Origin of the sequence: Pseudomonas sp. NY15463, assembly GCF_048068415.1 — a bacterium.
Classification (GTDB): domain Bacteria; phylum Pseudomonadota; class Gammaproteobacteria; order Pseudomonadales; family Pseudomonadaceae; genus Aquipseudomonas; species Aquipseudomonas mosselii_C.
This window is the reverse complement of sequence record NZ_JBLUQD010000006.1, coordinates 1-56,443: the sequence shown is the minus strand read 5'-3', so window position 1 is coordinate 56,443 and position 56,443 is coordinate 1. Positions and strand designations below refer to the sequence as shown.

Here is a 56,443-nt window from a genome sequence, read left to right as displayed (position 1 = left end):
CGCTGGAGGATGTTGTAGGCCCGCTCGTAAGCATTCTTCCAGGCCTGCGGCAGCTCCAGGGCAAGAATCGGCTCGTCGATCTGCACCCACTCCACGCCCTGGCTGGCCAGGCGATTGAGGATCTGGTCGTAGAGCGGCAACAGGCGCTCGAGCAGGTCGAGCTTGTCGAACCCATCGACCTTGGCCTTGCCCAGCCACAGGTAGGTCAGCGGGCCGATCAGCACCGGCTTGACCGCGTGGCCCAGGGCCTGGGCTTCGTCGACCTCTTCGAACAACTGCTCCCAGCTCAAGCTGAACGACTGGTCGGCGCTGAACTCAGGCACCCGGTAGCGGTGAGGGGTGTCGAACCACGGCGCCGTTTCCTCGCTCAAGCTGTCGGCCAGGGCGAACAGCGTGTGGAGGGTTGGCTTGGCGCCGTCGAGGCCGCGCAGGTGCTCAGGGATCACGCCGAGGGTCAGCGAGTGGCTCAGCAGCGGGTCGCTCCAGGCGAAGTCGCCGACCGCCAGCAGCTCGATACCGGCAGCCTGCTGCGTCTGCCAGTGCGCGGCGCGCAAGGCACGGCCAACGGCACGCAGCCCGGCTTCGTCCAACTCGCCGTTGCAGAACGCCTGCTGGGCTTGCTTGAGCTGATGCTCATGGCCGATAAGCGACGCGCCCAGGTTGTGTGCCAGTGCCATGGGGTGATTCCTCGATCCTGAAAATGAATGAGGGCATTTTGTGGGGTAGCCTTGCGTGAGACAAACTCATTAAATTTGAGATGAACTCAAGGTTTGTTCATGATGGTGCCCAGCCAATGCCTGGCGTGATGCCCCATGTCTTATCCAGCACAATCCCCCGCGCAATCAGACATGCGCAACACCCCTGACGCGCGCCACACTGCCACCCTGCCCCAACCCGGTAGCCCGACCATGAGTCTGCTGAAACAGGCCCTCGACGAGGGGACCTTTGCCTGCATCCTGGAGTTCGTCCCCAAGCCCTCCGCCGCGCGCTTCGCCACGCTCGAAACGCTCATGGATCGCACCCGGCTGGGCGACTGGCCGCTGACCGTGGCCATTGGCGACCGGGTCGGCAGTGCCCTGGACCTGTCGCCGCTGGACGCCTACACCAGCCTGTCCACGCCGCGGCCGGCCCTGCTGCACTTTTCTGGCAAGGACCGCGAGCGCCGCGACCTGCTGGCCCAGTTGCAACGCATGGACGCCGCCGGGCTGGACCAGTTGCTGCTGCTCACCGGCGACCGCCTGCCCGGCCACACCCCCGGTGAGCGCCCGGTGCGCTACCTCGAATCGGTGGCCGCGTTGCAGATCGTGCGCCAGGCCCGCCCGCACTGGTTGCTGGCCGCCGCGCTGAACCCGTTCAAGTACCAGGAAGCCGAAGGCGGCGCGCAGTACCTCAAGGCCGAAAAGAAACTCAGCGCCGGCGCCGACCTGCTGATCCTGCAACTGGGTTTCGACATGCACAAGCATCAGGAAGCGCTGGACTGGATGCGCCGCCAGGCCCAGCCGAAACCGCTGATCGCCTGCATCATGGCGCTGACCGAAGGCCGCGCGGCGATGCTCGACCACGTCGCCGGGGTCACCGTCACGCCCTCGATGCACGCACTGCTCAAGGCCGAAAGCAGCGTGTCGAAGGCCTACGCCAAACAACGCGCCAACCAGCGCCTGGCGCTGCAAGTGATCGGCCTGCGCCTGATGGGTTACGCCGGGGTGCACCTGTCGGGCATCCATGAGATCGAGCAGTTCGAGGCGCTGGAGCAGGCCATCAGCGAGCTGCAACCAAACTTGCGCCAACTCGACCAGTGGGCAGCAGCGTGGCAAGCCGCCTGGCAGGCGCCCAACCTCGCCCCCGTGACCTTCCACCCACCGGGCCATGCGTGGCGACTGGGGCAGCGGCAGATCGACGCCTCGCGCCGGGAAAAAGCCCGCTACCACCTGCTCTCGGCCCTGCACCATCAACTGTTCAGCCGCACCACGACGCTGAGCAAAGCGTTCGGCTGGGCAGTGACCCGCCCCCTGTGGCGCGGCCCCGCCGCAGCCAGTTGGCTGCACACGCTCGAGCGCCGGATCAAACGCCCGCTGGTTGGCTGCGACACCTGCGGCAGTTGCCGCCTGGAAGACACGCTCTACATCTGCCCGGAAACCTGCCCCAAGGGCCTGGCCAACGGCCCGTGCGGCGGCACGCGGCTGGACCGCTGCGAGTTCGGCGACCGCGAATGCGTGCACAGTGCCAAGTACCGGCTGGCAGTCGGTGTAGGCCGCACCGACGTGCTGGCCGAACGCTTGATCCCGTGCGTGCAGGTGGAGAACCGCCAGCGCAGTTCGTGGCCGGTATGGTTTACACCACCGACCGTCCACGAGCACCCGGCGCACAAGGCGTGCAGCGCGCCGCCTGAAGTGTCCGGCTGAGCCGCACAGCGAGGGGCCGCCGCCATACGGCCCTCGCGGCATCGCGCTCAGTTGCCCTGCATCCCCTCCAGCTTGCCTACCTGTTCACTGGCCAAACGGCTGATGATGCGGATCGCCTGATGGATGCCAGCGGTGTTGCGAAAGCTCAGTTGCGGGTTGTGTTCGCACTCCAGGAACTCGTCGTGCTGGACCAGGGCTTCGCCTAGTAGCTCAAGGGTGCGGACTTGGTTTTGGATGAGGGACAGGCGTTCGAGGTCAGTCATGGTTGGCCTCCTGGCTTGCGTGGACGGCAAGGGATGGCAGGAGGGGAGCGGATGCGGGGATCCTGTACAGATTTACGATAAGCATGCATGAGGTCCTTTTCGATTGAAGCACCACACCCATCGTCGCCAAACGAATAGGGTGGCAGCTGTGCGCAGGTTGGCGAACCGAGGAAAAGGAACCCGGCAGACCCGAAGGTCTCCCACACACAGCCGCCATTACACGAAACTGCGGGCACAAAAAAAGCGCCTGCAATCGTGGTCGGGGCGCCGATGCGCCTTTTACGTTCGGGTCGCCAAACCCGGTCGCGGAATTGGCCGCGACGAGGGGAAATCTATCCAGTCATGGCAGTGAGCGCAACCTTGGGATGTGGGGGAAGATTCGACGGGGGGTGTAGGAAAACGGAATTAGCGATGCTTTTTGCGTATCAGGGGGCGCAGTACGGTATGCACGATGGCCGGCCCAGTCAGGCTCGACGCGACCAGCCAGACGGGCGAGATCATCGCCTGTTGCCGAGGGACCGGCAGAGCCAAGGCATCAAGCTCGCTGGCTGGCTCATTGCTTGCGCACAACTCGCGAATGCACCGATGCAAACAACAGACACTGTTGGGAGCCACACTGAACGTGCAAGATCACAGTGCTAACGCGTGAAGAGCGGACCATCTTCCGAGCATCTTTAAACACAGGAGTGGCGATGAAAGAACACAATTACGCTGTCACCATCAATTGGACAGGCAACACAGGTGAGGGTACTGCCGGCTATACGGCTTACCAGAGAGACTTCACCGTCGAGGCGCCAGGGAAAGCGCCTATCCTTGGTTCAGCCGACCCGGCTTTTCGCGGTAAACCCGAATGCTGGAACCCTGAAGACATGTTGCTGGCCTCGATCTCCGCCTGCCACAAGCTCTGGTATCTCCACCTGTGCGCCGTCAATAACGTGTGCGTGCTGGAATACATCGATTATCCGGTGGGCCGAATGGTCGAAGGCGATGGCGAGCGCAAAGGCCATTTCAAGGAAGCAGAGCTAAGGCCTCAAATCATCATCAGTAGCCAATCGGATAGGGATCTTGCAATGCGCTTGCATGACGATGCTCACCATGAGTGTTTCATTGCCAACTCGGTTAACTTTCCTGTTACATGTCGGGCTGTTGTCAGCTATCGGAGTTAATACTTCCAAGGCTCTGGGGTTGGTATTGGCCTGGGCATCTAAATGGCTGCATATTGCCCTCGATTTGTGCAGACACTAAGGCCCAACGTATGGGACACGACCTTGATCTGTAAGAAAACCTGCGGTGGCGTGTGACTCTCCAGTCTTAGCCTGCGGTCGTGGGGGACTGAGCTTTGTGACGTTTGCCGTGGGGCTGCATAATGCGCTGCCATTCCAGCCAGGGGATTGACAGCTAGGTTTATGGTGTGGCGGGGTTTTGATTTTGGTGCGGAGACAGACAGACGGTTGTTGGCCGGGAGGGCCCGGTTTTCGCGGGGTTGGAATTTGGTGGATTTTTTGATGTACCTCATAGGGTATCTATAAACAAATCAGCTAGTTATGGCTTTCCGTGGAATCGAATCGGGAATTTTTGGGTTCCAGGAGCTATAACGACCTGTTTAATGCTAAATGAGTAGTGGCAGAATACGCCCCTTAGCTGCGGAATGGGATTCCATGCTGAGAGCAGTTGCCCTGCTCAATATATAACGGCCGACGCTATGTCTGATGGAGCGGGCTCACCTGCGAAGCCGCTGCCATGCACCCCTTCGCATCCTTCGCCGGTAAAACTGCTCCCACTGGAACGGCACACAGCTTCACAACGCCGTATCTGTCCGCTACAGAGCCTTCGCAGCAGGCAGTTTCGGTTGCATGGCTTCCAGTCGCGAGCGGCTGCTTTCGACTCAGCCAATCGACGAGAACTACATGCCGGTTGAGTAGCGCCCGCTCAATACGACGCAGGTCGTCATCGATTGACCTACATCGTAGAGCCATCGCGCTCCGTCCAAATAGCTATGGACCCGCATCCCGTTCTCTCTACATGGGTTAGTAAGCCCTTTCTTACCCCTTGAAAGACAGGCAGAGAAATGCGATATGACATTGTGCCATTACCGCAATGAGAGGAAAGGGAGATGCCTAGGGATTACGCGAAATACATCGAAGATGTAACGGAGGACATCAAAACCTGTATAGGAGATATGGCATGCCAGCCCATATTGTTCGTGGGGTCAGGCTTCACGAAGCGCTACCTAAAGGGCCCTAACTGGGAAGAACTGTTGAAGGAGCTAGCGGCGCGCTGTCCAGAAATTACACGACAGTTCGCCTACTACAAGCAACGCTACCCCGACTTCGTGGACATTGGCACTGAATTCTCGGAGAGGTACAACGATTGGGCGTGGGGTGCTGGCCAAGACCAGTTTCCACAGGAACTATTTGAAGAAACGACCTCGCCACAGGTCTATATCAAATACACCGTAGCCAAGATCCTCAAAGAGCTTCTGGCAGCGGAAAAGCCCGGCCTACAAGATGAAATCGAACTTCTGCAGAAAATTCGGCCGCACTCCGTGATTACTACCAATTACGATGAGCTGCTGGAGGGAATCTTCCCAGATTACGAAGCTATCGTGGGGCAACGGATCCTTTACGCCAATCATTCAAGTATCGGAGAGATATTTAAAATCCATGGCTGTGTCTCGCACCCCGAAAGTATCGTACTAACGCGAACTGACTATGAGGAATTTGTAAAACGCAAGAAATATCTGTCCGCAAAGCTTCTCGCGTTTTTCGCTGAACACCCACTAGTGTTCATTGGCTACAGGGCTGAAGACCCCAACATTAAAGCAATTCTTGCGGACATCGACGAAATTCTGTCGGAGGAAGGCAAGCTCATACCGAACATTTACATTCTTGAGTGGGAAAACCGTGATCTCGCGGAGGAATACCCTCGTCGCGAAAGACTTATTCCGGTTTCAGATCACCGAAGTGTGATCATCAAAAGCATCGTCGCCAATGATTTTAGTTGGGTTTACTCTGCCTTTGGCGCGAATGAAGCACTTAAGAATGTTAACCCCAGATTACTAAGGGCCTTGCTCGCTCGTACCTACCAACTCGTGCGGACCGACATTCCCAGAAATCCTATTCAGGTGGACTATAAAGTGTTGGCCAACGTTACAGAGGCTGACGGGGAATTGGCAAAATTATACGGCATAGCCGACGGCGCTGATGGCCTGGCCTTCAACCTTAATTTTCCCTATACACTTACCACTCTGGGTCAGGCGATGGGATATCAGGCATGGCATGCTTGCGATCGTTTAATCAGGACGATTTCTGAAACTGCTGGAGTCGACCTCAAGAAGTTCGACAACAAATATCACTGCGCGATAATGAACGGAGCAGAAGTTCAATCCCACCGTTACTCTGAAGCATGCAAAGATCTATTGGAGAAAGTCCGAACGGGAGAAGATTACGTTCAGGAGGTGCAGAAAGAGGCGGAGGCCAAAGGTCATCGTAATTAAACACTTTCAACAAGGCGATAGGGGAAAGCACCCTGAGGCAAAGACTGGAACGCTTGTCGAAAGCACATCTCCAATTACAAGGACTCGAAGGGCCATCGCATGCCTGATTCACAACATTTAAAAAACTTCAAAGCTGTATGGGGTGACTCATGCCAGTCGATGTGGGCCGAAATTATGTCCATTACGATGGCAGGGTGAAAAATGGGGACTGAGCTATTTCCTGATAAATAAATCAGTCCCCTTTTGCCCTTTGCTGGTCGGCTTGACGCCGCCGCGCTCCTGCTGAAGCTTATTAACCCATCGGCGCAGGGCCGACTCGACCAAGCCGAGTGAACAGGCCGCTTCGGGATGGCTGTAGCCTTGATCAAGCACCAGGCAGGCTGCTTCGCGCTTGAATTCAGGTGCAAAGGTACGGCGTTGCTTGGTCATCAGACACCTCACTGTGGCGAGCATTATCGCCTAAATGGGTGCCCGGAGTTAGTAGACCACTACACCTATGCCGTAGCCAACCGTATGAGGAGAAAGGGCCTCAGGCAATCTTCACAGAAGTTTGCGCAAGGCCAGGTCGCTATCCGCGCTTGTGACGCAGACGGGTAGCTCTCGCTTTCGCCACAATCGAGGCGTAGCCAGTAGCCAGCGTTACCCCATTGGGTTGTTCGGCGATCAACAGCAGGTGTTGACCAATCAACTCGGGGTCAAAGCTTTTGATCGCTTCTGTAGACAGCGCATCGATATCGACTGTAATGCCTTTGCTGGGAATGAAGTCTTCCTCATACAACACATCAACAGCAACCGTCTGCTGCGTACCCATGTAGCCGTCTTGCACTGCGAAGGTTGGCACCGCAACGTGAGTGTCAGTGTCGGTGTCATACACAACCTCTGATTCTGGCACTGACAGCTCTGCTTCGAGCTCAAGATCTTGCGATTGGTAATCGAAAAGATCAGCGATGTTCTTTTCACGCTCGACGGCTTTATCAACATCCTGGCTACTCACGCCCAGCTCGGCACGCATTCGAATCAGAAAACTTTGTCCCCAGGACGAAGCGAACCATTGCCAAGCGGCCCCCTTTTGCCGGCCCTTGAATCTCTGACCGACGGGTAAAACAGGGCCAAACCCCTGAAGGACATACTGACCATCAGCAACGGTCAATGTATCAATAGCTGCTCTAGGCGCCTGCCAGTATAAGGTGTCCGGATATGGAAAAGTGCCCTCTGTATCACCTTGACTGATGTTAAAAAGACGATTAGCTTCCATCCGGATATACGGCTCATCTTGAATCTCACCAATAAACTTTGCATCAGGCTTAGCTGCACCAATCAATGCACCCGCCATACTCGCAATAGTGTCAGTATCACTCCACAGCAGATTGGCAACTACTTCCATGATCTCTTGAGATCCGGCTCGCTGGCCCAAAAACGCAGCCACATTAGCGAAAAGTGCGGACTTGAGCCCAGAACCCCGCTCCTCTTTACTGAGGCCGTTATCACCCTCTACGATCTTTGCATACAAAACTGTGGCCGACTCATTGGTTTGCGCGAAGCAATCCATAGCCTTGCGAACAGAAAGACTCCACTCATTGGCCACCTCATCAGCGGCGCGTTCCAGTGTAGTCTTGCTGTTTTTTTCCCAGGTAGGCACCCAGAAAGTGAGCAGATCAGTGTCACTCTTGATGAGCTTCGGGATGCTCCGAATGTCATCACTGTAGCGAAGCCAATCACTGTCCGAAGCCATGCGACCGTATTGCAGGACATGGGCAAGAGAAAGCGCATGCACCACTGCACCAGCGATCCCACGCATATGGCCATGGGTGCAGATTGAATTACGGATGACGTCGACAAGGTAGGATGCTTTATCGTCTAACTTGCAGGCGGCCCATACATGAGGCTGGATCCGCATTGCAGCACCGTTACCACCGCCACTTTCATACCCTTTGAAGAAGTTGCTGAACCACGCAGTGCTTCTATTCGCCAAAGAACTGGCAGCTGCTTTGCTGCCTCGGCCTGCGCCGAGCGCGTAGATTTGCCAGACCGGCATTTCTATCTTTGCGAATGCCTCAACATCGAAATACCCTTGGCCGGAAATTGCCCGGCTGGTTGAAAGTCGAAGCTGAGTATCGTCAGAGTAAGACCCTGCGGGCAAGGTGACGTCTGCACCGAATTTTCCGCCAACCAGACGCTTCCACTGGCCAGTGCGTGTGGATCGGGTTTGGCCCACACGCCTTTTGACCAAATCCTCCGAAGCGAGCTCTGTCGGAAAACCCAATGCATCGCCGTAAGCCGACCAAAGAGCTGAGGATACCGTGCGTTTCAGCCTGGATTCGGACATATGTATTTTCACCTAATTTTCTCGAAGAGCTCGGGCCTGACAAAGACCTCGACCGCTCGGTGGGCGGTGGCAGCCATTTGTCCTGCGAGCTCATCCGAATGTTCTTCACAACGCACGTAGATGCGTTGCAAATAACGAGTTGAAACCTCTCCCGGATAAAGAATTTCCGCCTGGTTGCAAGTCGTCTCGTTTTCAGGGAAGCCTTCAGTTCGTTCCGCATAGTGATTCGAATACTGATGCGTCGTTTGCTGAAATGCTCGCTGCAGACCCTCCAGGCCAGGAGACCTCAGATTACCGGTATAAATGTTGTTCGTGGTGGTGAACTGCACATTGTCATGAAGCATGATTTCCGGTGCGAAATCGAAAATGCACCAAAAAAAATCTCTTTCTCGATGCCAGCTCCCCGAGCAGGTATTGAAAAAGTTCATGTTGATGCGGCTGATCGACAGGTTGGCATAGTCAAGCCACGCCAAATCCTTGTCCCGATACCGGGCATTGGGCTGGAAAATATGCTTGAGCTGTTCATCCGCGTTCAGCCGCTGTCTCGACTTCAACGCATTGCACGCGAAGATCCCCAACGAACCCCTGTTAGTCGTGAAATGCACAACCGATTCGATACCACGCTGCTCGATAAATTGCTCGATGCTCATACGTCCCTGCCCTCATACAGCTCATCGTCCACGAAGCGCATGATATCTGGGGCGTCGGACGGTTTAAAGCCAATCATGACGCTGTCGCGTGCTCGCCCGATGCCCATGGCGATCAAGCGACGCAAGCGAGCAGATGGCTCATAGCCGCCGTCTTCATCATCATCTTCTTCATCATCCGGGGCGCTTACATCCACCACCGAGCCGTCCAGCCCGATCATGATGACATGGTCGAACTCCAGTCCCTTGCTGGAGTGGATCGTGCACAGAGCGATGTTCTCTTCTCCCTGCGGCCACTCGGAGTTGCCGGCAATGCTAACAACGGGGTAACCAGCGCGGCGCAACGCCGGCATGAGGTCTCTGAACCAGCCTTTGGGATGCAGGAAGGCAACAGAGTTTTGTTCAAGGTCGATTTCGCTTAAGAACTCGATTGCCGCCTTGACCTGATCCAGGTACTCACCCATCAGGACGATCGGCTTTGGCCCATGACCGCGGGCGGTATCGAAGTTTGGCATGGTGCCGTTGTCGTCCATTGCGACTCCATCGAGCAACGCGCTAGCAAAGCGAGCGATCTCGTGGGTGTTTCGATAGTTTGTCTCCAGGCGATGGCTCTTTTCCGAGCGCAGGGTCACACCCACTTCACCCCAGTTGAAGTTACGTGTGTAGATACGCTGCGCGCTGTCCAACACGAACGTCACTGATGCTTCAGGGGAGCACTGACGCAGTAGCGCCCGGATTTCGTTTGCAGAGAAGTCCTGGGTCTCGTCAACGACTACCACATCGCATTGTTCGTAGTCGTGAGACGCAATCGTGCAGGCAAGGTCGTTCCAGTCGACCAGTCCACGAGTGCGCTTATGATCGATATAGGGACGTATGACCTCATCCAACAAGATCTGGCGCGCAGGACGCTCCATACGAGGCGTGCTACCACGCCCTTCTCGTCGAGTAGTGAGGTAGTCGTCCAACTGATCCGTCTCAAACCGCCCCAGGACGTACAGCGCCTCTTCCAGGCCAAATTCGACATCCAACCGGGTCTTGGCCAGGTTCTGACGCAGCAACCGCTCGGTTTGCTCGAAATCCAGGATGCTGTCAGCCTCTGTCAAGCGCCGTGCCCACTTGTTGAACGTGGAAATCTCCAGCGAGATTCCCGTGTCTGGCAGTTGTTGCTCCGCCAACTCACTGATGTAGCCCCGTAGCGTGCGGTTGTATGTGAGCACAAGGACTCTGACAGGCTTAGGATTGACTTGGCGGCGCGCACGACTCAGATAGAAGCCGACGCAAGCACGTAGCTTGAGAAGTGCAGTAGTCGTCTTACCGCTTCCTGCTGCGCCTCGGATGACCTCAACGCCAGGGCTGACGCGCGAGAAAAGGGCCAACTGCTCGGCAGTTGGAATGACATCGATCAAGGCTTTCATGGGGGCATCCGTCCACTGGAAAAAGCTGATGCTAGCACCAAATGATGGCAATTAAATGGCCATCGGCCACTTGCGGAGGATCGCTACCGGAATTAATCGTTTTAGCGTCCTGAACTGTGCGTGCGCCTGTGAACTCACCTCCGTTGTACGAGGTTCAGCAGGCTCGCGTCCATTGGCGTGTTTCGCACCTCGGCCTCACGCAGGCATAGTCTTGGAGCAGCTCCAAAAGGCGTCAGTACCGACGGGAGTCATCATCGCTCGGTCATCGCTTTACGCCTTGCTCGGACTTGGCAACTTCACGCACTGATCACCGCGAAGCCCTGCCATGGTCCTGTTAACGCTGGATAGTCGATTTTGCGCGGTTCGTGAAGTGGTGTCGCTCCGAACCGGAGCCCGGCATCAATGATGCGCGGCAGATTGATCGAGAGATCTTGGTAGATTACGCAGCGTACCTGCCTGCCACCGATCACAGTGCGCCTTGACCGTGCCGTAACGGCCACCACCAAACATGTCTTTCATGTGCCTGCGGCCCTGCATAGCTCAATTGCCTGCCGTAGCCGGAATTGCGGCCATCGCGTCTACCCACCAATGCCATATCGGTCACCTCATCTTCTGCTCTCCAGTCCTCCCCCACGTCATCCCGCCAAGAATGCTGAGTGTTATCAGGGATCAAGGCCCCTGCGACCTGTGGGGATGTCCTCTAACACGGGACTGGCGGCTCCTTACGTCCGGGAGCAAGGCATCTCATGATCTAGCCCCCTGAGCACCGTTACCGGTGGGCGGGTGGAGGCTGCATTGGCTGACGAGACCAGTGCCGCGAGATCCTGAGCCAGGTGCAAGCAGCACAGCGATGACCGGGGCATGCCTGACTGTCAGTCAGGTGCAGTCCATTCCCTGGGCTGCGGCACCATCATCTACAGCGCTGTTGCTGTGACATCGGCGTTTGTCACGCCGATTGTCACGAGGGGGATTGCCGCAAAGCCCTGTGCGATCAGGGCTGCAGCAGTGTCAGGAGCGCCCGTCTCTTTTCTGGAAAAAGAGACGGGCGCAAGTTGGCGCAAGAATCGGCCAAGCGATTAGGTTGCTGCAGGTCAGCGCAGTACGGTGTAGCTGGCGCACGAGGGCCATGAGGTTAAAGAGCACCCATCACCGGGAAGGTGACCGGGCGAGCTACCGGATGCGAATCGCCCTTGGGGAGAACCACCGCGAGAGCGGCGTGACCTTGAAGGTTCGAATCACCTGGGGTGCTGTCATCGACAGCGCTTGCACGGCCAGTTCTACGCCTGTGGATAAACCCGGTCAAGGGCAGAAAATCAGCGCCCTTGGGGGCGTGAAAAGCGGTTATCTACCGGTGGAATTCCGTGGTAAATCCCGGACAACGTCGTGGCTTTTAGCTCTTCAAAGTGAGGTCCATCCAAACAGGGCGGCTTTGCAGCCCTGTTTGGATGGACCCGCGTGAAAGAGCAGCCAGCGCAGATCTTGCAGACTCACCCGCGATTAAATGCGCCATGGCCATTTGGCAAGGCGGTGACGTTGTCGCCTACCGGATGGGCAAACTCATGCGGGGTGACGTGGCCCGTTCTGTTGGCATCGATGTAGTTACTCCACCACGCCATGATCAATCGACGCTGCTCCAGAAATTGGGCCTTGTGGATGTAAGCAGCGCGCACGCGGTTACGCTCCTGATGGCTCATCTGCCGCTCAATCGCCGCATCCGTCCATAGCCCTGATTCGAGCAAGGCACTACAAGCCATGGTCCTGAAACCATGCCCGCACACGTCCTTGGTGGTGTCGTAGCCCATATTGCGCAGCACCTGGTTAACCGTATTCTCCGACAAGGGTTTCCAGTACCTGTGATCACCGGGCAACACGAGTTCAGAGAAGCGATTCAAGCTGCGCAGCCGTTCAAGGATTTCGATCACTTGAGGCGACAGCGGCACTATCTGAATGTCTCCACTCATCTTGGTCCCGCGTGTGGAATAGCGGACGCCTTCAATCGGCTTACGGGTATCGGGGATCTCCCACATCGTACGTTGCAGGTCGAATTCATCCCACCGTGCAAAGCGCAGTTCGCTGGAGCGCACGAACACATGCAGCGTCAGTAGCACTGCGAGCCGGGTCAGCTCGCGACCGGTGTAGTTGTCGATTCGGCTCAACAATTCAGGAAGGCGGTTCAGCGAGAGTGCTGGACGGTGCACAGTACGGGGCGCTTGAATCGAGCCGGCCAGATCGAGCGCCGGATTTTGAGTGATCTGCCGCGCCCGCTTCGCACCCCGCATGATCGTGGAGAGATAGTTCTGCACACGCAGCGCGACATCCATGGTGCCGCGATCCTTGATCCGCTGGGTGACCTCAAGGAGATCGATCATGGGTGTCGAGTTCAGCGATAGGCCGCTGACCAATCAGTGGAAACACATGGGTGCGCAGCCTGCTCAGCACCGTCTTGGCATGCCCCTCAGTCCAACGCCGAGACATTTCGACGTGCCACTCCAGGGCAACGGTTTCAAAGAGAAGGCTCGCCCGCTGGGCTGCGATCTTGGCCTTCTGCTTTTCTTCCATCGGATCAAGGTTGTCGAGCAACAGTGCTTTGGCCTCATCGCGCTTGGTCCTCACAACGGCCAACGAAACGATGGGGTACTTGCCGATAATCAGCGTGCCTTCCTTGCCGTTGGGTTTGAAATACCGCAGCCGCCAAGTCTTCGAGCCACTGGGCGTGACGTACAGGTACATGCCCCCGCCGTCGAACAGTTTGTAGGCCCGATCACGCGGCTTGGCCGTGCGGCATTTGAGGTCGCTGAGCGGAGTGGCTAGGCGTGGCATAGGGGTACGTTCTCCATTCAGGAAAGACGCTGTACCCCAAAAATACCCCCGGTTATTGGGGATTTTGCTGGTTCCCGACGGAGGGTCGTGGAAACGAAAAACCGGCCAGAAGGCCGGTTTAGAGGGCTTCCAAAGCATTCAGCGGAATGCAGTGGAGCTGGATGTGGTGCCGGAGACAGGAGTCGAATCCGGACGACACAAGCCAAATAAACAAAGGCTATCTACCGTTCCAATTTCCATTAAGGTACTCAATTAGGCACTCATACCCACGAGACCGCTGCTTACCAGGCAAATCCAACACGGATCTTGTGATGGCGAAATAATGCCTATGAGCCACCCGCTTACCCTGGCGCTTTGCCATCCTCTACCTATAATCGATGCGCACCCGAGCGACTAACCACACCGCAGCTACCTACAGGTTGTGATTCGAAGTTCCACTGCCTCAGGCATCAGTGGAGCCTCGGGTTCACATCGATGCCTGAGGCCTCTTGATGACATTTCCTTCCGGCGGAATGGACGTCACTTTTTGCCGTTGAGGACTGACAGCGGTTGGTAAGGAAACGAAGACATACACAGATCAGGGATCTCACGATGCGCCTTAAGACCGTCAAGCTCAGTCATTTTCGCGGCTATAGCACACCCACCGTCATTCCTATCGATTCATCTATGACCGGTATTGTGGGTCGAAACGACTTTGGTAAGTCGACCATCCTAGAAGCACTGGCCATCTTCTTCGACAGCGCGGACATCAAACCCGACAAGAGTGATATGAACTGCTTCAGTCTAGCCGAGGGTCACACTCAGTTCGAGATTGCCTGTGAGTTTGACGACCTTCCTGAGGCTTTGGTGCTGGATGAAAATGTACACACCTCGCTATCGCAGGAATACCTGTTGAACGCGGCTGGCGTCCTTGAGGTGGTCAAAACGTTCAAAGCGAGCACCGGTAAACTGGACAGTACAGCCATCCGCTGTGAGCATCCGGCTGATAAAGCGCTCGCTAGCCTACTCAGTCTGAAAATGGTCGACCTGAAAAAGCTCGGCGCACAGTTTGAGATCGCTGATCGAGTAGCAGATCAGCGGGTGGCATCCCAATGGCGGAAAGCCATTCGCGATGCGGCCGGAGATGTTGCCTGCCAAGAGACACTTCTTGATGTAGGCAAGGGGCTGTCCACAGAAGGCAAATCTGTTTGGGATAAAATCGAGGCGCTGCTGCCAACATTCGCGCTTTTCAAGGCGGACAGGGAGAGCAGCGACGGTGATGCCGAGGCCAAGAACCCTCTACAGCAGGCGGTCAAGGAAGCCCAAGCAGCGCTACAGGAGCAGATCAGTGAGCTAGAGCGGCAGATCGAGAGCAGTGTGTTGGACGTTGCTGGACGCACCCTCGACAAACTTCGAGAAATGGCTCCGGAGTTGGCTAATGAATTGACCCCCCGTTTCAAAGAAAAGCCCAAGTGGAGCTTCAGCTTTACTCTTGAGGGCGAGAATGGCATTCCCATAAATAAACGCGGCAGCGGGGTACGTAGGCTCATTTTGCTGAATTTCTTCCGAGCTGAGGCCGAAAAAAATGCAGTGGCTGGTAGCCCACGCAACGTGATCTACGCAATCGAAGAGCCGGAAACCTCACAGCACCCCAACTATCAGATGATGTTGATGAAGGCCCTTCTGGAGCTATCCAATCAAACCAATAGGCAGATCATCGTCACCACCCACGTCCCTGCGTTAGCTGGCCTGATGCCCATCGACGGCATCCGTTACGTAACCAAGGACGAACAAGGCGTCCCCATTGTAAAAATGCCAACCAAGGAAGTTCTTACGGAAGCCGCCGAGAGTCTAGGCGTACTACCCGAGACAGGAATGGAACGAGCAAAAGGGGTCGTCTTGGTGGAGGGCAAGTCCGACGTCACCTTCCTCCGTCACACTTCAAATACCCTCAAAGCAGGGGGACACCTCCCATCCAGCTTGGAAGACGCGGGAATCGTCCCGATCCTAATTGGTGGCTGTGGTAGCGTTAAGCATTGGGTAACCCTCAATCTTGCGGACGACCTCGGATTGCCTTGGTGTGTGTTTTTGGACTCCGATGTTGGCGGTAGCCCGGAGCAGGTTGCAGCCATCTTGAAACGTAAGCAGGAAGTCGAGGGACAGGGACGAGCGTTCTACTCGACGCGTAAACGTGAAATCGAAAACTACTTGTGCCCCGACATGATCGATGCCCAAAGCGGAAAAAGGGTTACGTTCACAGACACTTGCGACGCCAAAAAAATTATCGGCAAGGCAGTTGGCATGAAGCCAGACGATGTGATTGACAAGTTCTGGCCGCTAATGACAGCTACGCAGATCATTGATCGCTCTACGTATCATGAGAATGGGGTAGATCGCGCTGAACTCAAGGACCTTTTGGAGAATCTGCTCAAGCTAGTCGCCTGACCTCTACCACTGCCAACGCGCCTTACCGGCAGCAGTCGCTGCGCGGCCGCACGCTTCGGATTGACATCGGACGGCCGCGCCTGATCTGTTTCGAACCAAATCGAAACGAGAGGTAGCCTCAACCGCGACTTTCGAACCACCCACTACAGCCATCAAAGAATCAGGAGAGAAAGTAAAGTGGGAATGTTCCAAGCATGAGCGCAAAACCAAACCTGGCCAGAGCCACCCTATGCCAGATCCCATCCAGGAATGCGTTGAGCGTGCATCTAAACGCTGGCAAGCCGAGCTGAAGGGTTTACCATGATTACGCACTATATGTATGAAAGTGGCAAATCTGCCTGCGGTCGGAACAACCACAACCTCACTGGCACATCGGACGTAAAGCGCGTCCGGTGTAAGAATTGCCTCGATTCTCATGGGTATCAGCAAGGCATCTGGTTCAGTGAGTTCCAGAACCTTACGGGCACAGAGCCCAGGGGGCTTCGGGAGTGGGCCGCCGGCACGATGCCTTTCGACACAGCCGCCCATCACAGCCTGGCCAGCTATCGAGCAGAAACCGCCTCACTAGCTGACCGTCTTGAGCGGCAGTTGGAGCCGCTGATCATTTAGGAGCATGGCACGATGGCCTGGACCGTTTGGATTCCTTTGCTGGTCGCCATTCTGGCCGCTGCTTTGGCATTCGCATCTGGCACTCTGATTGAGCGCAGCAAACGTAGGCATTCGCTACGGAATGAAGCGTATGCAGAATATTTGTCGGCAGTGGCGCGCTCGGTCTCAGCAAATCCACCAGATAGGCATAAGGTGCTGGCTGATGCAGCGCTTGCGAAATGCAAGATAGTGATCCACGGATCAGACAAGGTCATTCAGGCTTTGAAAGCATTTGAGTTGTCAGGCGCCGTAACATCGAGCGAACAAGGGCAAGATCGATTGATATCTCTAGTGATGGAAATGCGTGGAGACTCGAAGATAACCCGCAATGATCTACGTGCCCTGCTATTGGGTGAGCACCCCTGAGTACTCACCCTTGAAATAAACACGGCCCACCGTGCCCATTGTCAGTCGCTGTCTTTCCTCAAACAGGCACCTGTCTCGCCAATAGTTGCGGCTCTTCTCAGGTTCGCAAGAAGATCAGCTTCGCTGACCTTTCCATTCCTCACGCTTGTGAGCTCTGCCTTTTTGAGCCAAAGATGACCATCCTTACTCTTGTTAGGAATGACGGTGATGACAATATCGACTGCCGGGCTACCTGAAAACGTTCCCGACACCTCTGGCTTGGTGAAGTTGAAGGTAAGCTCATCATCGTCTGTTGCCGAGACGCTTTGAGCGGCGACAATCGGGGCTCCTGCCCGCGCCGCGATTGGAAATTTAGCCGAGTAAAGCGCAGTGCCGTTGTGTACCTGCTTGGTTATCTCCAAAAAGTATTGCTCCCGGTCCGTGGCGCTGGACGGCGTCGTGCAGTCCTCACCCTCTGCGGCGAAATACTTTCCCTCGAACGCATAATCGCCCTGCCAACATCCAGCTACAGACACAGATACCATAGCCAGTAACGCCAATTTCCATTGCTTCACCCAGCACGCTCCTTGATGACAATGTGCCATTGTTCCATTTACCTCTCGCCAAAGCTACGGCATACGCCTACAGCATTGAGTTGCTGCACAAACAGTTGGCAGCGTAATTCGTCCAGACATAAAAGCGCCGGCATCCAGTACAGGCGGATGACGGAGCCCTCCATGGCCACAATGACCCGACGCGCTGCCATCTGCCTCCACGACCAGGAGGGAAACATCGCAGAGAGCACCAGAAGCTCCTGCAGATCGGCTCGCATCATTGTTTGCGCTCGCCATTCGTTTCTCGACGCTCAATCCACTTGGCCACCCCCCACAACCCCGCGCCTAGCACTGCCAGAACGACGATCAACCATAGGGGAACCAAACGGTGAGCCCCTAGCCAAAAACCCGCGCCGGCACACACAACTGTGACCCAAAACTGCTTCATACCGACCTCCAGCCTCATTTGAAGCCGAAGTTACCTCCATCTCAGGGTGTGTCATTGCGCTCGAGAAAAAATGCTGAGTTCCCCCAGTGGGATTTGAGGATGCCGTAACGATTTCTTGAGAGGCCGCGAGGTACGCCAGGGAAATATCAGGGTGCCACAGGGTATGAAGATGAATCCTAACGGCCTGTCACTGGTACGGCAGTGGCGCCATTAGTTGGCACGAATACATGTCGATGGTAGCGCTAGGTTTCGAGGGGATCATTGACGGGCAGCCCAGATGTGACTCACTGGCATGCCGAAGACGAAGCGGTGCGGCCTAATACCGGGGCGGGACGAAGCTTGAGATTTCTGCCGGGGACATGCAGCAGCGCTAGAGCTCCTGCGAAATGGGTGGCTTGTGCAGACGCGCCCCACTGAACGTGGCGTCATCATCTGCACCAGGGCGGTCAACGCCGCCCCTCCTGCCCAAACTCTACTTGTTAGGTTTCGGGGGGTTTAGCGACCACCCCGCACCTTGACTACTGGGCCGAGGTGGTGGAATCGAGCTAGGTCCCACCGGATTGGCAGACCGTGGGGCCGATGGAGACGCTCCAGCGCCGTTCTGTGGGCTCGAACCACCCCCGCCTCGTGATGAAGCCGCAGCACCTATCCCCGCCAATTTAGAACCCAACATGGCAACGCCAACTGCTTTCATAGCGAAGCGGCCCGCATCACTAGCTGTAGCCACGGCGCCTGACAGGCTGCCCGCCAGGCCTCCCAACGAAACGCCTAGCATACTCGAAGTGATCCACGTGGAAAGGCCAAGCGATACGGCAGCTACGGCTGACATCAATCCACGAAGACCATCGTAATCAGCCCCTACTCCAGTCCATCCACTCGCGGCTCCCGCCTGCGCTACGGCTACAGCAGCCATAGTTTGTGAGATCGCAACGGTGATCATCTGGGCGGTCATAACCGCGATGACCGGCAGAAGGAGTAGAGATAGCCAATTAACGAGTATCGTAGCACCCCGCAGTGGCGCGAGCAGCAGGAAAAGCGGGGCAAGGATCAAGACAATCCAGAACAACCAAGCCGACATGATGACATATCCCGGCAACAGCGTTTGCAGGTCCAGCCAGCTACTGAAATTTTTGAACATCTGCGCAGCGGCCAAAATTCCACCGGCGACCTCGGTGTCACCAGCCGACATCCCCGTCGTTCTCTCTAGAGAACGAGCCATGAATCGTTGCCATGCCACGGCGGTACTGACCGCTCCAACCTCCGCGCTGACTCGCTGCCCTCCCGCAATGACCTGACCTGAGTCGCGCAGCGCTTGGTAGGCCTGCTCTGCCCCCATCTGCGCGATCTGGTACGCCTCTACACAGCTGGATGGACGAAACATGATTCCCTGATCATCCCCGACGATTGTCGATTTCAGATTAGGCATTTTGCTGATTGGCAAATAGGACGGCGTCGCATCATCTTGACCTGCAAGCCTTGCAGCCCAATGTGACTGCGTTGGCAGCGCATAGCTGCTCCCCATGAATGGGCCTGCCGTTTCTAAAGCGCGTATACCCGCTTCTCGGCGTGACTGGATAGCTCTCTGATCGAGCACATGCTCCAAACCTGTACGAGCAGCCCCTCCTCCCAGCAAGTAGGCCCCCCAACCGCCATTTTCTTCAGCGGAGCCAAAAACATATGTCCATGCACCTCCAAGGCCGGTACGCGCCTGCGCAATGAGACCAACTTCCTTATCAGGAATCCCAAGCCCGCCGCCGCCCAACAGGCCAATGGCATGCAACGCCTCCACTTTGGCTGCATGCTCAGGCCCTGCTAGCTCAGCCGGTGCTGGGGCACAACTGGCGTTGTAGTCCCTGATCAGCCGGGCGAGATCACTACCCGCAAACACATCCGCTGAGCGCCCAACCATATTGTCGATTGCCGCCTGCGCTGGGACGATAGTCCCGGCCACAGTTTGGTCGCTCAAAACCTGGTCAAATGCCTGCCGGTACATCACGTGTATCGCCATGACAACTTTAAGCGGAACCGCTTGGACCTCGATCATTCGTACTGACGCGCCACTTGGAAGCGTCACAGTCGCCGGTCTCATTCCATACGCCAACAGCAGGAAAATTAGGACACCGGCAAAAAACGTACGGCCTGCACCTTCACCTAACCGCAGCACAACCAGCAGTAGCCAGCCAATCCCCACCACTACGATCAGTTCAGTGCTCGTCTCATTGAGCGCAACGAACAGTGGTTCGGTAGCGGTCATGATCGTCAAAGCGACGTTCTCCCATAGACCGAATACCCAGTTGAACCCGGCAAAATCCTCAGCCGACGCGACACTCATCAAACAGCCCGCCGCCGAATTATCCAGCTCCGAAGGGCCAAACCAATCCTGGCGGCCCACAAACCAAACCAGAACAGACACAGTGCAAAACCGAGCAGGATGAAATACTGGGCCGCAGGTGCAGCTAACAAATTGCCCGTGCGTTGAACGGCGTCATACTGTTCCACCACATGCTGTCCATATGGCCGCATAACTGCCGCAGCGAACAAGTGCAGCAGCCCAAGAACTGGCCCTAGGACGATGCCAGCCCTACCAACCCACTTTGTAGCAAAAGGCATCCGCAGGTGCATTGCATCCAGAAAAAACCTCAGTTTCATGCTCACATCTCTCCGGTAAAAAGGCAGAACGACCTCCAGCCTATCGCTCCCCTTCCTGCGTCTCCACTCAACTCGATGTAGTTACTACCGTCTCACTTTTCGGCGCCTATGTGCCCGCTATGTAACGCGCCTAAACGGCGCTCTACATAGCGGGCACACTCGACCATTCCGATTTGACGCAACAAATACAACGCAGCGACATTGCGTTGTCTGCCCATCCTCATTTTCGTAAGCTGATCGGGAACCAAACCGCACTGCCCGGCAGTTTCGTTACCCGTGTGATTCATGGGTTGAGACAGTGGCAGGGGGCTCGGCCTGCGTCATCGCGGGCACTAGCCCATCGGACACACCCGCGTCATCGCATGTGTGCCCGGCCCAACGCCGACTACGTGTCGGGACCATCAACGACCAACCACTTGAGGAGAGAAGACAACCCAGCATGGTCAGCCAGACCCAATGGCAACCGAACCTGAGCGGACACTTAGGAACTCACTCGGAGAATCCGAGTAGGCGTGAACAGTCCCCGCCTGCATCTCATGCAAAGGGGGGCGAACAGGCACACAACGAACCATCTACGGATGGTGTGTCGCTGAACCGGAAACGGTCAGGAGTTCTTACACCTGATAGAGAGAATCCCATGAGCGAATTCGATGCGCAGAGCATTACTGCACGCCTCAAGGCCGAATCTAGGATTCGGAGAAAGCCCCGAACCTATGCCCAGCGCCGCTCATTGCTGGATAACTACAAGTACGAGCTTTTGCAGCTTGATTCAGCAGGTTGCAATGGCACCGAACTCCAACGCTGGATAGCCGAGAAAGGCATCAAGATTCAGCGTTCCACAGTACACCGATGGCTACATCGGAATCGCCTGAGTGGCTAAGTTCGCCAAGCCTGCAAAACAGGCCGCGTCTGTGATGAAAAGTCTCCAGGGCACTCACATCCGCTCGGTCGGCACCGTTCGCAATTATGAGCAACGCTTGGTGCGTATTACCGCTTACCTTCAGGAGCATCGACTCGGCAGCCTCCGTGAAATGACCCCCGCCCGTGCCCTTGAGTACCTCCGCCAAAGGGCGACCGTCGTTGGCCAGAAAACCTTGGATATGGAGCGCCAGGCTCTTCAAGCCATGATGCAGCATGTCACTCACCAGCTAACACCGGGCCAGCCCCTTGAAGTCATCAAGAGCACGGCAATAGGCCGTACAGGAACGACAAACCATCCTGCCTTGGGCCGTAGGCTGGCCGATCAAACGAGAGCCTACAACGGCGAGCAAATGTCATTGATTGCAGCTCGTCAAGCTCCCCACAACGCCCTGGCGACAGAGATTGCGTATGCCGCAGGCCTCCGTGCCCATGAGTTACTCGGCCTTCGCAGAACGCACCAACGTGTACCGGATCAACGTCCTGCGCATGGAATGAAGTTTTCAGGCATTCGCGAATCGACCATCAGCTACACCGTTCACGGCAAAGGTGGGCTGATCCGCGAAGTCCGTATTCCAATACCCCTGGCCCAGCGACTGGAGAGAACCCGGCTGACAGAGCCGCGAACTGTCAAAGATCGAGGAATCAACTACCAACAGTTTTACGAGATTGGCGGTGGTCAGCCGTGGAGCAAAAGCGTTAGCGCAGCTTCCAAAGTCGCACTCGGGTGGTCGAACGGCGCACATGGACTGCGGCATACCTACGCACAGGAGCGCATGACGACATTGCAAAGTCATTTAACGCGAAAACAGGCACTGGCGGTGGTTTCGCAGGAAATGGGCCACTTCCGGCCGGAAATTACTGAGGTTTATCTGCGTTGAGAATAAACATCGACCCCACATGGATCAGCAGTAGCTTGCTCTTCGTCATTGGCGTAGCGGTGATCGCGATTGGTGTTTTGGCAGTGGTGCTCTTGGAAAGCAAAAAGTCCGGTGCGCGGCTCAAGGCTACCCTCGACGCAAGCGTCGAGCGGCATAAAGCTCTGCTTAAGGAGCACAGCGACGCACTCAAAGAGATGGAGCTGCACCACATTGGCCACATTTCTGGCATTTCCAAACGTCACCATCAAGAGATTGAAAACCTGCGTGACATCCTTGCCATTTCTGACCAAGACCGCGACGTGGCATTGAGGGCCGCCTACAGAGATCAAGAACAACTCCGGTTAATGCAGGACCGGCTGGATCAAGTCACCGCATTGATGGACTCTTGGGCCTCCGGAGGCGACGAAACAGCCTCTGCCGTCAGACATGCCCTTACAGCCCAGCGCACTCGCCGTTTTGATACCCTCTCATAGGTCCTGTTTAGGCTCACCGCATCATTTCCGCCAGCACGCAATCCAAGTGCGGAGCAAGCTTCAGCACTTCCAAATCCACGCTCTGGACAGAGTTCGCTTCGTACGGATATCGAGTTCCGACGAATAGCTTCGAGGCTATTTTGATCCATTTTTCTAGGGGGAAATCTGGCGCCATTTGCTTTGAGACTTCGCATAGTTGATTGGTCAGCTCAGGCGAAATGGCGTTGTACAGATCGGCCAGGCCATGACCATTTCCAGGCATCCGCACAGCAAGCCGCAGATGCCCTTCGGGATCATGCTCAGTTCTCGGATATCGGGGGTCAGCTTCTACCAAGCACGATTTCAGAAACAGCTCACAAGCGAGCGCCGAATTCATAACGGCTGGCCAGAACAGATTCGGATCGCGGTCATCAGTAGCCCTTTGCTCTAGTATCTGAGCAGCTCTCATGAATGTTCGCGCCTCCTCGATAACCCAAGCGCTAGGCAATGGTTCTTGATTCATCCCTGAAAACCTCATGGATCCAACCGTAACGGCAGTGATTATAATTGATTAATAACAGATTAGTGCACTCAGTAAAAATCACTGCACCCCCTACCCTTACTGGGCTAGAGCGCCATTTCACAGTCGAATTCAAGGAGCGCTAGAACGGTACATCATGGGTGTAGGAACGGCATCGCCGGGGTCTTGGAACGGTAGCCTAGGGTGTTGGGACGGTAAAATCGGGGGCGCTGGAACGGCAAAAAAACGGGGGCTGGAACGGTATCAGCGTTTTTTCGCCAGATAGCGCTGCTGTGAGGCGCTTGGGGTAGTTTTAACCTGCACCAGATTTCCTTCCAAAAGAAAGCTAAATGGCAGTCCCTCTGCGGTGCTTGCAAGCGCTACAGCTTCAAGGGAGCGGCGCAAATCTTTTTTGAAGTCAGATAAAGACTTCGCACGACTCCCGCATAGTTGGTGCAAGGTCTCAACTTTGTAATCATAAGATTTTGCATGCGACGAATAAAACCCGTGCACCCACTGAGCAAGTGGCTTTCCATGTAGCGCCTGGCGAACGGACCAGTTCACATTGGTATACTGACTGCCATTAAACAGCACATGAAGCTTTGGATTCAACCGAATGGCGTATATGCGCTCACTTCGCTCATCTTGAGCACGATATACTTCATGAATAAAGCTTCCCTCATATGAATGTCTCCCCACCTTAACCTGCAACGCTGTAGCCTTGAGCCTACTAATATGCTTATCTAGAATCTTTCGATTCTTCCCTGTATCTGTTTTACCAAGAATTTTCAACAGCCGATACGCGGTCACCCTGCACTCCGAGCCCAACTCCCGCATTCGAGCCAGGTGCAACACTGTCTCCCACACATCTAGATCACCCTGATCAAGTAGTGCGCCTGTATAGAAAATACTGACACCTCCAATAGCATTAATTTCCATTTGTTCAACATAAGGCCGATTTCCTTTTCCAATTGCACCAAATAAGGCTGAGCGTAAAGCGACGTTCGGAACACGACGCACCGATTCTGACCAGTTCGGCAGTAAATTAACCTCACCCTCAACTTTTACTTCTTGGGGCTTAGCAAGAGAGCGCTTCTGATTTGCCTCAATCCGAGCAAGCATGCTCGTAAGTGTCTTATTCACAGTCATCACTGAGGAATGGATGCACTGATCTTCTGCGCCACCCAGGCATGCACTTGCTCGGCAGGCCAAGCCACGGAGTTCGCACCAAGGGAAACGCCTGGTGGGAAATCGCCAGACCGGATCAACCGGTAGATCTGAGATTTGCTAAGCCCTACCAGGGCACACACGCCAGGCAAACGAAGCAGTAAAGGTGAGATTGGTTGACTAGCCATCTGGGCGGGTCTCCTTGGAACCGGATTGGATGGCTAGGGATTTAATGGCACCAGTGGCAACTAGTCGTGGCAATTGCCTTTTTTTCAAGGAAATGCCAGAAACTCTTAAAAATTATGTGCTTTGCTCCATATCACTCTGAATATGACCTTTCATGAATTTCCCTAGAGTCTTGTGGCTTTTCGGCATTTCGACTTGAGCAGCGTCGGCTAACGATAGAATTGCCATGCATGGATTAAAATTCTTGCGCACCGAACGAACGCCCAAAGCACGACGCTTGATAGCATCAGCTCGAATCTGAGCAGCTGCATCAATCCCTTGGACTGCATGAGCTTTATCAACCTCTTTAATTAACTCTACCAAGCCATTAATAATCAAGCTAATTGAATTAAGCTCCTTAGAACTAATAACACTGCTACCACCACACTCTTTCGAGCTCGCCCCAACATCCAAAACAAACGAAAAATCTGAAACCCCCGCATTTTTTAACCATTCACTGAGAGCCGACTTGGAGGAGTAAACAATGCTAGCGGGAACGTTAACATACTCATATTCCGCATGACAAAAACAGTTAATGAACTGAGTGCTACCCGAAGGCTCACACAAAGCTTTAAAATACTTGATCAATCCTTCATGACCTAATACATAACCCCTGGCTGATCGTTTTGATGAACCGACCCCACCAACCCAAAATAGCCGTTCGGGAAGGAGCTCTTCAGCACGACCTAAATATGCAAGAAACGCTTCATCCATAAGCTCGTGAAGGCCAAATGCAGCCTCAGGCAAACTGACCCCATGATAATTAGAGTACATAGGTAGAAGATCACACAAACGGATCAGGTCATCAGTCATGTATTTCGCTCCCCCAATACAGCGGAAACGACCACCCTGTTCGATGGTAATGAATCCAGAAGGTCCGCATACCACTGGAGCATCTCACGACGCCCCTCCAAATACTGAGCATGGTTGTATGTGCCGCGAATACTGTTTTTGTCCACATGCGCTAACTGAGTTTCGACCCATTCGCTGCGATATCCTTGTTCATGCAAAGTGGTCGACATCGTATGGCGGAACCCATGCCCTGTAGCACGACCGTCGTAACCAGAGCGCTTGAGTAGCTGATTTATGGCGGCCTCGCTCATGGGCTTGGCTGGATCGTTCCGGCCAGGGAATGCAAGGGTATAGCCGCCAGTAATGCCCTCTAACTCACGCAATGCAGCCACTGCCTGTTTAGGCAAAGGCACAGAATGAGCGCGGCGCATTTTCATTCGCTCAGCGGGGATGACCCATAGCTCTTTATCAAGATCGAATTCAGACCAGGGCGCTCCCCTCAACTCAGCAGTTCGTACCCCTGTCAGAATGAGCAGGCGGGTAGCGATTTTCACCACATCGTGCCCAGGACATGCCTGAAAGCTGTGTATCAAGTCGGGTAGCTCTGCGATGGGCAAGAAGGGGTAGTGTCGAGACGTTGGGGTTTGAAGCGCCCCTCCGATATCTGCGATGGGGTTGTACTCAACACGTCCAGTGGCAATCGCAAAACGATAAACCTCTTGGCAACGCTGCCGAACCTTGCGCAGTTTTTCGAGAGCGCCCCTGGACTCGATACGGCGGAAGACCTGCAACCACTGCATGGGCTTGATTTCAGCTAACGGGAAAGACCCGACTTGCGGAAAGATATCGAGTTCGAAAGCCTCGATTACATCAGTGGCATAACCTGCTGACCAACGAGGCGACTTGTGCTGATGCCACTCCAACGCCAGGCTTTTGAAAGTATTCGCACGTGAGACCGCTGCCTGTGCTCGTGCAACCTTTCGCTCAAGCCCAGGATGTCGCCCCTGTGCCACAAGCTGACGGGCCTCGGAGGCATGCTGTCGCGCCTGCGCAAGAGTGACCTTTTCGATGGTGCCAAGCGAAATGTGTGACTGCTTGCCATCTAAGCGGAATCGAAAGCGCCACGACTTGCCACCCGCTGCACGAATCCAGAGAAACAAGCCTGCCCCGTCGGCAAGCCCATAGTCCCTTTCACGTGGAGCGGCATTCTTAACCTGTAGTGCCGTCAAAGGCATGCTGAGTACCCATGGATTATTGAACCACGTTAAGGTACTCGGACAGGTACTCAAAGGACAAGCGCTGGGATGGAACTGGATGGCACCGCATGAAACAGAAAGCCCGCACTAGGCGGGCCTCTGGGGGATTTCATGCGACTGCTTGGCACTGCATGAATCTATTGACTGGTGCCGGAGACAGGAATCGAACCTGCGACCTTCGCGTTACGAGTGCGCTGCTCTACCGACTGAGCTACACCGGCGTGTTGCGCAACGTACCACTGCCGTGTCCGTTACGCAAACCTCTGTTTCAATTCACTTTCACTGCGCTGTGCAGCCGCTCGGCGCGAGGTCTGGGTCCACCGTGGTCACGCATCGCCAGCCGGCCTGGGTGCGGGTCAGGGTGAGGGTCTTGCCGAGCACATTGGCCGGGGCGTCGGCCAGGGTGCAGGCGATGCTCGCCGCGCCGCTGGAGGCGGTGCCGCTGGCGGTGATGGCGCAATGGCTGGTGCTGGCTTGACCGCCCAGGCTGGCGATATCGGCGACGTCCTTGCCGTCGTTCAGGCGCAGCTCCATCGGGGTCTTGAGCGCGGTGACTTCCAACAGCGCGGCGCCGGCTTTGGCACGGGCCTGGTGGTCGGTGTACATCGGGACGGCGATGGTCGCCAGAATGCCAATGATCGCTACGACGATCATCAGTTCGATCAGGGTGATACCACGTTGCCCTTTCATGAGCGGTGTTCCTTTGCAATGCGTGAACGCCAATCGGCGAAATGCGACGCGCCGCCGGCAGCGGCGCAGTAGGCCTGAACCGACACCTTTTGTCACCCCTGGGCGGCGGTGCGTCATCGTCGCTGGACTACTCTAGTGAGCGTCAATAAAACGCGCCCGGGAATGGGCCCGGCAAGCTGTTACCAGGCTTGTCGCTTTAGCGAAAAGGACTCTCGCATGCCAGCTTCTACTCGTCTCTACGCCTGGGAGGGCGTCACTGCCACGGGGGTTCCTCAACACGGCCAACAGGCTGGGCGCAGCCCGGCGTTCGTGCAGGCGTGGTTGCGCCAGCAGGGGATCCGCGTCACCTCGGTGCGGCCCGCGGGCAGGCCGCGCTGGCGGTGGCCACAGCGCGAGGGCAAGGTGGATGCGGCGGGGTTCAGCCGGCAATTGGCAACCTTGCTCACCGCTGGGGTGCCGCTGTTGCAAGCGTTCGAGGTGATGGCGCGCAGCAATGCGGATGCACCAATGCGTACGCTAGTAGAACGCTTGAGCCGGGATGTGGCGCAGGGGTTGGCGCTGGCGCAAGCCTTGCGGCGCTATGCGCACGTGTTCGATACGCTTTACTGCGACCTGGTGCGGGTGGGTGAGCAGTCCGGCACGCTCGACCGGCAACTGGAGCAGTTGGCGTCGATGCTCGAAACACGCCAGGCGCTGCGGCGTAAGGTGCGCAAGGCAATGCTCTACCCTGCCCTGCTGCTGCTGACCGGCTTGGGGGTGGCGGCGCTGCTGTTGCTGGAAGTGGTGCCACGCTTCGAAGGAATGTTCGCCAGTGCCGAGCAGGCGCTGCCGGCGTTTACCCAGTGGGTGATCGACATGTCCACAGGGCTGGGCCTGCACGCGTGGTGGCTGGCGCTGCTGGGGGTGGCGGCGGGTGTTACGGGGCGTGAGGTGTATCGGCGCTATCTGCCGGGGCGGCTGTGGATGTTGCGCCAGATACTGCGGCTACCGGTGCTGGGGCGTTTGCTCGGGCAGGCGGCCATGGCGCGCTTTGCGCGTAGCCTGGGCACGGCCTATGGCGCGGGGGTGGCGCTGCTGGATGCGCTGGAAACGGTGGCGCCGGTAAGTGGCGATGCGTTGCACGAGCAGGCGATTATCGGGCTACGCCAGCGGGTCGCGCATGGCCTGGGGCTGGAGCGGGCGATGGCGGCTGACGGGCTGTTTCCGCCGTTGCTGCGCCAACTGGTGGCTGTTGGGGAATCCAGCGGCACCCTCGATCAGATGCTGTGCAAGGCCGCGCAGCACTACGAAGAGCAGGTCGGCGAAGCGCTGGGGCAGTTGACCACGCTGCTCGAGCCCGCCATCGTGCTGATCCTCGGGCTGCTGGTAGGTGGCCTGGTGGTGGCGATGTACTTGCCGATCTTCCAGTTGGGTAGCCTGATGTGATGGCTGGCTCGCGGCAGATCCCCACACCTTGTATGCGATGGACCTGAACATGAGTGCCTGGAGCGTTATCCTCGACCACCCGCCTTTCTTTTATTGCCTGGCCGCGTTGCTGGGGCTGCTGGTCGGCAGTTTTCTGAATGTGTTGGCGCACCGCTTGCCGGTGATGCTCGAACGCCAATGGCAGCGCGAGGCGCAGGCGATGCTGGGCTTGCCGGAAACGCCGCAGCCGCGCTACAACCTGTGCCTGCCGGCCTCGCACTGCCCGCATTGCCAGCACCGAATCCGCGCCTGGGAAAACATCCCGCTGCTCAGCTACCTGGCCTTGGGTGGGCGTTGTGCAGGGTGCAAGGGGCGGATCAGCCCACGCTATCCGCTGGTGGAGCTGGCTTGCGCGCTGCTGTCGCTGCTGGTGGCCTGGCATTTCGGGCCGGGGGTGCCGGCGCTGGCGGTACTGTTGCTGAGCTGGGGGCTGCTGGGCTTGAGCCTGATCGATGCCGACCATCAACTGTTGCCCGATGTGTTGGTGCTGCCGTTGCTGTGGCTGGGGCTGGTGGTCAATGCCTTTGGCCTGCTCGTGCCGCTGGCCGATGCGCTGTGGGGCGCGGTGCTCGGCTATCTGAGCCTGTGGTCGGTGTACTGGCTGTTCCGCTTGCTCACCGGCAAAGAGGGCATGGGCTATGGCGACTTCAAGCTGCTGGCGATGCTCGGCGCCTGGGGCGGTTGGCAGATCTTGCCGCTGACGGTACTCGGCGCGTCGCTGGCCGGGGCGCTGATCGGCCTGGTGTTGCTGCGTTTGCGGCGTGCGCAGCGCGGTGCGCCGATCCCCTTTGGGCCGTATCTGGCGATTGCGGGGTGGATCGCGCTGCTCTGGGGTGATGAAATAGTCGCCTCTTACCTGCAACTGCTTGGAACCTGATGAGCACAGCGCCTTTCACCCCCTGGATTCTCGGCCTGACCGGCGGCATCGGCAGCGGCAAGAGCGCCGCCGCCGAGCGTTTCGTCGAACTCGGCGTGCACCTGGTCGATGCCGACCAGGCTGCACGCTGGGTGGTCGAACCCGGCCGCCCGGCCCTGGCGAGCATTGTCGAGCGCTTTGGCCCCACTGTGCTGCATGCCGACGGCCAGCTCGACCGCGCCGCGCTGCGCCAGCTGATCTTCGCCGATCCGGCCCAGCGCCAATGGCTGGAGCAGTTGCTGCATCCACTGATCGGTCAGGAGATTTTCAACTACCTGGCCAAGGCCGAATCGCCGTATGCGGTGTATGTGTCGCCGTTGTTGATCGAGTCGGGCCAGCACCAGAAGACCCAACGCATCCTGGTGATCGACGCCCCTACCGCGTTGCAGGTGCAGCGCACCTTGCAGCGCGACAACACCAGCCCTGAACAGGTGCAGGCGATCCTCGGGGCCCAGTTGGCCCGCGAAGAGCGGCTGCGCCATGCCGATGACGTGGTGGTCAATGACAGCGACCTGCTCGCGCTGCATGCGCAGATTGACCGCCTGCACCACTTTTACCTGACTTTGCGAGGAGGCCAGCCATGAGCCAGCCAATGACCGTTGATTGCCCAACCTGCGGGGCGCCTGTGGAATGGGGCGACAAGAGCCCGTTCCGGCCGTTTTGCTCGGACCGCTGCAAGCTGATCGACCTGGGCGCGTGGGCGGCCGAAGAGCACAAGATCGCGGGGGCGCATGAATCGGAGGATGAGCTGTATTCGGGGGACCTGGAGCCGCGCCACTGAGTCGGCCCAGGTAGCGCGATCACGGGGCGGACTTGCCCCGTGGTGTTTTCAGCGTTCCTCATCCTTCCAAGGCGCTTGCAGGTAGCGGGTGCGGTTGAACGTCTCCAGCCACTCCGGGCAGAACACCACCAGGGCGCTGATCAGCGTGCCGTTGATGAATGCCTCGGGGAACATCATCAGCCACAGGTAACCGACGAAGTCGCTCAGCCACTCCGGCAGGGCGAAGCGCTCGTCCAGCCACAGCAGCCCAAGCGCGGCGCCCAGGCACAGCAATACCGTGAGTGCGGCGGGGAAGAATCCACAACAGAAGATGTACACGAACAGGTTACGTGGCTGCGCGCGCTCGACCAGAATCGCGCAGGCCTCGGTGACCAACACTGGCAGGCCCACGATCAACAGGCCATTGACACCAATGGCCGCGAGGTCCTGGCGGCCCAGCAGCAACAGGCCCAATTGCGCCAGAAAGCCGCCGAGCACCGCCAGCGGCCAGTCCAGCAACAGGGTGACGGCGGTCATGCCGATGAAGTGGTACGACACCCCGGTGTCGAAGTCGCGGCGCACCAGCCACAGCGCGAACAGCCCGAACACCGTGCCGAACAGCAGGTGCTGGCGGCGGCTGTCGGTGCACAGTTCTATCCAGCGCGTACGGCTGATGGCCCAGAGCAACAAGGGTACATAGCCGAGCCAGCCCAGGGTGAGGCTGGTGGCGGACAACACCTGTGCACTGATCACCGCGCATACCCCTTCGCATCTTGTGGATAAGCCTGAGTCTACACCGATTCCAGGTTTTACCTGTCTCGCCGATTCCCACGCACAAACAGCATCTTACCGTCATGATTTAGCGACTAAGCTTGAGGGCATGGATGACTCAGACTATCTGCGCCTGCTTACCATCCAGGCCGAACAAGCCAATGCGTTCCTGTCCAATGCCCGCAAATGGGAGCGCGAGCGTTGGGTCTGCCAGCGCCTGCTGCAAGGGCTGAACATTGCCTACCGCAGCGAGGACTTCACCCCCGCCGGACAAGAGCCACCGGATGTGCTGTTTCGCGATGCCGCGTTCGAGGTGTTCTTCGTGCTCGACGAAGGGCGGCGCCTCAACGATGAGTGGCGCGAGGAGCTGCAACGTCGGCGCAGCGCGTTTTCATTGAGCCAACTGGTGCGCCGCGAGGTACGCCCCCGGCGCATCAGCGCGCACGAACTGCTCGCGCGCCTGGGCCCGACCCTGCGTAAGAAGGCGCACAACTACCGCGAACGTGGGCTCGACCTTGGGGAGCTGGACATCATCGCCTTCGCCAGCCTCAAGCGCGAAGTGCTTGACCTCAACAGCCACTTCCCGCCGCCAACCGAGTACCTGCGCCAGGGTTGGCGTTCACTGTCGCTGGTCGGGCCAACCTTCGCCCGGGTGATCTTCGCCCACCCGGACGCCCCGGACTTTCTGCGTGCCAACCTGGGGCGCAGCATCGTGTTCGATGTGGGCATCAGTCTTTGATCCACTGCCGAGTGGGTGTGCGATGGCGTACACTCGGCGCCAGCGATAGAACGCATTATCATTGACTTCAAGCGCTTGCGTGAACGCTGTGGCGTATACGCAGTCACAAACGTCTATCTGACGAGGCCCCCATGACCAGCCGTCTGAATCCAGAAGATCAGCGTCGCGTCGATGAGTATCTGAGCGCCCCCCAGCACCGTGTAGAGCGCAGGCCATTCCGGCCTTGGCTGCTCCTGCTGCTGGTGGTGGCCGTGACCATCGGTCTGGGCCTCTTGAGCCGCCTGCTGAGTGGACTGGTGCTATGAGCTGCCTTGCGCTCGCCCGCCCCTCGTGCCGGACACGGCCGGGCCTTGTGCCCACGCATTCCGTAAAACTTGTGAGATATCCCCATGACTCATCGCATCGTGATTGTCGGCGGCGGCGCCGGCGGCCTGGAACTGGCGACCCGCCTGGGTAAGACCCTGGGCAAGCGCAAGCGCGCCGAAATCACCCTGGTTGATGCCAACCTGACCCACATCTGGAAGCCGCTGCTGCATGAAGTGGCTGCCGGCTCGCTCAACTCTTCGGAAGACGAACTGAACTACGTGGCCCAGGCCAAGTGGAACCACTTCAACTTCCAGCTCGGCCGCATGAGCGGCCTGGACCGTGAGAGCAAGCAGATCCAGCTGGCGGCGACCCTCGATGAAGAAGGCCGCGAGTTGCTACCTGCGCGAACCTTGGGCTACGACAGCCTGGTGATCGCCGTGGGCAGCAACACCAACGACTTCGGTACCCTGGGCGCGGCCCAGCACTGCATTTTCCTGGACAGCCGCAAGCAGGCCGAGCGCTTCCACCAGCAGTTGCTCAACCACTACCTGCGTGCTCACGCCGGTGCGCCGCAAAGCGAGAAGATCAGCGTGGCCATCGTCGGTGCTGGCGCCACCGGCGTGGAACTGGCGGCTGAACTGCACAACGCTGCGCATGAATTGGCGGCCTACGGCCTGGACCGCATCCAGCCCAAGGACATGCACATCACCCTGATCGAGGCTGGGCCGCGCGTGCTGCCCGCGCTGCCAGAACGCATCAGCGTGCCAGTGCACAAGACCTTGGAAAAACTCGGCGTCACCGTGATGACCAATGCGGCGGTCAGCGAGGTGACTGAGGGCGGCTTGAAGACGGCCGACGGTGAAGTGATCCAGGCCAGCCTGAAAGTCTGGGCGGCGGGCATTCGTGCACCGAGCTTCCTGAAAGACATCGACGGGCTGGAAACCAACCGCATCAACCAGCTCGTGGTGCGCCCGACCCTGCAGACTACCCTGGACGACGATATCTTCGCCTTCGGCGATTGCGCCGCCTGCCCGCAGCCGGGCAGCGACCGCAACGTGCCGCCACGGGCCCAGGCCGCACACCAACAGGCTTCGACCCTGGCCAAGAGTCTCGTCGCGCGCCTTGAAGGCAAGCCACTGCTGACCTATGCGTACAAAGACTACGGCTCGCTGGTGTCGCTGTCGCGCTTCTCGGCGGTGGGCAACCTGATGGGTAACTTGATGGGCAGCGTGAAGCTGGAAGGCTGGCTGGCGCGGATGTTCTACGTGTCGCTGTACCGCATGCACCAGATGGCGCTGTACGGGTTCTTCCGCACGGCGATGCTGATGCTGGGCAGCAAGATTGGTCGCGGCACCGAGCCACGCCTGAAGTTGCACTAAGCCACGAAGAAGGTGGTGCAGCGCTGGGTTCAGGCGTTGCACCATCCTGTGGTAGCGGGTTTACCGGACTCCCGCGAAGCAGACCACGCGGAGGATGGCACCGGCTGCGCCGGTGTTCGCGGCTCAAGCCGCTCCTACGGGATGGTGCAAAGCGCTGAATACAGCACTGCACCTGTGGGAGATTACCCAGCCCTTTGGGCTACGCTGTCGCGCAGAGAACTGATTTCGCAAGCGCGCCGCATACCCTGTGGGAGCGGCTTCAGCCGCGAACACCGGCGCAGCCGGTGCCACCATCGCTCAGCGCTCGACACGATACGTGCTCTGCACGAACCCACTCTCATAACTGGTCGTACGCAGGTGCCGCAACGGCACGTCCTTGGCCTGCCCGCCGAACAACGCAATCCCCTGCCCCCTCGAACGCCATGACTTTTTCGAGCGTAGCGCACCCCATCACCAGCGTATCGATACCGGCCATGAAGCCTGCATAACCGTGTTCGTCGGTGGAGGTGGTGACGCTCAGCAACCAAGCTAGGCCGCCGTCTTCGCGAGCGATGAAGCCATCCGGGCTGGTAGCGATGAATACACGGGCGGTCACTGCCATGAAGCGCTGCTCCTGCGCGGCACGCCACAGGCTAGTAGAGCAGCGGGAAAAAACGCAGACAAAAGAAAAAGGGCATCTCATTCGAGATGCCCTTTTTACATGGTGGGTCGTGTAGGATTCGAACCTACGACCAATTGGTTAAAAGCCAACTGCTCTACCAACTGAGCTAACGACCCTAAAAATGGTCGGGGTGAGGGGATTCGAACTCCTGACATCCTGCTCCCAAAGCAGGCGCGCTACCGGACTGCGCTACACCCCGAGATTGGCTCCGCGACCTGGACTCGAACCAGGGACCCAATGATTAACAGTCATTTGCTCTACCGACTGAGCTATCGCGGAACTGAACTTCGGTACAACTCTTACCACTTCGAAGCCTGTGTTAGCTTCGAACTCTTTAGCGTTGTCGCTGCTGAGGCCGGCTATTCTACATTCTTCGTTTTGCTTGTCAACCACTTTTTTTCATTCAACTTACTGATTTGTAAGTTGTTTTGCGGTCACCGATGTTGCTGGTGATTCGCTTAGTGCCTGACAGCGGGGCGAATATTAGGGGTACTCTGAATTTTGTGCAAGCATTTTTTTCAAAATTTTCAGCAGGTTATGCCAGAGGCCCGAAATACCGGAGGAGCGGCGGGGTCTGGGGCCGCTGCGCGGCCCTTTCGCGGCATAAGGCCGCTCCTACAGTGACCGCGAAAACCATTCTCGAAAGGGCTGCAAAGCAGCCCCAGCAAGGTTGATTAGCGGCGGGGATCAGGCGAAGACGATCTCGTCCCCCTCCACCTTCGCGGTGATCGCAGCCCCGGGCACGAACTGGCCACCGAGGATCAACTGCGCCAGCGGGTTTTCGATCCAGCGCTGGATTGCACGCTTGAGCGGCCGCGCGCCATACACCGGGTCGTATCCGACGGCGATCAGCTTGTCCAACGCCTCCGGGCTCAAGCTCAACGACAACTCGCGCTCTGCCAGACGGCTGCGCAGGCGGCCGAGCTGGATCTCGGTGATGCCGGCGATCTGCTCGCGGCCCAGTGGCTCGAACACCACCACCTCGTCGATGCGGTTGATGAACTCTGGACGGAAGTGAGAGCCCACGGCGTCCATCACTGCCGCACGCTGCGCCTCGCGATCACCCGCCAGTTCCTGGATCTGCGCCGAGCCCAGGTTGGAGGTCATCACGATCACCGTGTTGCGAAAATCCACGGTACGCCCATGGCTGTCGGTCAAGCGGCCGTCTTCGAGCACTTGCAGCAACACGTTGAACACATCCGGGTGGGCTTTCTCCACCTCGTCCAGCAGCACCACGGAGTACGGTTTGCGCCGCACGGCTTCGGTCAGGTAACCGCCCTCTTCATAACCGACATAACCTGGCGGCGCCCCGATCAGACGCGCAACCGAGTGTTTCTCCATGAATTCGGACATGTCGATGCGCACCATGGCCTCTTCGGTGTCGAAGAGGAACTCTGCCAGCGCCTTGCACAGCTCGGTCTTACCCACACCGGTCGGGCCGAGGAAGAGGAACGAACCGCTGGGGCGATTGGGGTCGGACAGCCCGGCGCGCGAACGGCGTACGGCGTTGGCCACGGCGGTCACAGCCTCGTCCTGGCCGATCACGCGCTGGTGCAGCAGGCCTTCCATCTTCAGCAGTTTTTCGCGCTCGCCTTCGAGCATTTTCGAGACCGGGATACCGGTCCACTTGGAGACCACTTCGGCGATTTCTTCCTCGGTCACTTTGTTGCGCAGCAACTGGTTCTCGGTCTTGCCGTGCTGGTCGACCATCTGCAGGCTGCGTTCCAGGTCCGGGATGACCCCATACTGCAACTCGGCCATGCGGCTCAGGTCGCCTTTACGGCGCGCAGCTTCCAGTTCCTGGCGGGCTTGCTCGATCTTCTGCTGGATCTGTGCAGAACCTTGCACCTCGGCCTTTTCCGAGGCCCAGATTTCTTCGAGGTCGGAGTATTCCCGTTCCAGGCGCTCGATTTCTTCGGTGAGTTTCTCCAAGCGCTTCTTGGCCGCTTCGTCTTGTTCTTTCTTCAGCGCCTGGGATTCCACCTTCAGCTGAATCAGGCGACGGTCGAGACGGTCTAGCACTTCGGGCTTGGAGTCGATTTCCATGCGGATGCGGCTGGCGGCTTCGTCGATCAGGTCGATGGCCTTGTCCGGCAGTTGGCGGTCGGTGATGTAGCGATGGCTGAGCTTGGCGGCGGCAATGATCGCGCCGTCAGTGATGGCTACCTTGTGGTGCACTTCATAACGTTCTTTGAGGCCGCGCAGGATGGCGATGGTGTCTTCCTCGCTCGGCTCTTCGACCAGCACTTTCTGGAAGCGGCGCTCGAGCGCGGCGTCCTTCTCGATGAACTGGCGGTATTCGTTGAGCGTGGTGGCGCCGACGCAGTGCAGCTCACCACGCGCCAGGGCGGGCTTGAGCATGTTGCCTGCGTCCATGGCGCCCTCGCCTTTGCCGGCACCGACCATGGTGTGCAACTCGTCGATGAACAGGATGATCTGGCCTTCCTGCTTGGACAGCTCGTTGAGCAGGCCTTTGAGGCGCTCTTCGAACTCACCGCGATATTTGGCACCGGCAATCAGCGCGCCCATGTCCAGCGCCAGCAGACGCTTGCCTTTGAGGCCGTCGGGCACTTCGCCGTTGATGATGCGCTGGGCCAAACCCTCGGCGATGGCGGTCTTGCCCACGCCGGGCTCGCCAATCAGCACCGGGTTGTTCTTGGTGCGGCGTTGCAGCACCTGCACGGTACGGCGGATTTCGTCGTCACGGCCAATCACCGGGTCGAGCTTGCCTTCTTCGGCACGCTTGGTCAGGTCGACGGTGTACTTGTCCAGGGCCTGGCGGGACTCTTCGGCATTGGCGTCGTTGACCGCCGCACCGCCGCGCAGGTTGTTGATGGCGTTTTCCAGGGCCTTCTTGCTCACGCCCTGGCCCAGCAGCAACTTGCCGACCTTGCTGTTCTCGTCCATGGCGGCGAGTAGCACCAGTTCGCTGGAGATGAACTGGTCGCCCTTCTGCTGGGCCAGACGGTCGGCCTGGTTGAGCAGGCGCGCCAGATCCTGGGACATGTTCACGTCGCCAGTGGGGTTCTGGATTTTCGGCAGTTGATCGAGTTCTTTGGTCAACGCCTTGCGCAGGCTGTTGATGTCGAAGCCAACCTGCATCAGCAGCGGCTTGATCGAGCCGCCCTGCTGGTCGATCAGCGCCTGCAACAGGTGCAGGGGCTCGATGGCTGGGTGGTCCATGCCCACAGCCAGGGATTGGGAGTCGGATAACGCCAGTTGCAGCTTGCTGGTCAATCGATCTATTCGCATGGGGATACCTTCCTTTAAAGGGCAGGCGGAGCGATGGACAGCACCTTGATGATGAACCTGCCTGAGATGACCAATAGATAAGGGTGATTCTGGAAGATTCAAGCGTAGCGGGGTTGACAGAGATCAGCCTGGAGGATGGGCGCTGGGGCATTCGGGGGTAAACCTGCTCCCACGGGGTATCCACTGCACGTAATAGCGGTGCAGTCCCTGTGGGAGCGGTTTACCCGCGAAGATAGAAGCGCACGCTAGCTAGCGCGTATTCAGCCAGACCAACGAGGCGAAGCGCCCACCCTGCGGGGTGCGGCGATAGGAGAAGAAGCGCGGGTCGCTGACCGTGCAAAATCCGCCGCCATACACCGCGGTAACGCCACGCGCGGCCAGGCGGATCCGCGCCAGTGCATAGATGTCGGCCATCAGCTTGCCAGGGCGCTCGCCCGGCACGAAGGCATCGAAGGCTTCGGGGTGTTGCGCGGTGAACGCATCGCGCACTTCCATGCCGACCTCGAACGCCTGCGGACCAATCGCCGGGCCCAGCCACACCAGCACGTCATCGGCAGGTAAGGCGAGACGTTCGAGAGTCGCCTCCAGCACCCCACCGGCCAGCCCGCGCCAGCCAGCATGGGCGGCCGCCACGCGCGTGCCGGCGCGGTCGCAGAACAGCGCAGGCAGGCAATCGGCAGTCATCACGGTGCAGGCGATACCGGGCTGGTCGGTCCAGCTGGCATCGGCCTCGGCGACCAGCGCGGGGTCGGCGTCAGCGACGACCACACCATGCACCTGCTTGAGCCAGGCGGGCTTGATGGCGAACTCATCGCGCAGGCGGCGGCGATTCTCGGCGACCGCCTGCGGGTCGTCGCCCACATGATCACCGAGGTTGAAGGTTTCATAGGGCGGCAGGCTAACCCCGCCCTGGCGAGTGGTGACGCAGGCGCGGACCGTGGCCGGAGCCGGCCAATCAGGCAAGATCAGCGACGGCGCCAGGCCACTCATCCGATAAAGCTCTCGCGGTCCTGGCTGAGCAGCGACAGCAACCAGGTGAAGTCGTCCGGCAGCGGCGAAGCCCACTCCATGCGCTCACCAGTGGTTGGGTGGTCGAGTGCCAGGAAGCGCGCGTGCAGAGCCTGACGCGGGAAGTGCTTGACCGCCTCGACCATCGCCACGCTGGCGGCCGGTGGAATGCGGAAGCGTACGCCGTAGGTCTGGTCGCCTACCAGCGGGTAGCCGACATGCGCCATGTGCACACGGATCTGGTGGGTACGGCCGGTTTCCAGCTTGACCCGCACATGGGTGTGCGAACGGAAACGCTTGAGCACGCGGTAGTGGCTGACCGCAGGCTTGCCGCCTTCGGTCACCGCCATGCGCTGGCGCTCGCCACCGTGACGGCCGATCGGGGCATCGATCTTGCCTCCGGCAATCACCACGCCGACCACGATGCACTCGTAGATACGACTGACCGAGCGTTTTTGCAGCTGGTCGACCAGGTTGGTCTGCGCCTGCAGGGTCTTGGCCACCACCATCAGGCCGGTGGTGTCCTTGTCCAGACGATGCACAATGCCGGCACGCGGCACGTTGACGATGTCGGGAACATGATGCAGCAAGGCGTTGAGCAGGGTTCCGTCTGGATGGCCAGCCGCAGGGTGGACCACCAGCCCGGCGGGCTTGTTGATCACCAGGATCTGGTCGTCTTCATAGACGATGTCCAGCTCGATGTCCTGAGCCACCCATTCGCCCTGGGCTTCCTGCTCGGCCTCAAGGGCCAGGATGGAACCGCCATGGACGGTGTCGCGCGGTCGCAGCACCGCGCCATCGACGGTCAGACGGCCATCTTTGATCCACGAAGACAGGCGCGAGCGCGAGTACTCGGAGAAGAGTTGGGCGGCGACTTGGTCGAGGCGTTGGCCGCCCAGTTCGGACGGGACCTCTGCGCTAAGTTGAATGATCTCGGACATGCTCGAATCGACGGGCGTTCAGCCTTTGGTTTCGGCTGCGCGCTTGTGGTTAAATACGGCTTCTTTTGCCCCGGGGTTTGGCCGGGGGCGCTCATCATAACAGGACGGCACCGCCCAAGACAGCGGCCGTCAAAGGGACGCAAGCCGCCATGCAAGTGAAACACCTGCTGCTGATCGCCATCCTCGGGCTCACCGCTGCCTGTTCCTCGAACAAGGAAGTCATTGACGAGAACCTCAGCGAGGCCGAGCTGTACCAGCAGGCGCAGGCCGACCTGGACAGCCACAGCTACACCAGCGCCGTGAACAAGCTCAAGGCCCTGGAGTCGCGCTACCCGTTCGGTCGCTACGCCGACCAGGCCCAGCTCGAGCTGATCTACGCCAACTACAAGAACTCCGAGCCCGAGGCTGCCAAGTCGGCTGCCGAGCGCTTCATCCGCCTGCACCCGCAGCACCCGAACGTCGACTACGCCTACTACCTCAAGGGCCTGACCTCGTTCGACCAGGACCGTGGCCTGGTGGCGCGCTTCCTGCCGCTGGACATGACCAAGCGTGACCCGGGTGCAGCGCGCGACTCGTACAACGAGTTCGCCCAGCTGACCAGCCGCTTCCCGAACAGCCGCTACTCGCCGGACGCCAAGCAGCGCATGATCTACCTGCGCAACCTGCTGGCCTCCTACGAGATCCATGTGGCCAACTACTACCTGAGCCGCGAAGCCTATGTGGCCGCTGCCAACCGTGGCCGCTACGTGGTCGAGAACTTCCAGGAAACCCCATCGGTCGGCGACGGCCTGGCGGTGATGGTCGAAGCCTACCAGCGCATGCACCTGGACGAACTGGCCGCCACCAGCCTGGAAACCCTCAAGCTCAACTACCCAGAGCACCCGAGCCTGGTCGATGGCCAGTTCGTTGCCAAGGAAGACGAAAACGGCAACCGCTCCTGGCTGTCCAAGGCCACCCTGGGCCTGATCGAGACCGAAACCCCGCTGCCGCCGGGTGAAACTCGCGCCAACCAGGACGTGGTCCGTCAGTTCCAGGACGCCCGTGCCGAGATGCCACAGGACCTGCTGCCAAAAGACGAGAACGGCGACCCGATCCTGCCGGAAGGCCCGAAAGAAGCCGAGAAAGACCGCTCGTGGTTCAGCTACATGACCTTTGGTCTGTTCGACTGACACAGCCGTCAACGCGAAAGGGAGGCCTTGGGCCTCCCTTTTTTTATGCCTGCGTCCTAGACTGTCGGCTTCTGACATCGACAAGCTGGACACCATGGTTCGCCTACTCTTCTGGATCGCCCTGATCGCCGCCGTCTACTGGCTGTGGCGCAAGTTCAAGATCAGCCAGCAATCGCCCGCCGAGCGGCGCCTCGACGACCCGCTGAAGATGGTGCGTTGCGCCCATTGCGGCGTGCACCTGCCCAATGATCGTGCATTGCAGCAGGGCAAGCAGTGGTATTGCAGCCAGCAGCATCTGCAACAAGGGCCGGGGCGCCAGGGCTAAGCCGAGCGCCGCGCACCCTGCGTGGCGTGCTAGCCCAGACGCCCTGCCGGCGCATAGGGCGCCGGATCGATGATCGGCTGGCGTTCCAGCAGCAGGTCGGTAAGCAACTGGCACGAAGCCGGCGCCAGCACCAGACCATTGCGATAATGCCCGCAGTTCAGCCACAGCCCCGCATGGCCGGGCAACTCGCCAATGTAGGGAATGCCCTCCGGGGAGCCGGGTCGCAAGCCCGCCCAATGCCCGACCACTTCGGCCTCGGCCAGTGCAGGCAGCAGGTCGATGGCCGAGGCTTTCAAGCTTTCGAGCGCCTCACGGGTTGGGGTCTTGTCGTACCCGGCATGTTCCAGGGTGCTGCCGACCAAGATATGCCCATCGCGGCGCGGGATCGCGTAGCGCCCCTTGGCCAGCACCATGCTCGGCAAGAAGTTCTCGGCGCACTTGAACAAGATCATCTGACCTTTCACCGGCTCCACCGGCAGAACCAGCCCGAGCGTGTGTAACAACTCGCCGCTCCAGGCGCCAGCGCTAAGCACCACCTCGTCGGCCTGGAGTACACCGTCCTGGGTCTGCACACCGATCACGCGCTCGCCTTCCCGCTCGAAGCCGGCGATCTGGCAATGTTCGCGCAAGGTCACGTTTGGCAAGGCTTGCAAGGCCGCCTTGAGCGACTTCACTAGGCGCGGGTTGCGCACGTTGGCCACACCGGCCATGTACACCGCATGCTTGAAGCCCGGACCGAGCACCGGCACTGCGTCGTAGGCGGCCGAGATATCCACTGCGCTAAGCGGACGCTGCTGGCGGGCAGCCCAGGCCAGGGCCTCGGCCTCGTCTTCCAAGTCCAGCCAATACAACCCGGTGGTATGCACTTCGGGGTCGATGCCGGTATCGGCATGCAGGCGCTCGCCCAACTGCGGGTAGAAATCCTGCGACCAATGCGCCAGCGCCGTGACCGCCGCGCTGTAGCGCCAGGGGTAGAGCGGCGAGACGATGCCGCCGCCAGCCCAGGACGACTCGCGACCGACCTCGCCCTGGTCACACACCACCACCTGGCCAACCTCTGCGGCCAGGTTGAACGCTGTCAGCAGGCCGATGACTCCACCGCCGACAATCACTACTTGCTTGCTCATCGCTCGATCCAACACCTGAAGTAATTCCACAGTGCACCGGCACCTTCCGACCTTCAGCTTCCCCAGCACGCGACAAAACCCTCGCTGCCGCCCGGATTGTCGCGTACACCAGCCTGGTCGAGCTGGAAATCGCCACAGGGGTCGTGCGCCATCAACGTGCCCGACAGGCGCGTAGCCAGCAGCGTGAAGCTGTCTTCGTCACGCAGGGCCTGCAAGCGGTAGTAGCGGCTGCCCACGGGTAGAGGGGTCGACAACTGCTGGCTGTCGGCATAACCGCCAACGCGGGCATGATGACGCTCCAGGCGCAGAGCCGCGTCATGCAGCACACCGACCACTTCGCTGCGCGCGGCACGGCGCAGCGCGTCGTTGTAACTGGGGTAGGCAATGGCTGCCAGCATGCCGATCAGCGCCACGACAATCAATGATTCGATCAGACCAAACCCTTGCTGCACGTCAACCCTCCCGCAGGCGTTGGCGCCAGCTGACGCGAAAAGGGACTGTATCGCTGCCCAGCGCGTACACCGCTTCGAGCACCTGGCGATTGCGCGAGGCCCGACTGATGGCGGTCACACGTACCAGGGTCACTGATGTCGCCGGGGGCAGGCCAGCCGCCAGTTCGGTGTTGCCCAACGTTTGCAGCAGCACGAAACCGCTGGCGGTCGGGCGCCACGGTGCAACCGGCGCTCCGCGCGGGATCGGCGGCGGCAAACACCCACCGCACGGCGACGCAAGCGCTGCCGGCAACAACGCCAAGCCTTCGCGCAGCCCCGCCTCAGCCTGCTCGAACGCTCGCACCCCGGCCACCTGTTCGCTGACCAACCGTTGTTGGGCCTGCGCCTCGTACAGCACCTGCGCCGCCAGTAGCCCAAGCAACAGGCTCAAGCCGAGCGCCAACAGCAACGCCACCCCGCGCTGGCGCCTCATGTCTGACCTGCTGTGTTACGCAAGGCAACGCTGATCCGATGGCGCTGGGTCAACAGATAGCGTGGGTCATGCAGGGTGAGTTCAATGTCCAGGCGCTCGCCCTGCTCGACCTCGACGTGGGTCACCTGTAGCCCGCGGACCTGGTCAATCAAGGTGGCCCGCTGGCTGGCGCTGGTGAACATCAGGCCACCATTGCGCACCTCGTACAGTATCTGACGCACGGGCAAGGCGAGTACGCCCGCAGCGCCCATCTGTTGGCCAAGCTCCACCTTGGCCCAGGTCAGGCAGTCGGTAAGGACGGTCCAGTCCGCAGGACCCGGCAACCCAGACAGATCGGCTGTGACCAGCGTCAGGCTGTCGCCGGTGATCGTGATAGGCCGGGCGAACGCCTCGGCACTGCCCGCGTTGGGGAACTGCGCGGGCTCCAGGCGTAGGCAGCCGAACATGCCCGCCATGCGCACCTCCTCGGCAATGCGCTGCAACGCCAGACGCGCGTCATCGTGCATGCGAGCAGCCACGCCTTGCACCGCCCACGCCTGGTGCGCCGACAGCAGCAAACGGCTCGCCCCGGTCAGCAGCAGCACAGCCAAGGCCAGTGCCAGCAGGGTTTCGAGCAATCCCAGGCCAGTCTGTCGACACCTCATGGCAGCACCCTGCCCTGCACGTTGAGTGACGCATCGCTGCCAGACCACTGCACCTCGACTTTCATCGCATCACCGACGACGCTGACGTGCCCCTGCGCAGAGGCGCCAAGCGCAGCAATGACCTGCGCGCGCCACGCGGCCTCATCGGAGTCGGTCAGCCGCCCTGCCCCTCTGACACGCTCCAGCAGGCCCTGGGCCAGGTGCAACGCCTGGCCCTCTCGCTGGGCCCTGTCGAACGCCTGCGTCCCGCGTACTTGCAACGCCGCAGCCGCCATCAGACCGAGTGCCAGTACCGTCATCGCCACCAGCACTTCCAGCAGTGCCATGCCCCCCATCTTCATCACCATCGCCACCCCTCCTGGGAACTTTCCGCGTTTGTCCGTCGAGCCAGCCCACTGGCCTTCGCCGTAGCCGGCCGCGAAGCTATAGCCAAGCACTTCCAGGGAGGAATGCACGATGAGGCAACAAGGGGTAACACTGATACAAATGATGTTCGCGCTTGGCGTTGCGGGCCTTCTCACACAACTGAGCGTAACGGCCTACAAAGCGATGAGCGATGACCTGCACCAGGCTAACGTGGCGCGCAGTTTGGCGCTGGCTCTGCGCGAGGCACGCAACCAGGCAACGCTGCGCCATCAGGCGACGCTTGTACGCCCGCTGCGCGGAGATTGGGGTCAGGGATGGCGCATTTCACTGGAGGACGGCGAGCAGTTGCTTCGGGAATACCGACCAGCACGGCCGGTGCGGATCATTGCCAGTAGCCGCCGGGTGGTGAGATTCAGTGCACGTGGGGCACCGTTGGGGACAGGTTTTGGTGCTGTCACGTTGTTCATCTGCGAGCGCAACCCACCCTTGAGCCAGCATCGCGTGGTGCTCAGCTCAAGCGGGCGGGTAAGCCTGCGCAGCACTCAAACCAACGGCTGCGCAGGACGCTGATCAGATCAGCGAGCGTACCCGCAGTTCCTTGGGCATCGAGAACGTAATGTTTTCCTCACGCCCCTCCAGCTCTTCGGCAGCGCTCGCGCCCCAGGCCTTGAGCTGCTCGATCACGCCACGCACCAGCACTTCAGGCGCCGAGGCGCCTGCGGTGATGCCGATGCGCGCGACGCCATCGAACCAGCTGCGTTGCAGGTCTTCGGCGCCATCGATCAGGTAGGCCGGCGTGCTCATGCGCTCGGCCAACTCGCGCAGGCGGTTGGAATTGGAGCTATTGGGGCTGCCGACCACCAGTACCACGTCGCACTCGTCAGCCAGTTGCTTAACGGCATCCTGGCGGTTCTGGGTGGCGTAGCAGATGTCGTCCTTGCGTGGCCCACCAATGTTGGGAAAGCGTGCGCGCAGGGCATCGATGACCCGACTAGTGTCATCCATCGACAGCGTAGTCTGGGTGACGAACGCCAGATGGTTAGGATCGCGCACCTGCAACGCGGCAACGTCTTTCTCGTCTTCGACGAGGTAGATGCTGCCGCCGTTGGTGACGTCGTACTGACCCATGGTGCCTTCGACTTCCGGGTGCCCGGCATGGCCGATGAGAATGCACTCACGCCCATCGCGGCTGTACTTGGCAACCTCGATGTGCACCTTGGTCACCAGCGGGCAGGTGGCGTCGAACACTTTCAGACCACGACCGGCCGCTTCCTGGCGCACGGCCTGGGAGACGCCGTGGGCGCTGAAGATGACGATGACGTCGTCCGGCACCTGGTCCAGCTCTTCGACGAAGACCGCACCGCGATTGCGTAGATCCTCGACCACGAACTTGTTGTGCACCACTTCATGACGCACGTAAATCGGCGGGCCGAAAACCTCGAGCGCACGGTTGACGATCTCGATCGCCCGGTCGACCCCCGCGCAGAAGCCGCGCGGGTTGGCGAGTTTGATTTGCATGCTTGGCTCCAGGCTCACACGGCCTTCACGTCGAGGATCTGCACCTCGAAGCTCAGGGTCTTGCCAGCCAGCGGATGGTTGAAATCGATGGTCACTTGATGATCATCGAAGGCCTTTACCACGCCTGGCAGCTCGGTGTTGGCCGCATCGTTGAAGATCACCAGCAACCCGTCGGACAGCTCCATGCCTTCGAACTGCGTACGTGGCATCACCTGCACGTTCTGTGGATTGTGCTGGCCGAAGGCGTTCTCCGGGGCCAGGCTGACGGTGCGCTTGTCGCCGGCCTTGAAGCCGAACAGCGCGGCCTCGAAACCTGGCAGCAGATTGCCGTCACCGACCTTGAACACCGCCGGCGCCTTGTCGAACGTGCTGTCGACGGTGTCGCCGTTTTCCAGGTGCAGCGCGAAGTGCAGGGTGACTTCGGTGTTCTGGCCAATACGGGTCTCAGTCATGGACAGGCTCCTCGGACTTCTTGCTCTTGAACATATCCAGCGCCAGCATCACCGCGCCTACGGTAATGGCGCTGTCGGCCAGGTTGAAGGCCGGGAAGTAATGGCGGTTCTGCCAGTGCACCAGGATGAAGTCGACCACATGGCCCAGCACGACGCGGTCGTACAGGTTGCCCAGTGCGCCGCCCAGCACCAGGGCCAGCGCCACCGCCAGCCAGGTCTCGTTGCGCCCCAGGCGCTTGAGCCAGACCACCAGCACGCCGCTGACCACAATGGCGATCAAGGCGAACAGCCAGCGCTGCCAGCCGGAACTTTCGGCCAGGAAGCTGAACGCTGCCCCGGTGTTGTAGGCCAAGGTCCAGCTGAAGTAGTCGGGGATGACCACGATCTGCTGGTACAGGCTCAACTTGCCTTCGAAGTACACCTTGGTGACCTGGTCGAGGACCAGGACCACCAGGCTGAGCCAGAGCCAGGCAAGACGCCCGAAGCGCCCCGCGCCAGTGTTAGGCATAGTGGCGCACCTCACCGGAGCCGCTGATGTTGTCTGCGCAGCGAGCGCAGATTTCCGGATGCTCCGGGTGGCTGCCGACGTCGGCGCGGAAGTGCCAGCAACGGCCGCACTTGGCGTGACCGGACTTGACGATCTTCAGCTTGAGACCTTCGACTTCGGTTGTCACGGCATCCGCCGGCGCCTGGACGAACGGCACCACGCTGGCGGCCGAGGTGATCAGCACGAAGCGCAGCTCGTCGCCCAGTTTGTTCAGGTCAGCGGTCAGGCCGTCCTCGGCGAACAGGGTGACTTCGGCTTGCAGGTTACCGCCAATGACCTTGGCGGTACGCTGGTTCTCCAGCTCCTTGTTGACCGCTGCCTTGACCGCCATGACGCGGTCCCAGTACGCACGGTCCAGCTCGGTGCCTTGCGGCAGCTCGCTCAGGCCTTGGTACCAGCCATTGAGCATCACCGACTCGTTGCGCTCGCCCGGCAGGTACTGCCAGATCTCGTCGGCGGTGAATGCCAGGATCGGCGCGATCCAGCGCACCAGCGCCTCGCTGATGTGGTACAGCGCGGTCTGGCAGGAACGACGGGCGACACTGTTGGCGCCCGTGGTGTACTGGCGGTCCTTGATGATGTCGAGGTAGAAGCCACCGAGTTCCTGCACGCAGAAGTTGTGGATCTTCGAGTAGACGTTCCAGAAGCGGTATTCGCTGTAGTGCTCTTCGAGTTCACGCTGCAGCAGCAGGGTGCGGTCAACGGCCCAGCGGTCCAGCGCCAGCATGTCCTCAGGGGCCAGCAGGTCGCGCGCCGGGTCGAAGCCGGACAGGTTGGAGAGCAGGAAACGCGCGGTGTTGCGGATACGCCGGTAGGCGTCGGCGCTGCGCTGCAGGATCTGCTCGGAGACGGCCATCTCGCCGGAGTAGTCAGTGGCAGCAACCCACAGGCGCAGGATATCGGCGCCCAGGGTGTTGTTGACCTTCTCAGGCTCGATGGTGTTGCCCAGCGACTTGGACATCTTGCGGCCGCTCTCGTCCACAGTGAAACCGTGGGTCAGCAGCTCGCGGTACGGCGCGTGGCCGTCGATGGCGCAACCGGTCAGCAAGGAGGAGTGGAACCAGCCGCGATGCTGGTCGGAACCTTCCAGGTACAGGTCGGCGCGAGGGCCGGTGGCGTGGCCGATGTCGTGGGAGCCACGCAGCACGTGCCAGTGGGTGGTGCCAGAGTCGAACCACACGTCCAGGGTGTCGCTGATCTTGTCGTATTGGGCGGCTTCTTCACCCAGCAGCTCGGCGGCATCGAGCTTGAACCAGGCCTCGATACCCTCCTGCTCGACGCGCTTGGCCACTGCTTCCATCAGCTCGACAGTGCGCGGGTGCAACTCGCCGGTCTGCTTGTCGAGGAAGAAGGGAATCGGCACACCCCAGTTGCGCTGACGCGAGATACACCAGTCCGGGCGGTTGGCGATCATCGAGTGCAGGCGCGCCTGGCCCCAGGACGGCACGAACTTGGTGTCTTCGATAGCCTTGAGGGCACGCTCGCGCAGCGGCTCGCCAGTGCTTGGCTGCTTGTCCATGCCCACGAACCACTGCGCGGTGGCGCGGTAGATCAGCGGGGTCTTGTGGCGCCAGCAGTGCATGTAGCTGTGGGAGATGGTTTCGCTGTGCATCAGCGCACCGACTTCGGTCAGCTTTTCGACGATGGCCGGGTTGGCTTTCCAGATGAACTGGCCGCCAAAGAAGGGCAGCGACTCGACGTACACGCCGTTGCTTTGCACCGGAGTGAGGATGTCGTCGTTGACCATGCCATAGCGCTTGCAGCTAATGAAGTCATCTTCACCATAGGCCGGCGCGGAGTGGACCACGCCCGTGCCAGCCCCCAGCTCGACGTAGTCGGCCAGGTACAGCGGCGACAGGCGGTCGTAGAACGGATGACGGAAGTTGATCAGCTCCAGGTCCGAACCCAGCGCCGTCGCGATGATCGAGCCTTCCAGGCTGTAGCGCTTGAGACATGCCTCGACCAACTCTTCGGCCAGCACCAACAGGCGCTCACCCGTGTCGACCAGGGCGTACTTGAAGTCCGGGTTGACGTTGAGCGCCTGGTTGGCCGGGATGGTCCAGGGGGTGGTGGTCCAGATCACGATCGCCGTCGGCTTGCTCAGCGAGGCGAGACCGAAGGCTGCGGCGAGCTTGGCGTTATCCGCGACCGGGAACGCCACGTCGATGGCCAGGGATTTCTTGTCGGCGTACTCGACCTCGGCTTCGGCCAGGGCCGAACCGCAATCGAAGCACCAGTTCACAGGCTTGAGCCCTTTGAACACGAAGCCTTGCTTGACCATCTCGGCCAGGGCACGGATCTCACCGGCCTCGTTGGCGAAGTTCATGGTCTTGTAGGGGTTGCTCCAATCGCCCAACACGCCCAGACGAATGAACTCGGTCTTCTGCCCTTCGATCTGCTCGGCAGCGTACTCGCGGCACAGCTCACGGGTACGGTCGGCGGTCAGGTGCTTGCCATGGGTGACCTCGACCTTGTGTTCGATCGGCAGGCCATGGCAGTCCCAGCCCGGCACGTAGGGGGCATCGAAGCCGGACAGGGTCTTGGAGCGGACGATCATGTCCTTGAGAATCTTGTTCAGCGCATGACCGATGTGGATCTTGCCGTTGGCATAGGGCGGGCCGTCGTGCAGGACGAACTTCGGACGATCCTTGCCAATTTCGCGCAGCTTCTGGTACAGGCCAATGCTGTCCCAGCGCTGCAGGATCTGCGGTTCGCGCTGAGGCAGGCCGGCCTTCATCGGGAAGGCGGTGTCCGGAAGGTTTAGCGTGGCTTTGTAGTCGGTCATTTCAGGCTCTTCGTTAGCGGTTGAGCGTGCCAGTGGGCACGTGCGGCGGCGATATCCGCGTCGATCGCCGACTTCAGCGCCTCCAGGGAGGCGAAACGCTGCTCTTCGCGCAGCTTGTGGTGGAACTCCACCGTCAGGCGCCGGCCGTAGAGGTCGCCGGCGAAGTCCAGAAGATGAATCTCCAGGTGAGGACGCCCGTCACCAGCAACGGTGGGGCGTACTCCGATGTTGCCGACACCCGGCCAGCGCTTGCCGTCGATCTCGATGCTGGCCAGATAGACCCCGGACAGTGGCACGCGGCGGCGCTTGAGCTGGATGTTGGCGGTGGGGGTACCGAGCTGACGGGCCAGTTTCTGGCCGTGCAGCACGCGACCGGTAATGCGGTAGGGACGCCCCAGCAGATGCTCGGCGAGTTCGAAATCAGCGCGGCCCAAGGCATTGCGCACCTCAGTGCTGCTGACCCGCAGGCCGTCCTGGATCACTGTGTTGGCGGCCTCGACGCTGAAGCCGAGCTGCTTGCCGGCCTGCAACAGGTAATCAAAGTCGCCCGCACGGTCGCAGCCGAAGCGGAAGTCGTCGCCGACTTCAAGGTGGCGTACACCCAGACCATCAACCAGCACCGCCTTGACGAACTGCTCGGCACTGAGCTGGCTCAGGCGCTGGTTGAACGGCAGGCACAACACCCGATCGATCCCCTCGCCCGCCAGTAGCTCGACCTTGTCACGCAGGCGTGCCAGCCGGGCCGGCGCGCTATCGGGGGCGAAATATTCGCGCGGCTGTGGCTCGAAGACTACCACACAGGTCGCCAGCCCGAGTTCCTGACCGCGTTCACGCAGGCGTGCGAGGATCGCCTGGTGGCCACGGTGGACCCCGTCGAAGTTGCCAATGGTGGCGACACATCCCCGGTGCTCGGGGCGCAGGTTGTGAAGACCTCGAACCAGCTGCATAACGCGCTTCTTGCTCATAAAGTGGCCGATTATAACCACACCCGGGCGCTGGCGACAGGCAGCAGCACCACCGGTGGGCGTGGAACGTGAAAAACCGATGCCTGACCGCTGCTACGTCTCAATGCAACGCCTTGCGGGCGAAATGCCGCGCCCGGAAACCGCACAGGTACAGGCAGCCAAAGTAAGTGACCACACCCGCCACGATCAACGCCCCCAGGCGCAGGAAGCGCTCGAGCATGCCTCCCTCGGCCCAGTCCGGCAGGTAATGCATGCCCAACAGCAGTACGCCAGACATCAGCACAACCGCCAATACCAGCTTGAGCAGGAACATCACCCAACCCGGCTGCGGTTGGAACAACTGCTGGCTGCGCAGCTTCCAGTACAGCAGGGCGGCATTCAGGCAGGCGCCCAGGCTGATCGCCAGGGCCAGGCCGGCGTGGGCTAGCGGGCCGATCAGGGCCAGGTTCAGCAACTGCGTGCAGACCAGGGTGAACACCGCGATCTTCACCGGAGTACGGATATTCTGCTGGGCATAGAAGCCCGGTGCCAGCACCTTGACCAGGATGATCGCCAACAGCCCTACCGAATAGGCGATCAGCGCACGCTGGGTCATGGCCGCGTCGAAAGCGGTGAACTTGCCGTATTGGAACAGCGCCACGGTCAACGGCTCGGCCAGGATCGCCATGGCTAGGGTGCACGGCAGCACTAGCAAGAAGCACAGCCGCAAGCCCCAGTCGAGAATCCGCGAATATTCTTCGCGGTCCTTGTTGGCGTAGGTCTTGGCCAGGGTGGGCAGCAGGATGGTGCCCAGGGCCACCCCCAGCACACCGGAAGGCAGTTCCATCAGACGGTCGGCGTAGTACATCCAAGACACCGAGCCTGCCACCAGGAACGAGGCGAAGATGGTGTTGATGATCAGCGAGATCTGGCTCACCGAAACACCGAGAATGGCCGGCAGCATCTGCTTGAGCACCCGCCAGACCCCGGTATCGCGCAGGTTCAGGCGCGGTAGCACGAGCATGCCGATCTTCTTCAGTGCCGGCAGTTGGTAGAGCAGTTGCGCCAGGCCACCGGCCAGCACCCCCCAGCCCAGGGCCATGATCGGTGGATCGAAGTACGGGGTGAGCAGCACGGCGAAGGCGATCATCGCCACGTTGAGCAGCGTCGGTGTGAAGGCTGGGACAGTGAAGCGGTTCCAGGTATTGAGGATGGCCCCGACCAGGGATGACAGGGAGATCAGCAATATATAAGGAAAGGTCACCCGCAATAGCGAGGTGGTCAGCTCGTATTTTTCGGCGCTGTCGACGAAGCCCGGAGCAGTGGCCCAGACCACCCACGGCGCAGCGAGGATGCCAATGACCGTGACCAGCGCCAGGACCAACGTCAGCAGGCCACTGATATAGGCAATGAAGGTGCGGGTTGCTTGCTCGCCCTGCTGGGTCTTGTACTCGGCCAGGATCGGCACGAAGGCCTGCGAGAACGCGCCCTCGGCAAAGATCCGCCGCAGCAGGTTGGGCAGTTTGAAGGCGATGAAGAAGGCGTCGGTGGCGATGCCGGCACCGAATATCCGCGCCAGGATGGTATCGCGCACGAAGCCGAGCACCCGCGAAATCATGGTGATGGAGCTGACTGCGGCAAGGGATTTGAGCAGGTTCATCGAAAAGTTTCACGCCAAGGGCAGAGGGCGCTGCCAGTCGGCGCCCGAATGTGCGATACTCCCGCGCCTTCGCAGGGGAGCCAAAAATTCCCGAGTTTACAGATCACGCGACAGAAAGGAATCTTTCCGCCGTTTGATCCTGCCGCTCGGCGGAACCCTGCAGGTGGCCTTGACATCCGTTCGACTCATCGGCATGATTCGCGGCCTATTTTGTTTGCTATTTACCTAAAGTCTTTCGAGGAGCTCGACGGTGGCCAACACACCTTCCGCCAAGAAACGTGCAAAACAGGCTGAGAAGCGTCGCAGCCACAACGCCAGCCTGCGTTCCATGGTCCGCACCTACATCAAGAATGTAGTTAAAGCCATTGACGCAAAAGACGCCGAAAAAGCGCAAGCCGCTTACGTTCTGGCTGTGCCTGTCATCGACCGTATGGCCGATAAAGGCATCATCCACAAGAACAAAGCTGCTCGCCACAAAGGCCGTCTGAATGGCCACATCAAGGCACTGAAAGAAGCTGCAGCTGCCTAAGCGACGTTCTTGTCGAAAAAACCGACCTAAGGGTCGGTTTTTTTATGCCTGCGTTTCTTGTTGAAGCGCAACCCGCCATATCGGGTGCCGCTACCCTAGCAGCGCTGTCCACGGGTGTGCACAGCGCTGCTGGGGCGGCTACACAGAACCACTCATTTCCCGATCGGAATCTTCGGCGCCCACTGCAGCCAGGCTTCGTCCGGCTTGTCGAACAGCGCGAAGGTCTGCTGCGGGCGCGCAGGATTGCCCATTTGCTCACCCTCTGGCGTGGCAAAGGCGATACCGCCCTCGACCAGTGTTTCCAGCGACTCGGTACGTACCGAAGCCCCCTTCAACAGCCCCCAATCGAAACCAAAACCGCTGGTGTTCCAGAAGCGGCTCCCACCACGCACCAGGCCGGCGTAACGCGGCTCGATGAGGATGTGGATCAACACGCGGTCCGCGCTCTGTCCCAGCTCGAAACCGGTCACCTTGCCCACCGCCACTTCACGGTAGGTGACCGGCACGCCTGGCTTGATCGAGCCGCGCCGCGAGGCACTCAAGGTCAACGGCAAGCCGACCTCTTCGCCCTTCACCTCCGGCGCATCGGCCAAGGCGATGAAATCGCGCTGTGGGCCCTTGTCCCTGAGAGCAGGCTGCACTTCCAGATACTGGCCACCAATCACGGTGTCGAGGTTCTCCGTACGCATCAGGCCAAACGCTGGCTTGACCACCCAGAACTGCGTGCCCTGGCGCGCGATACGTTCCGCCGCTTGGGTGATGCGCGCGCGCAGCACGACCGCCTGCAGGTCTGCGGTCAGGTCGACGCTTTCGACACTGCCCACGTCAAGGCCACGAAAGCGAATGGGCGTGCCGGATTTCAAGCCATCGGCACGCTCCACGCGAATGGTCACCAAGGTGCCTGCGCGATTGGCCGCCTCCTGGCTTTCATGCAGGCGGAAACGTGGGATGCGCCGTTTCAGCGGCACATCCGACCTTGGCGTGTCGAAGGCGATACCGCCCGACATCAAGGTCTGCAACGACTCGCTCTTGACCTGGATGCCAGACAGCCCGCCGGTAAGGGTGATACCACTGGCATTCCAGAAGCGGGTCGAGCCATTGACCAGATTGGCGTACTCCTTCTCGATGTGCACGCCGATGAGGATGCGCTTGCTGTTGCGGGCAAATTGATAGCTCTGCACGCTACCCACCCGCACCTGGCGATACATCACCGGACTGCCCACCTCGAGCGAGCCGAGTGTATCGGCAAACAGGACCATGTGCAGACCTGGAGCCTTGAGGTCGAGCGGCGGGGCCTTCGCCCGCGCCTCGAATTCACGCTGCGGCTTGGCATTGCGCTCACCCGGACGGATAGCGATGTAGTTGCCCTTCACCAAGGCCTCCAGCCCGGTGATACCCGCCAGAGAAATGGACGGCTTGACCACCCAGAACTGCGTGCCCTCGACCAGGTAATCCTCGGCCAGCGGATCCAGGGTCAGCTCGCCGGTGGCACTGGACAGGTCGCCTTCGACCTTGAGGTCTTTGAGCGTACCGACCTGGATGCCCTTATAGAGCACCGGCGTACGCCCCTTCTGCAAGCCATCGAAGTCGTTGAACTTGACCTTGACGCGTATCCCGGCCTGCGCGGCATCGAAGTCTTCATACAAGCGGAAAGGCAAGCTAGGGTCGGTGGGAGGGCTATCCTTGCGATTCTCCGGCGTAGCGAAGGCGATGCCGCCGGCCACGATGCTGGACAGCGACTCGGTGCGCACCTTGACCCCGGAAAGGTCGGCATCGATGCTCACACCGCTGGCATTCCAGAAGCGCGTGTGCTTGCGCACCAGGCTCGCGTAGGCTGGCGCGATGAAGACCTTGATCTCCACCGTGCTCTGATCGTCGGACAAACGATAGCTCTTAACACGCCCCACCTGGATCTGCTTGTAGAACACCGGGCTATCGCGGTTCAGCGAGCCCAGGCGCTCGGCCTTGAGCGTCAGGTGCAAGCCCGGTTCGTTGTCAGAAAGCGGCGGAGCCTCCTTCAAGGCAGTGAATCGCTTGGTGGGCTCACCTTCACCGGGGTCGACGGCAATGTAGTTACCTGAGACCAAGGTTTCCAGGCCCGAGATGCCAGCCAGGCTCACACTCGGCTTCACCAGCCAGAAACGCGTCCCTTTGGTCAGGTGTGGCTCGGCATCCTTGCGCATCTCAATAGTGGCGATGACACCGCGATTTTCACCTTGGTTATCCAGAACCAGGCCGGTCACCTTACCCACCGACATGCCTTTGAAGATGACTTCCGTCTTGTTGGCGACAATGCCCTCACCGGTCTCGAAGCGCACCTGGATCTCGATACCGGCATCCCGGTAGGCCTGCCAGGCCAGCCAGCCACCGATCATCAGGGCGATCAGTGGCAAGATCCAGATGGCCGACCAATTGGAAGCTGGGCGGGTTTTAGCCGTAGGCATGTCACTCATGGTCGTCATCCGACTCCGTGTTATCCCAGATCAGTCGGGGATCGAAAGTTAAAGCGGCAAGCATCGTCAGGATCACCACACTGGCAAAAGCGATAGCCCCCAAGTTGGCTTCGACACTGGCGATACGCCCGAAATTCACCACCGCCACCAGAATGGCAATGACGAAGATATCCAACATCGACCAGCGCCCAATGAACTCGATAAAGCGGTACATCCAGATCCGCTGCCGAGCCGATAGCGGTTGGTGGCGCTGCACGGAGTACAGCAGCAGGCCGATACCGACCAACTTGAACGTGGGCACAAGAATACTCGCGACGAACACCACGCCTGCAATTGGCAGCATGCCATGCTTCATCAGCGTAATGACGCCGGACATGATGGTATCTGGACTGCCCTGGCCGAGGGTGCTGACGGTCATGATTGGCAAGACGTTAGCCGGGATATAAAGCACCATCGCGGTGATCAGCAAAGCCCAGGTACGCACGATGCTGTTAGGTCGACGTTCATGCACCACCGCTCCACAGCGCGTACAGCGCTGCGAGTGGGCACCTTCCTCCCGGCGGTTGAGTTCATGACATTCGTTACAGACCAGAATGCCCGCATCAATCGCCCGCATGAACATCCTCCCCAGATAACGCCACCCAGATCTGGTGCGGTGACATCACCACCTCCAACCACACCTGCACCAGCAGCAGGCTAATAAAGCAGAACAGGCCGAGACCAATACTGAGCTGAGCCAGATCGACCAGTTTGACGATTGCTACCAGCACACCCATGAAGTACACCTCGAGCATGCCCCACTCTCGCAGGTGGTGATAGATACGGTAGATCAACAGGCCGTAGCTGCGGCCAATGTCCAGACGGATGCTTAGCAGCACAGCGAGCTGGCACAACAACTTGAGCAGGGGAACGGCCATGCTGCACAAGAACACCACCACAGCAATGCCGCGCATGTCGGAGTTGTACAAGCCAAGTACGCCACTCCAGACCGTGTCATCGGAGGTCTGACCGAGCAAGTGCAGCTGCATGATGGGCAGGAAATTCGCAGGGATGTACAGCAGCAAGGCGGTCAGCACCAGGGCCAAGCTACGGCTGACGAGGTTATGCCGATGGGCATAGAGTTCGTAGCCGCAACGAGGGCAAATGGCTTTCTCGTCATTTTGCAGGCTCGTCTTGCGCATCAGCAGGTCGCATTCGTGGCAGGCGATGAGTTCGTCCAGCGGCAGCTGCGCCAGTGCTTCGGGATCGACTGGGTTAGGCATAGAGAGGTTCTGAATGAAGGCGTCGGCTCTATTCTAGTGTTCTCACTCGAAATGTGGGAGCCGGTGTAGCCGTGATCTGGATCCCGCGGTGTAGACGCCAGAAAGACAAAACCCCTACCTGCTCACGCAGATAGGGGTTTTGCGAAATGAATCTTGACGATGACCTACTCTCACATGGGGAAGCCCCACACTACCATCGGCGA

General features: G+C 59.4%; 50 protein-coding genes, 4 tRNA genes and 5 pseudogenes (1 of these 59 cut by a window edge). 19 read left to right on the top strand and 40 right to left on the bottom strand.

Annotated elements, in window-relative coordinates; all coding sequences use genetic code 11:
- Positions 1-677: pseudogene (locus tag ACNFIC_RS16115) on the bottom strand (5-methyltetrahydropteroyltriglutamate--homocysteine S-methyltransferase) (its annotated part extends 367 nt beyond the left edge of the window); the annotation flags it as partial.
- Between the two features lie 231 nt (positions 678-908).
- Here ACNFIC_RS16115 and ACNFIC_RS16110 point away from each other — a divergent pair.
- Complete coding sequence (locus ACNFIC_RS16110; protein ID WP_416781410.1) at positions 909-2,402, top strand: methylenetetrahydrofolate reductase C-terminal domain-containing protein; 1,494 nt, start codon at positions 909-911, stop codon at positions 2,400-2,402.
- A gap of 47 nt (positions 2,403-2,449) precedes the next feature.
- On the opposite strand, the gene ACNFIC_RS16105 is transcribed toward ACNFIC_RS16110, so the two are convergent.
- Complete coding sequence (locus ACNFIC_RS16105) at positions 2,450-2,665, bottom strand: hypothetical protein (RefSeq protein WP_138219727.1); 216 nt, start codon at positions 2,663-2,665, stop codon at positions 2,450-2,452.
- A gap of 692 nt (positions 2,666-3,357) precedes the next feature.
- Between ACNFIC_RS16105 and ACNFIC_RS16100 the strand changes: the two genes are divergently transcribed.
- Positions 3,358-3,831 (top strand): OsmC family protein, encoded by a 474-nt coding sequence (locus tag ACNFIC_RS16100; RefSeq protein ID WP_416781409.1) that lies wholly within the window; start codon positions 3,358-3,360, stop codon positions 3,829-3,831.
- Positions 3,832-3,883: 52 nt separating this feature from the next.
- On the opposite strand, the pseudogene ACNFIC_RS16095 reads toward ACNFIC_RS16100, so the two are convergent.
- Positions 3,884-4,004 (bottom strand): annotated as a pseudogene (locus ACNFIC_RS16095) (Fic family protein); the annotation flags it as partial.
- Between the two features lie 774 nt (positions 4,005-4,778).
- Between ACNFIC_RS16095 and ACNFIC_RS16090 the strand changes: the two are divergent.
- On the top strand, positions 4,779-6,161 hold the full coding sequence (locus ACNFIC_RS16090) for an SIR2 family protein (protein WP_416781408.1): 1,383 nt from the start codon (positions 4,779-4,781) through the stop codon (positions 6,159-6,161).
- A gap of 249 nt (positions 6,162-6,410) precedes the next feature.
- Here the strand turns inward: ACNFIC_RS16090 and ACNFIC_RS16085 are convergent.
- From ACNFIC_RS16085 to ACNFIC_RS16060, 6 genes and pseudogenes are all read right to left on the bottom strand, one after another.
- A pseudogene (locus tag ACNFIC_RS16085) lies at positions 6,411-6,590 on the bottom strand (transposase); the annotation flags it as partial.
- Between the two features lie 139 nt (positions 6,591-6,729).
- On the bottom strand, positions 6,730-8,499 hold the full coding sequence (locus ACNFIC_RS16080; protein WP_416781407.1) for an ADP-ribosylglycohydrolase family protein: 1,770 nt from the start codon (positions 8,497-8,499) through the stop codon (positions 6,730-6,732).
- Positions 8,496-9,137: a DarT ssDNA thymidine ADP-ribosyltransferase family protein gene (locus ACNFIC_RS16075; protein WP_027615775.1), complete on the bottom strand. Its 642-nt coding sequence runs from the start codon at positions 9,135-9,137 to the stop codon at positions 8,496-8,498. Before ACNFIC_RS16075 ends, ACNFIC_RS16080 begins: the two co-directional genes overlap by 4 nt.
- A complete protein-coding gene (locus ACNFIC_RS16070; RefSeq protein WP_416781406.1) occupies positions 9,134-10,549 on the bottom strand; it encodes an AAA family ATPase in 1,416 nt (471 codons plus the stop codon). Before ACNFIC_RS16070 ends, ACNFIC_RS16075 begins: the two co-directional genes overlap by 4 nt.
- Positions 10,550-11,002: 453 nt before the next feature.
- Positions 11,003-11,144: pseudogene (locus ACNFIC_RS16065) on the bottom strand (integrase); the annotation flags it as partial.
- Positions 11,145-12,036: 892 nt separating this feature from the next.
- Positions 12,037-13,369, bottom strand: a pseudogene (locus ACNFIC_RS16060) (tyrosine-type recombinase/integrase).
- Positions 13,370-13,960: 591 nt separating this feature from the next.
- On the opposite strand from ACNFIC_RS16060, the gene ACNFIC_RS16055 reads away from it, so the two are divergent.
- Entirely contained in the window at positions 13,961-15,793 is a 1,833-nt protein-coding gene (locus ACNFIC_RS16055) for an AAA family ATPase (RefSeq protein WP_416781405.1), read from the top strand.
- A 621-nt stretch (positions 15,794-16,414) separates the two neighbouring features.
- Complete coding sequence (locus ACNFIC_RS16050; RefSeq protein ID WP_179598195.1) at positions 16,415-16,807, top strand: hypothetical protein; 393 nt, start codon at positions 16,415-16,417, stop codon at positions 16,805-16,807.
- 41 nt (positions 16,808-16,848) lie between these two features.
- On the opposite strand, the gene ACNFIC_RS16045 is transcribed toward ACNFIC_RS16050, so the two are convergent.
- Positions 16,849-17,361 carry a hypothetical protein gene (locus ACNFIC_RS16045; RefSeq protein WP_416781404.1) on the bottom strand — a complete coding sequence of 171 codons (513 nt, stop codon included), beginning with the start codon at positions 17,359-17,361 and terminating at the stop codon, positions 16,849-16,851.
- Positions 17,362-18,260: 899 nt separating this feature from the next.
- On the bottom strand, positions 18,261-20,201 hold the full coding sequence (locus ACNFIC_RS16040) for a hypothetical protein (RefSeq protein ID WP_416781403.1): 1,941 nt from the start codon (positions 20,199-20,201) through the stop codon (positions 18,261-18,263).
- Positions 20,202-21,074: 873 nt separating this feature from the next.
- Here ACNFIC_RS16040 and ACNFIC_RS16035 point away from each other — a divergent pair.
- From ACNFIC_RS16035 to ACNFIC_RS16025, 3 genes are read left to right on the top strand one after another with little or no spacing between them, the layout of a single operon-like run.
- On the top strand, positions 21,075-21,317 hold the full coding sequence (locus ACNFIC_RS16035) for a hypothetical protein (protein WP_008091975.1): 243 nt from the start codon (positions 21,075-21,077) through the stop codon (positions 21,315-21,317).
- Complete coding sequence (locus tag ACNFIC_RS16030; RefSeq protein WP_416781402.1) at positions 21,310-22,236, top strand: site-specific integrase; 927 nt, start codon at positions 21,310-21,312, stop codon at positions 22,234-22,236. Before ACNFIC_RS16035 ends, ACNFIC_RS16030 begins: the two co-directional genes overlap by 8 nt.
- A gap of 35 nt (positions 22,237-22,271) precedes the next feature.
- Positions 22,272-22,709: a hypothetical protein gene (locus tag ACNFIC_RS16025; protein ID WP_416781401.1), complete on the top strand. Its 438-nt coding sequence runs from the start codon at positions 22,272-22,274 to the stop codon at positions 22,707-22,709.
- Positions 22,710-22,722: 13 nt separating this feature from the next.
- Here the strand turns inward: ACNFIC_RS16025 and ACNFIC_RS16020 are convergent, their stop codons facing one another.
- The 7 genes from ACNFIC_RS16020 to ACNFIC_RS15990 all read right to left on the bottom strand — a co-directional run bounded on the left by ACNFIC_RS16020 (position 22,723) and on the right by ACNFIC_RS15990 (position 27,338).
- On the bottom strand, positions 22,723-23,211 hold the full coding sequence (locus ACNFIC_RS16020; RefSeq protein WP_416781400.1) for a hypothetical protein: 489 nt from the start codon (positions 23,209-23,211) through the stop codon (positions 22,723-22,725).
- A gap of 261 nt (positions 23,212-23,472) precedes the next feature.
- The gene (trfA, locus tag ACNFIC_RS16015) at positions 23,473-24,330 is read right to left on the bottom strand and encodes a plasmid replication initiator TrfA (protein ID WP_416781399.1); all 858 of its coding nucleotides are present in this window, start codon (positions 24,328-24,330) and stop codon (positions 23,473-23,475) included.
- A 26-nt stretch (positions 24,331-24,356) separates the two neighbouring features.
- Positions 24,357-24,563, bottom strand: a complete 207-nt coding sequence (locus ACNFIC_RS16010) for a helix-turn-helix transcriptional regulator (RefSeq protein WP_416781398.1) — start codon at positions 24,561-24,563, stop codon at positions 24,357-24,359.
- Between the two features lie 112 nt (positions 24,564-24,675).
- A complete protein-coding gene (locus tag ACNFIC_RS16005; RefSeq protein WP_416781397.1) occupies positions 24,676-25,413 on the bottom strand; it encodes a hypothetical protein in 738 nt (245 codons plus the stop codon).
- Positions 25,410-26,627: a tyrosine-type recombinase/integrase gene (locus ACNFIC_RS16000; protein ID WP_416781396.1), complete on the bottom strand. Its 1,218-nt coding sequence runs from the start codon at positions 26,625-26,627 to the stop codon at positions 25,410-25,412. The genes ACNFIC_RS16005 and ACNFIC_RS16000 overlap by 4 nt, the downstream gene beginning before the upstream one ends.
- 166 nt (positions 26,628-26,793) lie before the next feature.
- A tRNA-Thr gene (locus ACNFIC_RS15995) sits at positions 26,794-26,869 on the bottom strand.
- A gap of 58 nt (positions 26,870-26,927) precedes the next feature.
- A complete protein-coding gene (locus ACNFIC_RS15990) occupies positions 26,928-27,338 on the bottom strand; it encodes a pilin (protein WP_416781395.1) in 411 nt (136 codons plus the stop codon).
- Between the two features lie 216 nt (positions 27,339-27,554).
- Here ACNFIC_RS15990 and ACNFIC_RS15985 point away from each other — a divergent pair, with 216 nt between their 5' ends.
- The 4 genes from ACNFIC_RS15985 to yacG are packed head-to-tail and all read left to right on the top strand — an operon-like array spanning position 27,555 to position 30,499.
- On the top strand, positions 27,555-28,763 hold the full coding sequence (locus ACNFIC_RS15985; protein ID WP_416781394.1) for a type II secretion system F family protein: 1,209 nt from the start codon (positions 27,555-27,557) through the stop codon (positions 28,761-28,763).
- A 49-nt stretch (positions 28,764-28,812) separates the two neighbouring features.
- Positions 28,813-29,679, top strand: a complete 867-nt coding sequence (locus ACNFIC_RS15980; protein WP_416781393.1) for a prepilin peptidase — start codon at positions 28,813-28,815, stop codon at positions 29,677-29,679.
- Positions 29,679-30,302 (top strand): dephospho-CoA kinase, encoded by a 624-nt coding sequence (gene coaE, locus ACNFIC_RS15975; protein ID WP_138219717.1) that lies wholly within the window; start codon positions 29,679-29,681, stop codon positions 30,300-30,302. Before ACNFIC_RS15980 ends, coaE begins: the two co-directional genes overlap by 1 nt.
- Complete coding sequence (gene yacG, locus ACNFIC_RS15970) at positions 30,299-30,499, top strand: DNA gyrase inhibitor YacG (RefSeq protein ID WP_138219716.1); 201 nt, start codon at positions 30,299-30,301, stop codon at positions 30,497-30,499. The genes coaE and yacG overlap by 4 nt, the downstream gene beginning before the upstream one ends.
- A gap of 48 nt (positions 30,500-30,547) precedes the next feature.
- On the opposite strand, the gene ACNFIC_RS15965 is transcribed toward yacG, so the two are convergent.
- Positions 30,548-31,231 (bottom strand): energy-coupling factor ABC transporter permease, encoded by a 684-nt coding sequence (locus ACNFIC_RS15965; RefSeq protein WP_138219715.1) that lies wholly within the window; start codon positions 31,229-31,231, stop codon positions 30,548-30,550.
- 127 nt (positions 31,232-31,358) lie between these two features.
- Between ACNFIC_RS15965 and ACNFIC_RS15960 the strand changes: the two genes are divergently transcribed.
- The 3 genes from ACNFIC_RS15960 to ACNFIC_RS15950 all read left to right on the top strand — a co-directional run bounded on the left by ACNFIC_RS15960 (position 31,359) and on the right by ACNFIC_RS15950 (position 33,673).
- On the top strand, positions 31,359-31,988 hold the full coding sequence (locus tag ACNFIC_RS15960) for a DUF1780 domain-containing protein (protein ID WP_138219714.1): 630 nt from the start codon (positions 31,359-31,361) through the stop codon (positions 31,986-31,988).
- Positions 31,989-32,119: 131 nt separating this feature from the next.
- A complete protein-coding gene (locus ACNFIC_RS15955) occupies positions 32,120-32,293 on the top strand; it encodes a DUF3094 family protein (RefSeq protein ID WP_138219713.1) in 174 nt (57 codons plus the stop codon).
- 84 nt (positions 32,294-32,377) lie between these two features.
- Positions 32,378-33,673 carry an NAD(P)/FAD-dependent oxidoreductase gene (locus ACNFIC_RS15950; RefSeq protein ID WP_138219712.1) on the top strand — a complete coding sequence of 432 codons (1,296 nt, stop codon included), beginning with the start codon at positions 32,378-32,380 and terminating at the stop codon, positions 33,671-33,673.
- Between the two features lie 337 nt (positions 33,674-34,010).
- On the opposite strand, the gene ACNFIC_RS15945 is transcribed toward ACNFIC_RS15950, so the two are convergent.
- The 7 genes from ACNFIC_RS15945 to rluD all read right to left on the bottom strand — a co-directional run bounded on the left by ACNFIC_RS15945 (position 34,011) and on the right by rluD (position 39,535).
- Positions 34,011-34,274: a hypothetical protein gene (locus ACNFIC_RS15945; protein ID WP_416781392.1), complete on the bottom strand. Its 264-nt coding sequence runs from the start codon at positions 34,272-34,274 to the stop codon at positions 34,011-34,013.
- A 100-nt stretch (positions 34,275-34,374) separates the two neighbouring features.
- Positions 34,375-34,450: transfer RNA gene (locus tag ACNFIC_RS15940), tRNA-Lys, on the bottom strand.
- 6 nt (positions 34,451-34,456) lie between these two features.
- Positions 34,457-34,533 (bottom strand) — tRNA-Pro (locus tag ACNFIC_RS15935).
- A gap of 4 nt (positions 34,534-34,537) precedes the next feature.
- Positions 34,538-34,613: transfer RNA gene (locus tag ACNFIC_RS15930), tRNA-Asn, on the bottom strand.
- Between the two features lie 408 nt (positions 34,614-35,021).
- Positions 35,022-37,586 carry an ATP-dependent chaperone ClpB gene (clpB, locus tag ACNFIC_RS15925; protein ID WP_138219711.1) on the bottom strand — a complete coding sequence of 855 codons (2,565 nt, stop codon included), beginning with the start codon at positions 37,584-37,586 and terminating at the stop codon, positions 35,022-35,024.
- A 249-nt stretch (positions 37,587-37,835) separates the two neighbouring features.
- Positions 37,836-38,576 (bottom strand): peptidoglycan editing factor PgeF, encoded by a 741-nt coding sequence (gene pgeF, locus ACNFIC_RS15920; RefSeq protein ID WP_138219710.1) that lies wholly within the window; start codon positions 38,574-38,576, stop codon positions 37,836-37,838.
- Entirely contained in the window at positions 38,573-39,535 is a 963-nt protein-coding gene (gene rluD, locus ACNFIC_RS15915; RefSeq protein ID WP_138219709.1) for a 23S rRNA pseudouridine(1911/1915/1917) synthase RluD, read from the bottom strand. Before rluD ends, pgeF begins: the two co-directional genes overlap by 4 nt.
- 149 nt (positions 39,536-39,684) lie before the next feature.
- Here rluD and ACNFIC_RS15910 point away from each other — a divergent pair, with 149 nt between their 5' ends.
- Together ACNFIC_RS15910 and ACNFIC_RS15905 are read left to right on the top strand one after the other, a co-directional pair.
- Positions 39,685-40,704: an outer membrane protein assembly factor BamD gene (locus ACNFIC_RS15910; RefSeq protein ID WP_138219708.1), complete on the top strand. Its 1,020-nt coding sequence runs from the start codon at positions 39,685-39,687 to the stop codon at positions 40,702-40,704.
- 94 nt (positions 40,705-40,798) lie between these two features.
- Positions 40,799-41,029, top strand: a complete 231-nt coding sequence (locus ACNFIC_RS15905; protein ID WP_416781391.1) for a PP0621 family protein — start codon at positions 40,799-40,801, stop codon at positions 41,027-41,029.
- 29 nt (positions 41,030-41,058) lie between these two features.
- Here the strand turns inward: ACNFIC_RS15905 and thiO are convergent, their stop codons facing one another.
- Genes thiO through ACNFIC_RS15880 form a run of 5 tightly spaced genes read right to left on the bottom strand, consistent with a single transcriptional unit; the run spans position 41,059 to position 44,179 of the window.
- On the bottom strand, positions 41,059-42,156 hold the full coding sequence (gene thiO, locus ACNFIC_RS15900; protein WP_416781390.1) for a glycine oxidase ThiO: 1,098 nt from the start codon (positions 42,154-42,156) through the stop codon (positions 41,059-41,061).
- Between the two features lie 53 nt (positions 42,157-42,209).
- Entirely contained in the window at positions 42,210-42,608 is a 399-nt protein-coding gene (locus ACNFIC_RS15895) for a type IV pilin protein (RefSeq protein ID WP_138219705.1), read from the bottom strand.
- A gap of 1 nt (position 42,609) precedes the next feature.
- Positions 42,610-43,080: a hypothetical protein gene (locus ACNFIC_RS15890; RefSeq protein WP_138219704.1), complete on the bottom strand. Its 471-nt coding sequence runs from the start codon at positions 43,078-43,080 to the stop codon at positions 42,610-42,612.
- Positions 43,077-43,724 (bottom strand): PilW family protein, encoded by a 648-nt coding sequence (locus ACNFIC_RS15885; RefSeq protein ID WP_138219703.1) that lies wholly within the window; start codon positions 43,722-43,724, stop codon positions 43,077-43,079. The genes ACNFIC_RS15890 and ACNFIC_RS15885 overlap by 4 nt, the downstream gene beginning before the upstream one ends.
- The gene (locus tag ACNFIC_RS15880) at positions 43,721-44,179 is read right to left on the bottom strand and encodes a type IV pilus modification PilV family protein (RefSeq protein ID WP_416781389.1); all 459 of its coding nucleotides are present in this window, start codon (positions 44,177-44,179) and stop codon (positions 43,721-43,723) included. The genes ACNFIC_RS15885 and ACNFIC_RS15880 overlap by 4 nt, the downstream gene beginning before the upstream one ends.
- Position 44,180: 1 nt before the next feature.
- Between ACNFIC_RS15880 and ACNFIC_RS15875 the strand changes: the two genes are divergently transcribed.
- Complete coding sequence (locus ACNFIC_RS15875; protein ID WP_416781388.1) at positions 44,181-44,660, top strand: GspH/FimT family pseudopilin; 480 nt, start codon at positions 44,181-44,183, stop codon at positions 44,658-44,660.
- On the opposite strand, the gene ispH is transcribed toward ACNFIC_RS15875, so the two are convergent.
- From ispH to murJ, 6 genes are all read right to left on the bottom strand, one after another.
- Positions 44,661-45,608 (bottom strand): 4-hydroxy-3-methylbut-2-enyl diphosphate reductase, encoded by a 948-nt coding sequence (ispH, locus tag ACNFIC_RS15870; protein WP_138219700.1) that lies wholly within the window; start codon positions 45,606-45,608, stop codon positions 44,661-44,663.
- Between the two features lie 14 nt (positions 45,609-45,622).
- Complete coding sequence (gene fkpB, locus ACNFIC_RS15865; protein WP_138219699.1) at positions 45,623-46,060, bottom strand: FKBP-type peptidyl-prolyl cis-trans isomerase; 438 nt, start codon at positions 46,058-46,060, stop codon at positions 45,623-45,625.
- Positions 46,053-46,568, bottom strand: coding sequence for a signal peptidase II (gene lspA, locus ACNFIC_RS15860; RefSeq protein WP_138219698.1), 516 nt, complete (start codon positions 46,566-46,568; stop codon positions 46,053-46,055). The genes fkpB and lspA overlap by 8 nt, the downstream gene beginning before the upstream one ends.
- On the bottom strand, positions 46,561-49,392 hold the full coding sequence (gene ileS, locus ACNFIC_RS15855; RefSeq protein WP_416781387.1) for an isoleucine--tRNA ligase: 2,832 nt from the start codon (positions 49,390-49,392) through the stop codon (positions 46,561-46,563). The genes lspA and ileS overlap by 8 nt, the downstream gene beginning before the upstream one ends.
- Positions 49,389-50,339, bottom strand: a complete 951-nt coding sequence (gene ribF, locus ACNFIC_RS15850) for a bifunctional riboflavin kinase/FAD synthetase (RefSeq protein WP_416781386.1) — start codon at positions 50,337-50,339, stop codon at positions 49,389-49,391. The genes ileS and ribF overlap by 4 nt, the downstream gene beginning before the upstream one ends.
- Positions 50,340-50,457: 118 nt before the next feature.
- Positions 50,458-51,996: a murein biosynthesis integral membrane protein MurJ gene (gene murJ, locus ACNFIC_RS15845; RefSeq protein WP_138219695.1), complete on the bottom strand. Its 1,539-nt coding sequence runs from the start codon at positions 51,994-51,996 to the stop codon at positions 50,458-50,460.
- A gap of 250 nt (positions 51,997-52,246) precedes the next feature.
- Here murJ and rpsT point away from each other — a divergent pair, with 250 nt between their 5' ends.
- Positions 52,247-52,525 carry a 30S ribosomal protein S20 gene (rpsT, locus tag ACNFIC_RS15840; protein ID WP_003247625.1) on the top strand — a complete coding sequence of 93 codons (279 nt, stop codon included), beginning with the start codon at positions 52,247-52,249 and terminating at the stop codon, positions 52,523-52,525.
- A gap of 152 nt (positions 52,526-52,677) precedes the next feature.
- On the opposite strand, the gene ACNFIC_RS15835 is transcribed toward rpsT, so the two are convergent.
- Genes ACNFIC_RS15835 through ACNFIC_RS15825 form a run of 3 tightly spaced genes read right to left on the bottom strand, consistent with a single transcriptional unit; the run spans position 52,678 to position 56,240 of the window.
- A complete protein-coding gene (locus tag ACNFIC_RS15835; RefSeq protein ID WP_416781385.1) occupies positions 52,678-54,978 on the bottom strand; it encodes an MlaD family protein in 2,301 nt (766 codons plus the stop codon).
- Positions 54,971-55,594 carry a paraquat-inducible protein A gene (locus ACNFIC_RS15830; protein ID WP_138219693.1) on the bottom strand — a complete coding sequence of 208 codons (624 nt, stop codon included), beginning with the start codon at positions 55,592-55,594 and terminating at the stop codon, positions 54,971-54,973. The genes ACNFIC_RS15835 and ACNFIC_RS15830 overlap by 8 nt, the downstream gene beginning before the upstream one ends.
- Entirely contained in the window at positions 55,581-56,240 is a 660-nt protein-coding gene (locus ACNFIC_RS15825; RefSeq protein WP_416781384.1) for a paraquat-inducible protein A, read from the bottom strand. Before ACNFIC_RS15825 ends, ACNFIC_RS15830 begins: the two co-directional genes overlap by 14 nt.
- Between the last annotated feature and the right edge of the window lie 203 nt (positions 56,241-56,443).

Bases quoted from the DNA above. Each gene is read 5' to 3' on its own strand.
- fkpB (WP_138219699.1), bottom strand. From the start codon at position 46,060: ATGACTGAGACCCGTATTGGCCAGAACACCGAAGTCACCCTGCACTTC.
- ACNFIC_RS16000 (WP_416781396.1), bottom strand. From the start codon at position 26,627: ATGCCTTTGACGGCACTACAGGTTAAGAATGCCGCTCCACGTGAAAGG.
- ACNFIC_RS15960 (WP_138219714.1), top strand. From the start codon at position 31,359: ATGGATGACTCAGACTATCTGCGCCTGCTTACCATCCAGGCCGAACAA.
- rluD (WP_138219709.1), bottom strand. From the start codon at position 39,535: ATGTCCGAGATCATTCAACTTAGCGCAGAGGTCCCGTCCGAACTGGGC.
- ACNFIC_RS16005 (WP_416781397.1), bottom strand. From the start codon at position 25,413: ATGACTGATGACCTGATCCGTTTGTGTGATCTTCTACCTATGTACTCT.
- ACNFIC_RS15945 (WP_416781392.1), bottom strand. From the start codon at position 34,274: ATGGCAGTGACCGCCCGTGTATTCATCGCTACCAGCCCGGATGGCTTC.
- ACNFIC_RS16110 (WP_416781410.1), top strand. From the start codon at position 909: ATGAGTCTGCTGAAACAGGCCCTCGACGAGGGGACCTTTGCCTGCATC.
- ACNFIC_RS15825 (WP_416781384.1), bottom strand. From the start codon at position 56,240: ATGCCTAACCCAGTCGATCCCGAAGCACTGGCGCAGCTGCCGCTGGAC.
- ACNFIC_RS16070 (WP_416781406.1), bottom strand. From the start codon at position 10,549: ATGAAAGCCTTGATCGATGTCATTCCAACTGCCGAGCAGTTGGCCCTT.
- ACNFIC_RS15885 (WP_138219703.1), bottom strand. From the start codon at position 43,724: ATGAGGTGTCGACAGACTGGCCTGGGATTGCTCGAAACCCTGCTGGCA.
- ACNFIC_RS15835 (WP_416781385.1), bottom strand. From the start codon at position 54,978: ATGAGTGACATGCCTACGGCTAAAACCCGCCCAGCTTCCAATTGGTCG.
- murJ (WP_138219695.1), bottom strand. From the start codon at position 51,996: ATGAACCTGCTCAAATCCCTTGCCGCAGTCAGCTCCATCACCATGATT.
- ACNFIC_RS16075 (WP_027615775.1), bottom strand. From the start codon at position 9,137: ATGAGCATCGAGCAATTTATCGAGCAGCGTGGTATCGAATCGGTTGTG.
- ACNFIC_RS15980 (WP_416781393.1), top strand. From the start codon at position 28,813: ATGAGTGCCTGGAGCGTTATCCTCGACCACCCGCCTTTCTTTTATTGC.
- ileS (WP_416781387.1), bottom strand. From the start codon at position 49,392: ATGACCGACTACAAAGCCACGCTAAACCTTCCGGACACCGCCTTCCCG.
- ACNFIC_RS15950 (WP_138219712.1), top strand. From the start codon at position 32,378: ATGACTCATCGCATCGTGATTGTCGGCGGCGGCGCCGGCGGCCTGGAA.
- ACNFIC_RS16105 (WP_138219727.1), bottom strand. From the start codon at position 2,665: ATGACTGACCTCGAACGCCTGTCCCTCATCCAAAACCAAGTCCGCACC.
- ACNFIC_RS15990 (WP_416781395.1), bottom strand. From the start codon at position 27,338: ATGAAAGGGCAACGTGGTATCACCCTGATCGAACTGATGATCGTCGTA.
- lspA (WP_138219698.1), bottom strand. From the start codon at position 46,568: ATGCCTAACACTGGCGCGGGGCGCTTCGGGCGTCTTGCCTGGCTCTGG.
- coaE (WP_138219717.1), top strand. From the start codon at position 29,679: ATGAGCACAGCGCCTTTCACCCCCTGGATTCTCGGCCTGACCGGCGGC.
- ispH (WP_138219700.1), bottom strand. From the start codon at position 45,608: ATGCAAATCAAACTCGCCAACCCGCGCGGCTTCTGCGCGGGGGTCGAC.
- ACNFIC_RS15830 (WP_138219693.1), bottom strand. From the start codon at position 55,594: ATGCGGGCGATTGATGCGGGCATTCTGGTCTGTAACGAATGTCATGAA.
- ACNFIC_RS16100 (WP_416781409.1), top strand. From the start codon at position 3,358: ATGAAAGAACACAATTACGCTGTCACCATCAATTGGACAGGCAACACA.
- ACNFIC_RS16055 (WP_416781405.1), top strand. From the start codon at position 13,961: ATGCGCCTTAAGACCGTCAAGCTCAGTCATTTTCGCGGCTATAGCACA.
- ACNFIC_RS16010 (WP_416781398.1), bottom strand. From the start codon at position 24,563: ATGGCTAGTCAACCAATCTCACCTTTACTGCTTCGTTTGCCTGGCGTG.
- ACNFIC_RS16020 (WP_416781400.1), bottom strand. From the start codon at position 23,211: ATGAATCAAGAACCATTGCCTAGCGCTTGGGTTATCGAGGAGGCGCGA.
- ACNFIC_RS15955 (WP_138219713.1), top strand. From the start codon at position 32,120: ATGACCAGCCGTCTGAATCCAGAAGATCAGCGTCGCGTCGATGAGTAT.
- yacG (WP_138219716.1), top strand. From the start codon at position 30,299: ATGAGCCAGCCAATGACCGTTGATTGCCCAACCTGCGGGGCGCCTGTG.
- ACNFIC_RS15910 (WP_138219708.1), top strand. From the start codon at position 39,685: ATGCAAGTGAAACACCTGCTGCTGATCGCCATCCTCGGGCTCACCGCT.
- ribF (WP_416781386.1), bottom strand. From the start codon at position 50,339: ATGCAGCTGGTTCGAGGTCTTCACAACCTGCGCCCCGAGCACCGGGGA.
- trfA (WP_416781399.1), bottom strand. From the start codon at position 24,330: ATGCTTGCTCGGATTGAGGCAAATCAGAAGCGCTCTCTTGCTAAGCCC.
- ACNFIC_RS16035 (WP_008091975.1), top strand. From the start codon at position 21,075: ATGAGCGAATTCGATGCGCAGAGCATTACTGCACGCCTCAAGGCCGAA.
- thiO (WP_416781390.1), bottom strand. From the start codon at position 42,156: ATGAGCAAGCAAGTAGTGATTGTCGGCGGTGGAGTCATCGGCCTGCTG.
- ACNFIC_RS16090 (WP_416781408.1), top strand. From the start codon at position 4,779: ATGCCTAGGGATTACGCGAAATACATCGAAGATGTAACGGAGGACATC.
- ACNFIC_RS15905 (WP_416781391.1), top strand. From the start codon at position 40,799: ATGGTTCGCCTACTCTTCTGGATCGCCCTGATCGCCGCCGTCTACTGG.
- ACNFIC_RS15875 (WP_416781388.1), top strand. From the start codon at position 44,181: ATGAGGCAACAAGGGGTAACACTGATACAAATGATGTTCGCGCTTGGC.
- ACNFIC_RS16050 (WP_179598195.1), top strand. From the start codon at position 16,415: ATGGCCTGGACCGTTTGGATTCCTTTGCTGGTCGCCATTCTGGCCGCT.
- ACNFIC_RS15890 (WP_138219704.1), bottom strand. From the start codon at position 43,080: ATGAGGCGCCAGCGCGGGGTGGCGTTGCTGTTGGCGCTCGGCTTGAGC.
- ACNFIC_RS15985 (WP_416781394.1), top strand. From the start codon at position 27,555: ATGCCAGCTTCTACTCGTCTCTACGCCTGGGAGGGCGTCACTGCCACG.
- pgeF (WP_138219710.1), bottom strand. From the start codon at position 38,576: ATGAGTGGCCTGGCGCCGTCGCTGATCTTGCCTGATTGGCCGGCTCCG.
- clpB (WP_138219711.1), bottom strand. From the start codon at position 37,586: ATGCGAATAGATCGATTGACCAGCAAGCTGCAACTGGCGTTATCCGAC.